This is a genomic window from Clostridium magnum DSM 2767 (assembly GCF_001623875.1).
Lineage (GTDB): Bacteria > Bacillota > Clostridia > Clostridiales > Clostridiaceae > Clostridium_AM > Clostridium_AM magnum.
Window position 1 is genome coordinate 344,681 of record NZ_LWAE01000002.1, and the last position, 57,671, is coordinate 402,351.

Here is a 57,671-nt window from a genome sequence, read left to right on the forward strand (position 1 = left end):
TGATTATAACAATCTTATGGAAGATGTGTTAAATGATTTAAGGGAAAGTATAGGCATTGCATTAAGGGCTGGAGTTAAACCTGAAAATATTATGGTAGATCCAGGAGTAGGTTTTGCTAAAACTTATGAGGATAATCTAGAGGTTATGAAACATTTAGAGGACTTTGCAACTTTAGGATATCCAGTGCTGCTCGGAACATCTAGAAAATCCATGATTGGAAAAGCATTAGATCTTACAGCTGATCAAAGAGTTGAAGGAACTATGGCTACTACGGTTATAGGAATAATGAAAAATTGTGATTTTGTAAGAGTTCACGATGTAAAAGAAAATAAAAGAGCAGCAGTTATGACTGATGTTATAGTCAGAAAATAGGAGATAAGAAAGCAACCACAACTTTAGGAAGTGGTTGCTTCAAATTTTTTTGGCTAAAATTGTTTGCAAAATAAGTAGGATTAAATTTAAATAGATAAGGTTATATTAATTTTATGGTGTCAAAAATAATTACGGTATTATACAGTATATGAAACTGTATGAAGTATTGTATTAGTTGTCCTCGTTTTCTACAAATTAGAATACTTGTCTATAATTTAATAGAGTATTAATTTTAGAACTACATATAATTATAATACAAACATGGAAAGACAAAATAAAAATAAAAAATAAAAGGAGGAAACAAATTATGACAAGTAGAGGAAATAGAGTATTAGTACCACAAGCTAAAGAAGGATTAGATAGATTTAAGATGGAATCAGCTAGAGAAGTTGGAGTAGACTTAAAAGAAGGATACAATGGAGATTTAACTGCAAGAGAAGCAGGATCAGTTGGTGGAAATATGGTTAAAAAAATGGTTGAAGCTTATGAGCAGGGCTTGAAATAAAGGATGAACAAATATTAGAGAAGTCAGATAGGGAACTTACTATCTGACTTTATTTTCATTATTATTAATATAAATAGTTAATGCTCTAATAGCTAAATGTGAGAGTTGTATAAATTCTATAAGACTATATATTAATAGACCTATTAATGCTAAAAATAATATTACGCCTAATACTATGGTTATGGCAAATATCTCAGTATGCATTAAAAACACCCCCCGTGATATAGATATATTCCATTAATCATTTAAATATTCCTTTCGAAAAATGTCTTTAGAATATTCTTAACGGGTCATAATTTTCACAATATATGATTAATATTAAGATATAATGTCAATAATTAGGATGAAGTGAAATTTTTGAGAGGTATTAATATGGTTAGCTATAAATTTTTGTGGTTTATCATTGGTTTATTCGCAGGTTCATTCATAGGATTCCTTACATCTTCTTTACTTGTTGCTGCAGATTCAGATGATAGAGAAGATGATGAAGTCGAAGTTGAATTTGAATCTGATGGAATTATTAGAATGGATAGACAACAGATGAAGTGAAAACTTGAATCAGATGGGGGTTCGGCTACGAACCGGGGCTTTGCCCGTTAAATGCCATTTAGGCATTTAACCCCCACCTGATTCTTAGTTGAATGAATCCAGACGTAGCCGCTCGGAACGTACGCTTTTAGAAGCGGGGGTATTAGAGCGGGCAATCATCGGATAAAATAAGAGAGATTATGATATTAAAATATAATCATGAGTTATATTATGGAAATTTGTTGTGCTTCACAATAGGGACTACAAGGGTGACACGGCGTTAACTTCCAATAATGTAAGATAAAAGCACCTAATTCAATCTTAGGTGCTTATTTATGTTGTATATCACTTCCTTTCAATTAGAATAATTAGCTGGCTTATTGTAAATAAATATCCTTATAGAACTAAATCTTATAATGTGTAAATTGTAAATTAATCACATAAATATGAGGTGACGAGTATGGAAAATCATGAAGTGAAGAGTATCGGAAACAACGATAAGGAAAAAAACTATATACAAGAAGATATAAAAAAACAAATTGATAATATGCTGTCCTTTGGTTCAGAGAACCTGGGATTAAACAGAGTAGAGGACGATAATACGGCAGAAGCCAGATTGAAAGAAGATATAAATAAGTAATAGAAAAATAATTTGCATTCATTTTGATAAAATTCTTCAGTACTAATTTAATCCTAATTTATGCATAAAGTTTTATTTTTTAGAATATGTAAAATTAGGAGGGGGTTTTACGATGGTTAACACTGTGGTATGCAAAGAAGAGGGATGTATTGGCAATAGGTTTAAGATTAGTGTACAAAGGTTAAAAATAATTTTAATATGCATAGAGTGTGGAGGATTTGAAAAATATAATAAAGAGATGAATTCAAATGTGCCGACTATTTGTAGAAGCTGTGGTGAAGAAATTTTTAAGGTAAGTAAGGATGCCAGAAAAGGTGAAATGTATTTTGAATGTGAAGATTGTGGAAAAAAGTTTACCTTTACTCTTGTGAAGTAATAATTAAAAATGTAATTGCTGTATAAAATGAAGATAGCTACTAAGACTGTTTTAAAGGATATGGTATTAGTAGTTTCTAAAGTTTATTCAGCAATTTTTATTTCTGTAGATTATATTTATCCGATGATTAGCCGCTCTAATACTCCCGCTTCTCAAAGCGATAGTAAAGAGCGGCTACATCCCTGGATTCGTTCAACTAAGAATCAGTTAGAGTTTGAAACTCCAACTGATTCAAGTTTCCACTTCATCCGATGACTACCCGCTCTAATACGCCCTCTTATTCAAGTTTCTACTTCATAATACATAAGTTTTGTTGTATTATGGTAATTAGATTAACAAAATTAAATGGGAGGTAGCTATGAAGATATTAATTATTTGTTCTAAAAGTGGGGGAAGATTCTTCCAAGGTGAGGCCTTTGTAAAAACCGATGGCATATTTGCCAATGAAAGAGTTATTCCTAATTTTAGGAATATTTTATACAGGGAAGATGAATTAGAAAAAAATCAGCATGATTTGATAGAGAAAGAATGTTTATTTTCAGAGAAGGTTGTGCAAATAGTTCACCTCCCTAATACATATGATATATTAATCGATGATCCATTAGAATATTTCGTTGAAGATTTTAAATATCATGACTTAGCAATAGCTATAGGTATACATGAAGATATTCTTATAGAACTCCCAAGATTAATAAGTAAAAGTGGAGGAAAAGCCTTAATTGTGCCTCTAGAAAGTAGGACATGGCTTACAAAATGGGTAAGAGATAAAACTATAGAAGGATGCAATAAATATAATATTGAATATGCCTTTCCAAAACCATTTTGTGCACTTGAACATGGAGATTTTAATTTAATAAATAATTTTATAGATGAATTTAGGGTCGGAAGACCAAAGTTTAGATTATTTGTAGATAAGGATAAGACAATTCTAAAGGCAAAAGTTTTAATTACTACGCCTTGCGGAAACTTATACAATATTTCAAAAAAACTAGAAGGTAAAAAACTAGGAAAAGAGGCAAAAGAAGCAGTTGCTAAGTACTGGCATAGTTTTTCTTGTCTTGGAGATGTACAGATTGATCCTGAGGTTGGAGATACTATTGTTCATATAGGTGGACATATACACTACAGTGCAATTGATGATGCCGAGATAATTTACATAGATAAATAACATCCAATGCAAATAAGGTGTCCTAGCTCAATATTTATATATTTACCATATAGAAAAAGCATCAGACTCTTTAATCAAAAGAATCCGATACTTGAAATCCTAAAGGTGAAGATAAATTATTGATCTTTTTCAAAACTCTTTCCTTAGAATCACCTTCTAAAGGAGTTGGGCAATAATCATTTTTATAATTTACAGAGGAGATGCTGAAAGGAATGGCTCTTACACTATACTTTTCAAGATTGTTATTGTTAAAAGAAAATTTAGCCTGTAATACAAAGGTATCTTTATCACGAGGGTTTGAATTCCCGCCAAAGCAGAAATTTCCTAAGCTGTAGCAGATAATTTTATCTTTATATTTTTCTATGCCTTGAACTACATGAGGGTGATGTCCAATTACTAAGTCTGCACCTTGATCTACAGCGTAATGAGCAATGCTTTTTTGCGTGGAGTTAGGATAGTAGCTGTTTTCTTCACCCCAATGAAAATTAATTATTACTACACAATTTTCAGCTTTTAATTCCTCTATATCTTTTTTTAGTTTATCAATTAACCTATCATTATATTGCCATCCAGTGTAGCCTAAAAAACCGAGTTTAACACCGTTGATTTCCTTTATCCATTTATTATTTTCTCCAAAATAATTGATATTATTTTGTTTAAGTGTTGATATAGTATCGGTAAATCCCTTATCTAAGTAATCCCGTGTATGATTATTAGATATATTAACCCCTTCAATAGAGCCTAGAATTAAAGCTTTAGAAAATTCTGGTGGTGCTTTAAAGGTAAAGGTTTTCTCAGCCCTTTCAGTAGCATTGGTGAAGGTAGTTTCAAGATTTACAATAGTTATATCATCTTTTTGAAAAATTGGTGCTGAATTTTTAAATAAATAGGAATAATCATTATTACGATCTCTAACTATAGTGGGTAGAGAGGTACTTCTATCAAAGGATGGATCAGTTCCAATGGTACAGTCACCAGCACTACTCAATAAAATTTCTACATTACGGTTTGTTTCGATTTTTTTATTATCAGAGATTACAGTAGAAGTTGGAGTAACTGAGGCAACAGATTTGTTTTTGGGGGAATATGTGATTTTGGTTGACATATATAACAAAAATAAAAATAAAATTGTAAATATAGAGATAATGGCTTTTTTTCGCTTTTTCAAATTATTTTTTCTTCTAGTTTTAACCATAGGCAGTAATCCTTTCTTTATCCTAATATATTCTATTATACAACATTTTATGTGCTAAAAATACAATATTAACATATTTTAGATAGGTTGATTCTAATGAAAATAAGAGTAAAAAATTAAATTATAGAGGAATCAAAATGCTAAAATAAATAAAATAGATTTCAACAAATATTGTTCTTTTACTTTATGTAAATTATAATTTGTCTATAGAGAAAATTTCATAGTATGTAGAGGAATAATGAAAGGATAATGGAGGAATTTAAATGATTAGTTATGTGGTGGCAATGGATAAAAATAATGTCATAGGAAAGGATAATGCTCTTCCTTGGCATTTACCTAACGACTTGCAAAAATTTAAGACAATCACAACAAGTAAATCTCAGACAATTATAATGGGAAGAAAAACCTTTGAATCTCTTCCTAATATATTACCGGATAGACATCATATTGTTTTAACCAGAGATAAAAATTATAAGATTGAAGATCATAGAGTTACTGTAGTTAATAAAATAAAAGACATAGAACTATTAGCAGCGGATAATAAAGAATATTTTGTTATAGGTGGAGGAGAAATCTTTAATTTGTTATTTCCATATGCAGAGAAGATGTACATAACTAAAATAGATGAAGATTTTAAAGGAGATACTTTTTTTCCGAAATATTATGGAACTGAATGGGAGATTATCGAGGAAAAAAAGGGCTTAGTTGATGAGAATAATAAATATGAACATAAATTTATTGTGTTACAACGGATATGAGGATCATAATATCTAACAATTAAATGAAGTGTAAACTTGAATCAGATAGGGTTTCAGACCCTATCTGATTCTTAGTTGAACGAATCCAGGGGCATAGCCGCTCTTTGCTCCCACTTTGGAGAAAAGCAGAGAACCAAAATCTATGATTTTGTATGAATCGCTTTCACAGAGTGCGTATGGGAGTATTAGAGCGGGTAGCCATCGGATAAAAAAAGGGGTAGAAGTTATTAGACGTGATGAGAAACTCCTACCTCTTTTTTTAGATATTTTAATTATAAGGATAGCCAATATTTTAACTTCTATTTTAGTATCTCATATCCTGTGTTTTTTATACATCTTTCTATTACTTCTGGAGTAGCTGGATCGTTGTATTGTATATCCATAGTACCTCTGCTAAGATCTACGGAAATATCCTGAACGCCTTCTATCTTATCTAAAGCATTTTTTACTTTTGTTTTACTTTGAGTACCAGCTAATCCGCCGACATTATAATGTACTAATTTCATAAATTAAGTCCCCTTTCTAATAATAAAGTTATCTACAAAGATAGTATTGGAAGAAAAGATAATTTTTATCCGACGACTGTTAGTTCTAAATATTTAAAAGAATAAAAGTGATTTTTTATAACATAATTATATAATGTACTCTTTTTTATTTCATTGATAAGGGAGATAGAATTATGCCGGAAAAATATTGGCCTGAAACAGTTATATTATGGGGTGCCGGAGCTACTAAACCTCTTGGACTCTATGCTACTAAGGAATTAATACAGTTAGTAATAAAAATAAATGATAACGATTTTTCATTTTTGGAAAATAAAAATGAAGAATTAAAAAACGCTTTCAAAAAGTTGGTTACAGTAGATCTAATTAAAGATAATAAGTTATCAAAAATATATGATCTAAAAGCATTAGAAATTATAATAAATACAAATCCTAAACTAAATATGCATGAGCTTTTTACTATGCTGGATCAATTAATAGATAATGATATGGGATTCAATGCTTTTTGCAAAGGTAAAACTGAGTTTTTAAGAGTTGAAAGAATAAAGGGAGCTAAAAGGTGTCTGATTTTACTTATAGAGGAGTTAGAGAGGCTTAGCGTGCAAAAAGAGCCTGGATATATGGATAGTGTTAATGTGGAACCATATTATCAATTATCCAAAATACTTACAGAGCTTATGAAAGAAGAAGCAAAATACTTTGAAGAAAGAGGATATAAGAGAGATACAAGAAGATTTTATCTTTATTCTTATGCAATAATATCTTTCAATTGGGATCCAATATTACTTTGGAATCTATTTAATGCCCACAAAGAACAAAATGATAACCCAATGTATTTAGAGGGGGGGCTAAAGCTTAGACTATTTGATGATTTTGGAACGAAGATAGCATCAACAGAAATAGACAGTGATGAATCAGAAATATGGTATACCGCTGATGAATCACAATGTAAAAGAGTTAATGATTATAAATACCCATCTAGAATTATTAGAGTAGGTAAGATTCTTTTTCCCCATGGTATATTTGGCTCAAGAATATGTCCTGAATGTGGTAAATATATAACTACTTTTGGGGGACGTTGGGATAGACTATCTACAGAGGTCTTTGGACCATCAGTTTCAAAGGGGCTTCAGAGTAACTGGCAGTATAAAACTAAGAGAGAAAGTAAGTACAAAAGAGGTGCTTTAGAATGTCCTTATTGTGGACAGATAACATATCCTTATGATATGCCACTCATAATGCAAACCTTGGCAAAGAAAAGAAGTATATCTCCACTGGAAGAGATAAAGACAGAAATGGGGCTTCTAATGAAAAATGCAAAGCATATAATATTTGCAGGATATAGTTTACCTTTAGATGACATTATGGTTAAGACTTTTTTTATGTCATCTATAGCAGGTAATGATAGAAATAAGCTTAAGTGTACAGTAATAAATTATGACGAGGATTATAAAGATGGAGAGAATTGGCTTAGAGGCGAAAGTATAGGTAAATATATAAAGGAGAGTACTAATAAATCAGTTGTAGAATGTATAGAAAATGTCTGTGATATATTTAATTTACAGAATGTAAGAGTATCTTTAAAAGGAATGCCTGATGTATTTATGAAAAATGGCAAATGTGAGAAAGAAAAGGTAATTGATTTGTTGTATCCAAAAGAATATTTCAGGGAGGGGTTTCCTTTAATAAGAGAGTAATGAAATAAAGCTTTAGTAAGTTTTTAGAAAAATTACAATTTTGGGAATTTATCCGTTGTATTGAAATTCTTTTTAAACGTGATAAAATTATAGTGTCGGTATTCTCAAGAAACTGAACACAATGTTATGTAAAGGGAAGGTCCGAATTATATCCAACAGGAATAAGAACGGAGGAGAGTTATGGAAAAAGGATTAAGAACATCGCCAAGAATTGGAACAAGACAAATCACTGTAATTGGAATGCTTTCAGCTATTTCAATTGTACTAGGGGTAACAGGTTTAGGATTTATACCTATTCCACCTGTTAAGGCAACTATAATGCATGTGCCTGTTATTATAGGTGCAATGCTAGAAGGACCAGTAGTAGGTGCTGCGGTAGGATTGATATTTGGTATCTTTAGTGTAGTACAATCTATTACTACACCAACGCCAGTTTCATTTGTCTTTATGAATCCACTAGTATCAATACTTCCAAGAATACTTATAGGTATAACAACTTACTATACTTATAAGATGATGAAAACAAATGTGAAAACTATAAATATGGTAGTTGCAGCAGCAGTTGGTTCACTTACTAATACAATAGGTGTATTAGGAATGATCTTTTTACTGTATTTAGAACCTTATGCAAAGGTATTGCATCTAAGCGTTAGTGCAGCTAAGAAGGGAATATTAGCAGTTGGAATAACTAATGGTATTCCAGAAACAATCCTATCAGCAGTTATAACCGCTGCTGTTGTAGCTTCAATTAATAAAATAAGACGTAAATAATCAGTAAAAAGTCTTCAGGTGGATATTAATCTACTTGGAGACTTTTTTAGATCTAGTTACCTTAATTGTCCAATAATTATAACATCAATGTATTTCAGTTATGCACTTGGAGTGGATGACTGAATCAAGGTTTATTATTTTAGCAGATTAATATTGAGTAAATTTGGAATTTGTCATAAAATTAATTAGATAATACAGGCAGGAGGAGAAGCATGAAAGAGATTTTGGTAAATAATATAGAAGGGATAAAAATAGGGAATGCACAAAATTTAGAGGGACCTACAGGGTGTACTGTAGTTATATGCGAAGAAGGTGCCGCAGCAGGTGTAGATGTAAGAGGAGGATCACCAGGGACTAGAGAAACAGATCTGTTAGATCCTGTAAATCTTGTAGATAAAATTCATGCTGTAGTTTTATCTGGAGGTAGTGCCTTTGGCCTAGATGCAGCAAGTGGTGTTATGCAGTACTTAGAAGAAAAAAATGTAGGCTTTGATGTTAGTGTTACAAAGGTTCCTATAGTATGTTCGGCAGTTCTTTTTGATTTAATAATTGGAGATCATAGAATAAGACCAGATAAAGCAATGGGGTATGAAGCTTGTAAAAATTCAGAAACTAATAAGATCAGCGAAGGTAATATAGGAGCGGGAGCAGGTGCCACTGTTGGAAAAATACTTGGTCCTCATAATTCTATGAAGGGAGGACTTGGGTGCTATGCAGTTCAAGTTGGAGAACTTCAAGTAGGAGCAGTTATTGCTGTTAATTGCCTTGGTGATATTATTGAACCAAGCACAGGTAAAATTATTGCTGGAGCATTAAATGAAAATAAAAAGACCTTTGCTGATACAGAAGAAATTATGATTTCTAGGTATTCGGAAAAGAAAAACTTGTTTAGTGGAAATACTACAATCGGAGTAGTTATTACTAACGGAAAGTTTACTAAATCAGAAATGAATAAGATAGCATCGATGGCACACAACGGATATGGAAGAGCTATGAGACCAGCTCATTCTATCTTTGATGGAGACACTATTTTTACAATGTCAACAGGCAAAATAGATGCGGATATAAATGTAGTTGGTCTTTTAGCTGCAAGAGTGGTTGAGCAAGCAGTGGTGAGAGCTGTTAAAAATGCTGAAGGTATTTTAGGGTATAAAGCTTATAGTGATATGTTTTAATTATTATTTTATTTGATAATTACTAATTTTTGCAATTTGTGATAGAATAAAATTAAATTATAAGCAAATCTTATATAATAGTAAGTAGAAGGAGATGATTTTTATGTCACTTAATAATGAAATAAATTCAATGGATGAAGTAATGGGAAATATAGAAACTTCAATGAAAAGTATTAAAAAAGGTGAGATAGTAAAAGGAAAGGTTATCACAGTCACAGATGAGGAAGCCATAGTAAATATAGGTTACATGTCAGATGGGGTGCTACCTAAAAAAGAGATATCAGATAACATAGAACAAAATCCCAGAGATGTACTAAAAGAAAATGATGAAATATATGTATACATACTTGAAATGAATGATGGAGAAGGAAATGTAGTTTTATCCAAAAAAGTTGCTGATAGAGAAAAGGCTTGGGATGAACTACAAGAGTTACTTAAAAATAATACAATTTTTAGTGTAGTTGTAAAAGAAGCTGTAAAGGGTGGTGTCGTAGCATCAATAAAAGGTATTAGGGCCTTTATACCAGCATCACAATTATCTACTAAATTTGTAGATAATTTAAATGAATTTGTTGGAAAGACATTAGACGTAAAACTAATTGAATTAGATATTGAAAAGCAAAGAGTGATTTTATCAAGAAAAGAAGTTGAAAAGGAACAGCTTCAGACTAAGAAAGAAGAGTTATTAAATAGTATTAAGCCAGGTGAAAAGATAAAAGGAGTGGTAAGTAGACTTACTAAGTTTGGAGCTTTTGTAGATTTAGGCGGATTAGATGGACTTATACATATATCAGAGTTATCATGGAAAAGAGTTAATGATCCATCAGAAGTAGTTTCAGTTGGAGATGCTGTGGAAGTTTATGTGTTAAGTGTAGATAGAGAGAAGAATAAAGTATCTTTAGCATTAAAGGATGTAAGTGGAAACCCTTGGGGCAATGTTATAAAGAAATATAAAGTTGGTGATATGGTAGATGGAACAGTATCTAAATTTTTGAATTTCGGAGTTTTTGTAGAAATAGAGCCAGGAGTTGAAGGACTAGTTCATATTTCAGAAATATCTGAGGAGAGAGTTACGAAAATTGACAGTATACTAAGTGTTGGGCAGAAAGTTAAGGTGAAAATTCTTGATATAGATGAAAAAGAAAATAGAATGAGTTTAAGTATTAAAGAAGCTGTAGAGAAGCCAAAGGTAGATTTTAATAAATACAGTGATAAAGGTTCAGAAATGACTATTGGAGACTTATTTAAAGATAAGTTAAAAGACTTTAAATTCGACTAGATTTAAGAGTAAAAGGCAAGTTGAAGTTATGCAGCTTGTCTTTTGTGTTGGGAAAAATTACGGACAGATATTTTAATAAGTGTTTTTATTACTTAAAATATGACAAGAAAATAATAAATATTCAACAAATATATGAGTAAGTGTGTTAAAATAGATAATGGAGAATAACATAGAGTTTGAGAATATTTTAAATGAATATTAAAATTACATAAATAGATATTTATACTAAGTATGCAAAGCGAAAGTTGGTGTTAATTTGCAATACAAGTTTTCAGAACTAGTGAATATTAGTGAATTAAAAGAGTTAGTGGAAAGCATTTATTTTATGACAGGAATAAGCTGTTTTATAAGAGATGCTGATGGTGAAGCTATAGTTCTGACTAATTATAATAAAATTTGTGAAAAACTTCATAATAACGATTCCATAACTACATTTAGTCAATGTGAAGCGGAAAGAAGTATACTGAAGAGGATAGAGAATGGCGAAAATTATGCTGTCTACAGATGTAAAAATAATCTGGTATACATTGGGGCACCTATAATAATCAATAATAATTGTAAAGCTACTCTATTTGCAGGGCAAGTATTTAGTAAAGAACCAAGTTTAGAATATTTAAAAGTGCAAGAAAGAAATTTAAAATTTAGTGAAGAAGAGTATATAGAAAATATAAAGGAAATTCCTGTTGTATCTGAAAAAAAGGTTATGGAAATTATTGATATTATTTGCAAGGTTGCAAAAATTCTTGGAGATTTTGGGCGTAGGAATCTAAAGGAAATAGAAGCGAATAAAAGATTAAGTGAAAACTACTTAGAATTTTCTGATGTTTACAAACAGCTCAGCGTTGCAGAACAGGAGCTTAGACATCAGTATGAAGAAATGGAAAGAATGGCATACTATGACTTAATTACTAATCTTCCTAACTGGAATTTTTTTAGTAAAAAATTAAGTGAACGTATTGACAATAGTTCTGAAAAGTTCGCAGTTTTTAAGGTTGACTTATGTAACTTTAAAAATGTTAACGATACTTATGGACATGAATATGGTGATAAGTTGTTGAAAAGCATAGGAGAATCTATCCAAAGAAGCCTAGGTGAAGATTTTATAGTAGCACGGACTAATGGTGATGAGTTTTTAATATTACAACCAAAGATAGGTAATAAATTAGATGCAACGAATATCGCAGAAAAGTTATTAAGTATTTTAAATGGATTATGGCAAATTGATGAAAAAGAATTTTTTATATCCGTTAACATAGGTGTAGCAGTTTATCCAGATCATGGTGAAGATATTGCTGGAATATTAAGAAATGTAGATATAGCTGTGAACAAGGCTAAAGAGTTAGGTAAAAATCTATATAGATTCTTTGAAACTTCAATGCATGATGAAATAATGAGAAAAACTGAGCTTGAAAAACAGCTTAGGAAAGCTATTAAAAATAATGAATTTAGTTTACATTATCAGCCACAGGTAAATGTAAAAGATAGAAAGATAGTGAGTTTTGAGGCATTAATTAGATGGAAAAATGAAAAGTTTGGCTGGATTTCTCCAGGGGAATTTATTGGTTTAGCAGAAGAAACAGGACTTATTATACCTATTGGTGAATGGGTGCTGAGGGCTGCATGTTTACAAAATAAAGAATGGAGAGCGCAGGGGTATACATATGATTTTATTTCCGTTAATGTTTCTGCAACTCAACTTCAGAAAAGTGACTTTATAAATATGGTGAAAAGAGTTCTTAAAGAAACTGATACAAAACCTGAATCCTTAGAAATCGAAATAACTGAGAGTATTATGATGGAATCCTTAGACTTAAACCTGAATGCACTTAATGAGCTAAGAAGCATGGGATTTAGAGTAGCATTAGATGATTTTGGAACTGGATATTCATCATTGAACTACTTAAAGAGTTTACCTATTAATACTCTAAAGATTGATAAGACTTTTATAGATGGATTATGTAAAAATTCCTATGAAGAAATAATTACAGAGCAAATAATAAAACTAGCACACAAGATGGATTTAGAGGTTGTTGCTGAAGGTGTAGAACTGGAAGAACAGCTAAAATCATTAGAAGGTAAACATTGTAACAAAATTCAAGGATACTATTTTGCCAAACCTCTTCCGCCAGAAGACATAGGCGCCTTTATTAAAAACTCTAGATTTTAAAATATATAAAAGGTGCCTAAAGCACCTTTTATATATAATTAATTGCTTTTGTAAACTTTAATTAATATAGTTTTTCTCTATGTCTTAAATATCCAAAAACGCCGCCACTTAGTCCACCTAGTATATGTGCGAAATGTGATATATTGTCCTGTAACAATAGTCCACTAATAAATTCCTTTCCTATAAAAACAATGGTAACAATAATAAGAGTAAGTGGGATTTTACCTGATTTGGCATTAGCAAAGGAACTTAATAAAATCAGCATAAAAACTATACCACTAGCACCAAGAAGACCTGTTTTAAAAAATAGCATGTTTATTATCCCTGTTAAAAAAGCGGTAGCTATAATCATCTCTGTTAATGAACTGGATCCATATTTTTCTTCTACCATTGGACCAACAAGGAGGACAATTAAAAAGTTACTAGAAAAATGAGACCAATTAGCATGACCCAAAATATAGCTAAAAAGTCGTACATATTGTAAGGGATCAGATATTGAAGTTCTGAAATTTGTAAAAAAAAGTTTAGTTATTACTCCATTTGTAGCTATATCTAATAAGAGCACTAAAAAAGATATCAGAGTAAAGGTTAATATTACTGGGGAATTATATTGTATTCTTCGAAGCATTTAGAGAACACCTGCCTTTTTATAAAATAATTCAAATTCAGTACGTAAAATTATACCACCATATTTATACTATCCAAATTTATATATTTTTAAAAATAAAAAAAGATTTTGTATTATTTTTTTTATTTAGGGTAAAATTATTTTATAAAAGTTGTTGACAAATACACAATAAGTCATTATAATTAATAAATGTGTGTTGAAGAAATAATCACATTTTGGGATATCGCCAAGCGGTAAGGCACTAGACTTTGACTCTAGTATTCGTAGGTTCAAATCCTGCTATCCCAGCCATTATGGTTTACTAGCTCAGTCGGTAGAGCACATGACTTTTAATCATGTTGTCCGGGGTTCGATTCCCCGGTAAGCCACCAATTAAATGAAACTCCTCAACTTTGTGGAGGAGGATTAAAACATAATAAAATCATAGATTTTGATGTTTTATATCTCTTGCAGGTGTGGCGGAATTGGCAGACGCACTAGACTTAGGATCTAGCGCCTTAGGCATGGGGGTTCGACTCCCTTCACCTGCACCATTTAATTATAATAATATTTGTGTACATAAATCGATGATAGATTAAAATCATCGATTTTTTTTATATGAAGTGAAAACTTGAATCAGATGGAGTTTGGAAATTGGGTATAGTTAATAATAACTAATATTTATGATGGAAGTGGTAAAATGTATTCTAATAGAAGAAGAGATCATATTCATATCATAAGGCAATTTGAAGCTAAAACGGGAAAATATACTGGTACCAGATTAGTTGTTTTCAAAAAAGATGGACAAAAATATATAAAAGACTATGATAACTTTATTAAGCATAGATATAAAAATCCTAAAAGTAAAACCCATGTCCAATCTCTATGGGTAATAAAAGACACTAATCTGGAAAACATGATAAAAAAAGAAATGACCAATACTAATGAGGAAGAAACCTTAAAAATGAAACATATATTGTATGAATCTTTTAAAATCCCCATAAGTAAATATTATAAACAGGTACTTGAAGAGGAGGGATTGCATTTTAGCAATGAAGAGAAAGAGATTTTTGACTTAGACTGCTGATATATAGGATATCGGCAGTTTTTTGTTTAGCAAAAATTAAAATTGGAATATTAGAAATGCATATTGAATGTTGTAAAAAGGATATTTGTGTATTAAAATGAATTTGTGGGAAAATTTATAAGAATGGCTTAATTTCAATGAAATTCTCAAATAGTAAGATAAAGGGATTAAGGCAAAATTATAGGGGAGAGATTGAGAATGAACAAATTGAAGATAAGGGGAAAAATATTTTTAATGCTTACAGTTTTATTGATGATGTTAAGCATATCTATTTTTCTTCTCGTTTATTATCAAGTTAATAAACTATGTACAATTAATTTTGAAAAGCAACTAGACTCGAATATTAAATTAAGTCTGAATTTATTAGATAAGACTTATCCAGGACAATGGAGAGTGGATGGAGAGAATCTTTACAAAGGACAGCATTTAATGAATAATGACAATGAATTTATAGACATTATAAAGCAAAATACTAATAATGAAGCCACGATATTTTTAAATGATGTTAGAATTACTACAACTGTAGTTGATGGAGGAAAAAGAGCAATTGGAACAAAAGCTTCCGCAGAAGTTGTAGATAAAGTTTTAACTAAAGGTAACGAGTATATGGGCAGTGCTAAGGTTTTAAACAACCCTTATGAAGTTAAGTATATACCTATAAAAAACACAGAAAATAAAGTTGTTGGAATGTTTTTTGTAGGTGTTGAAAAAAGTATAATTTATCAACAGGTTATTCATATGTTGCTAGTAATAGTATTAATTACTTTAGTAATTATGTTATTATCTTTTTTTATTGGAATGAAAATGATAAAAAATATAACCAATCCTCTTGATGTTTCTGTAAAATATTTTGATGTTATAGCTGAGGGGAATTTGACTGGAGAGTTGCCAGCACAATACCTAAAAAGACAGGATGAAATTGGGGATTTGGCACGAGCTGCAGAAAAAATGCAAAAATCTGTAAAAGATATGATTTTAAATGTTAAGGATGTTTCGAAAAACATTAATAGTCAATCTGAAACTCTATATTCCGTTTCGGAGGAGATGACTGCTTCTTCTGAAAATGTTTCCACTGCAATATCAGATGTAGCAAAGGGCACTGAAGAACAGGCACAGGATTTAGTAAGTATCACAGTAGTATTAAATAAATTCGGAGAAGCGTTAGATGAAGTGGGACAAGCAATAAAAGATGTTGATGGATTGTCCGAATATATAAATTTTATGGCAAATGAAAGTAATAACAAAATGCAAATACTAATCCAATCTGTAACTAATATAAGCAGTTCCTTTAAAAACTTTATGGAAGAAATAAATCACTTAGGAATTGAGATAAACCAGATTAACGAAATAACAACACTTATAAATAGTATTTCAAACCAAACGAATATGTTAGCATTAAATGCAGCTATTGAGGCAGCTAGAGCAGGGGAATCAGGTCGTGGTTTTGCAATTGTAGCAGAAGAAATAAGAAAGTTAGCCGAGCAGAGTAAAGTTTCATCAGAAAACATAAATAGACTAATAATTAGCATATCAAATGAATCTGAAGAAATAATTAAAAATACAGATATTGTTAATGGAGAATTAAAAGATCAGGTACAAATTATTAATGAGAATATTGACTCTTTCAGAAGGATAGTTCAATCAGTAGAGGAGATTGCGCCAAGAATTGATTCTATAAATAATTCTGCTACAAGTATAAATAAAGAGAAGAATTCCATACTAGATAAAATAGAGAGAGCTGCAGCTGTATCACAAGAAACAGCTGCAACTGGAGAAGAAATATCATCTTCTTCTCAGGAAATGAATGCATCATCTGAAGAAGTGGCACGTACAGCTGAGTATCTTGCAAATATGACGAAAAAAATGGCCACTGAGATAGATAAATTTGAAACATAAGATTTGGTGAATAGTAATCTTTGCATCTGTAGAATGAAGGATTTAGTACTGAAACTAAAATTAATTTCAGTACTAAATCCTAATTTTATTTCAATTATTTTAAGTTTACACTTCATTACCAGAGATAGGAGTATTAGAGCGGGTAGTCATGGGATAAATCTATATGTTACAATGAAGATAATTATGAAGTTTAGGTTTTTCATAAACAAATAGTGATAAATCATTCATATGTGAGGTGATTAAAATGAAGTATTCTGAAGCTGAATATAAAATATTAAATAACAATTCAAAAGAAGAATATATAATGATAGAGGGTAAATCTGCTAGTGGTAAAACTACTTTAGCAATAAAAAAGTACATACATATGGTAGAAGAAGAAAAAATTAATAGTAAGGATATATTGGTACTTATAATGAATAGGTATCAGGGACTAACTTGGAAAAGAGAATTATGTTTGAAAAACTCTGGAGAGATGAAAATACTAACATATCAGGGGTTTGTAAGGAAAGAACTTATAAAGTACTGGCCTATTGTAGAGAAAAACTGTAGCAAGGTTAGAGCTGGTAAAATAAGACCGGAGTTTGTTTCAGCAGATACTGCAAATTATATGATGGAAGTACTAGTAGATTATTTTAGAAAGAAAAAAGGCTATTTTATGAACATAACATCAACTTCTAGTAGAATAGCATCAGACTTAGTTTCTAACATAAGCAAAGCTTCCCTATCGTTAATTGGTATTGATGAAATAGGAACCAGATTATATAATTCTCTACAGGTTAAAGAAGTAATCACAAGAAAAACCTATAATCACATGGATGAAGTAATAGAACATTATATAAACAGTTTTTTAAAGCAGGGAGCAGTAGATTATGGTATAAGTGTTTATTTATATAATGAATATCTACTTAATGATGAAGTTTATAGAAAACATCTAAAGAAAATTAAATATCTCATAGTAGATGATTTAGATGAAATTTCACCAGCTGAATTGGAGCTTATAAATATTTTAAGAGAAAATGTGCAACAAGCTTATTTGTTCAATAATCCTGAAGGAGCATTTTGTACTTATTATGGTGCTGATAGTAAATATCTAAATGAAAATATTAGATTCCATTATGGAAAAATTAAATTAGACGAAAGTTTTTCATGTAATAAAGAATTTATAAATTTCGTAGATAAAATTAATGAAAGAACTGTAAATATAATGTCCCAATGGGAAAGTAAGATACCTGCATACTCTGATATGTCATCACAGTTAAGAAGTGAAATGATAGATAAAATAGCAGTGAAGATAGAAGAGCTTATAAAAGAAGGTATGAACCCACAGGACATAGTAGTTATTTCGCCTTTTAATGATTTTATATTAGGATATGAAATACAAAGCAAATTAAAAAATATAGACATAAGTATAATAAATACCTCTAAAAAAAGTAGACTAGTAGATAATCCTTATGTACATTGCTTAATTGTAATAGCCGCACTCTGTAATAAAAATTTAGATATTAATTTAACTGTTGATGATTATAGAAAGTTTTTTGCTATAATATTAGGTTTAGATTTGATAAAAGCATCTATACTTTCAAAGTGTGCAATAATAGATGGAAATATGCAGGAGTTTGAGGAAAAAACTATTGATAGAATAGGGGATAGATATATTGAAAAGTATAATTATCTAAGAGGACGGATAGAAAATTATAGGGAGCTAATAAAAGAAAATGGAATGCCTTTAGATGAGCTTTTTAGAAGAGCGTTTTTAGAGCTATTGATTGTTCTTCCAGGGGCCGAAGATAATATTTCAATATGTAAAAATTTAAGTGAAACTGCGGAAAAATTCATCGGTGTATTAGTGCAGTTTAATACAATAGATAATCCAGAAGAAAAGTTTTTAAAGTTTATAAGAAGTGAGGCACAAGATTTTTATTCTCTAAGAGAGCTTGAAGAAATTACTTTAAATTTAAATGGGGTAGTGATAACTAATCCATATAACTTTCTTACATCTAATTTTAGCAGCAAAGCCCAAATATGGGCAGATATAAATAGCAGTATGTGGTCACCAAGAAGTGTTAAAGAACTTACTAATACCTATGTTTTAAGGAATAGTTGGAATATAGATAGTATTTACACTGATGAAATAGAAGATCAAAATAAGCATAATAATTTAATATCTATAATCAAATCTCTCATGAGAAAATGTAAAGAGAAAATTTATTTTTATGGCAGTGAGTACTCTATTAATGGATATGAACAACAAAGTACATTTTCCGATATGATTATAGATATTTTAAGTGAAAGAAAATAATGGAGAAAAGAGGTGATAAAAGTGAACTTTAGAGAAGACCAAAAACCTATAATGCAATATACAGGAGGTACAATGGCCGTACCGGCAGTTCCTGGAGCAGGAAAAACCTTTGTTGTAGCTAATCTGGCAGCAAAAATAATTGAAGAGAAAAGGCAGAAACCAGGAAAAGTTCTTGTAGTAACTTATATGAACAGTGCGGTAAATAACTTTAAAAGCAGAATAAGCTCAGTGTTAAATGATAAGGGAATATCAGCAACTAATTCTTATGAAGTTATGACCATACATAGTCTTGCTATGAAAATACTAAGAGATAGACCAGACATTGTTGGAATTAATGAAGAATTTGGGGTAATAGATGAGGTAAAAAAGATTTTTTATTTAAATGAATGTATTAATGAATGGAGGAGAAGAGGAGGAGGGGAGAGAGTATTTAGATCTTTTCTATCAGACTATGGTGCAAAAAAATATGATGAAAAAGGATCTGATTGGTGGAAAAGCTTCTTAAGTGTAGTAGATATTCTAATCAGTGAACTTAAGCTCAATGATATTTCTCCAGGAAAACTTAAGAATATTGAGAAGGATTTAGAGGAGGATAGCATTATTAAGGCTATATCCTATATTTATGATATATATACACAAAAGCTTAAGTTGGAAGGGTATATAGATTATAATGATTTATTGATTTTATCCTATAAGGCTCTTTTGAGGGATGAAAAGTTAAGAGAGAAATTTCAGAGTAGATACAGTTTTGTATTCGAGGATGAATGTCAGGATTCAAACTTAGTACAGTGTAAGATGTTGGCTTTGCTTGCGGATAACAACAAGAACTTAGTTAGAGTTGGGGATGTTAACCAAAGTATTATGGGAACTTTTACGTCTTCAGATCCTAGATTTTTTTCGGATTTTTGTAGTCAATCTGAAAGAAAGTATGTTATGAATATGGCTGGGAGGAGTTCGAAAGAAATTATAGACTTAGCAAATTATTTGGTATCCTATACTAGAGAAGAACATCCAGAGGAAAAGTGTAGAGGCGCTTTATCATATCAGAAAATAGCATTGGTATCAGGAATGAAAGACTTTAAAAATCCTGAGCTAAGTGAATATGGAATTTATGCCTATACCTTAAGTTCATGGAATAAGGTGAAAGAAACTACTCTAAAAGCCATATTAAATTTTAGAATTAAGCATCCGGATAAAACAATAGGCGTGCTAGTTCCTTTTAACAACCATGTAAGTGAAATATCTAAAGAATTAAGAAGAATGAATATAGAGTGTGATGAGCTATCAACTAGCTCAGAAAAAAGAATTAAGGTAACCAATGTTCTAGGATATGCACTAGGTTTTTTAGGAGAACCAGATAATATTTATAAATTTAAAATTTTAATAGATACTCTTTTAGAGGAAAATAGTGATGATAAAAATTTATTGATGAACTTTATATTAAAGCATAAAGTTGAAAATCTAGTATATTGGAAACTTAGTAGTCCAATTCCAGAAAGTTTACTACATAGTGATTTATTTAAGAAGTTTGAAGAGAAGACAAATATAATAAGAAATATGATAGAGTGTAATCAGAGTTCACTAGATAATTTAGTTTTATATATAAGCAGTATATTAAACCTCAGTGTTGAAGATAAAGCTATGGCACAGGCAGTTGCTTCTTATGCTAAGTTTGCCATAAAGGATACTCCAGATTTAACCTTAGAAGAGATTTCAGATCAGCTTTTAGATAATAAGAATTCAGTATTTAGGCATGTAGCGGATGTAATATATGATCTTCAGGGATATGAGCCAGCTCCAGGAAGGGTAACAGTAGCTACTTGTCATAAATCTAAAGGACTAGAATGGGACTGTGTATTTTTAGCATGCCTGACTGACTATAATTATCCAGCTTCCCTCAGTGGTAAATTCAGATCCGATTATTTTTACTTTAAAGATAGTCTTAGAAATCCTGTAGCCATTGGAAAAGCGGAGATAAGGAGAATACTTGGAGAAAATATAGATGGCAATCCATTTATTCAAGCTAAAGTAGATGTGCTAAATGAAAAAATAAGACTCTTATATGTTGCAATAACAAGAGCTAAAGAATATTTAGTGGTAATGACACATCATGAAAATGAAGGTAATAGGAAAGATAAGCCCTCAAAATATTTTAATATTCTTAAGGAATTTATAGAAAAAAACAGATTGGAGAGTGATGATAAAAAATGATGGATATAAGAAAGTTAAACTATTTCTATTATAGTCAAAACTCTTTAAATACTTTCAGCAAGTGCCCACTTAAGTTCAAAATGCAGTATATGGAGGATATATCCTGGAAAAATGATTCTCCTATGGATGTGGAATATTACAAAAGTATGAAGGTAGGTTTGAATTTTCATTTGATTTGTGAAAGATACTTTTCTGGGCTTCCTCTTGGTATTGAGGACTGCAGTGAAGAATTAATTAGATGGACCAAGGCTCTTGAAAGCAAAATGCCTCTTAAGGAAGAAAATTTGTACTTTCCTGAATTTGAAATCAAGATGATAAAGAATCATATAAAACTTCAGGCTAAATATGATTTGATTATTATAAAACCTCAAGGACAAGTTGAAATTTGGGACTGGAAAACTGAAAATAGAAAACTTAACAGAAAAGATATGGAGAAGAGATTTCAAACTATTGTGTATACCTATGTTTTAAAAGAAAGATGTAAAGAACTATTAGATATAGATGTTAATGCTGAAAATATCAAGATGATTTTTTGGCAGCCTCAATATGAAGAAAAAAATATAGAGATAAATTATTCTCAACTGCAGCATGATAAAAATGAAAAATTTATTGAAGAAGTTATAAATAATATTAATAGTTATGATTTTGAAAAGGATTTTAATAAGGAATTATATGTTAAACAGTGCGAATTTTGTGAATTTAATTATTTTTGTAATAATGGAAAAGTTAGTTTTAATTCTTTAGAAAGTGAGAGTTAACGGTAACTGCTCATCGGATGAAATTACTAAGTTAGGTGAATTAAGTATAAAGTACTCTAAGTGAGGAAGTGGCTGGTTTTGATTATTTTTTGAATATTCCGCAAAAGAACAAAAAATGATTTTTTTCGATTATAATTACATAAGATATTAATGAAATGGGGAGATATCTTATGGAAATAAATGGATTTATTTTGTCTAAACATAATGAAGTTGAGAAGTTCCATTATGGTATAAAATTAATGCCATCTAGAACTTTAGATAAATTGACCGACAGTATGATTATCTCTAGAGAAAAAAGTATTAATAAAATGGACAGTTATACTATATGCTTTAAGAGAAAACAGGGTATTAAAGTGGTTTCAAATGATTTTATTTTATCTGAGAAATCCTTTGAAGACTATATGGAGTTTTTGCTTTCATTTAACGGAGAACTTCTTAAAGCAGAAAAAAATATTAAGTCAGAATTTATTGTGGACAAAGGTGGTAAAATAACATTATCGTTCCTAAACAAGGATTATATAAAAATATCCTCTGAAAAAATAGAAAATAATTCTTTGAATAAGGTATTCTTTACTTTATTAAGAAAAGAATTGTTAGTGTATATTACAGTTTTAAAGGATATTTATTCTGAAAAAGAAATAGAAAGTTCTTTAAATTATTCAATGGGTTACTTAATAAATCCATTGAGTAGGTCAGAGAGAAAGCAGTTATATCTAGATGCACTTTATGCATTTATTGACAGTGCCTTAGATCACAGAAATAAGCATGCCTTTGATATGTTATCAAAGGAAATTCAAAGGGTATTAAATTATTAAAAATTTTTTATCCGATGACTAGCCGCTCTAATACTCCATCGCAAGGTGCGTATGTGATTCGCACCAGATCAGAGATTTGGGCTCTCTGCTTTTCTCGAAGATGGAGTACTAGAGCGGTATTATACCTCGTAGTGTAAGCTAGCTTTCTCATCCTATTATTCAAAACATATCATGTCTATTTTATTATAGAATTCTACATCTATATTATGAGTAATTGAAAGGCTTTTGTCCTTTCTAAATCTAATTACTTCACTTTTCATAGTATCTCCATAAACACCATCTAGATCCCATGGATAATAACCTGCATTTTTCATTTTCCTTTGAACCTCATATACATCAGAGCCTCTAGCGCCTGGAAGAAGAGTTCTAAAGTTATTAACTAAAAGCCCATAGGGTCCGCCATATATTGTCACCATTGTACCGGGATTTACACAATCATAAAGGTCTTCTACATCTCGATTTAACATTCTAATGCATCCAAGGGATTTGGGTGTACCAATTGACAAAGGTTTATTGGTTCCATGTATTCCATATTTGCCCCAAGGAACATTTAAGGCCATCCAGCGTGAGCCAAAGCCTTTACCCCAATTTGAAGACTTGCTTACAATTGCCCATGTTCCTATAGGAGAAGGAGTTGTTGCTTTACCACAAGCAACAGGGTAGCTTTTTATTATTTCATTTGTATTTTCATTTATCAAAAATAGTCTTAAGTCGGTTAAATCTACTAGTATACTATATTTATTTTTTAGTGCTACTGAGTTATTATTCACACTATATGATTTTATAGTCAAGGGAAAAAAGGAAATAGATATAAAAATACATATTTTAAGTAGAAACAAAAAATTACGTCTTTTCATTTAAAACACCTCTTAGAAGCCTATTAGTATAATAAAATTTTATAGTTAAATATATACAGTTTTAGATCTCTAATTTACAATTTTATAGTCTGATTATTTTGATACTCTAAAATGATATTCAAGAGTATCATTAGTAATAGGTTGAAATTCATAACCTAAATCCTTATAATACTTTATTATATTTGGAAGTGCATCACATGTATTTTTATTAGGTTGATCACAATGGGCAAGTAAAAATATTCTATTTGGATTAATGCATTTTTTAGTAGCTTCTTTATATAACTTGGCTGAAGATGTATTGTAATCAATTCCATCAGATAAACTTAGGTTCCAGTCATATATTTTGTAGTTACGCTGATGGAGTTTTTCAAGAAGGCTGGCGCTTAAGTGTTTTTTACTTCCAGAAGGAAATCTTATTGCTTTAGGTTCAATGTTAACAATTTTTTTAATCTCTTCAGAGGTTTTATCCATTTCTTCTATAAAAGCATCTTCGCTAGAATAAATTTGTCTATACTTATGAGTGTAAGTGTGAAGTCCAATTGTATGCCCTTCGGTATGTATTCTTTTTAAGATATCTTCTCTACCTTGAATTTTGCTACCAACCAAGAAGAAAGTGGCTTTTACATTTTGTTCTTTTAAGGTATCTAAAATTTTATTTGTTACTACTACACTAGGCCCATCATCAAAGGTTAAATAAATAATTTTTTTTTCATTATTTATAGTTATATCTTTTAATTGAGTATCAACACTTAGAGTTGAAGTTTTAGATGGAAACATATAGTTGACTAAAATATAGGTACATATTAAAAAGGCAATTAAAATTAAGTTTTTTTTAGTTTTCAAGTGTTATTCCTCCTTTTTAATTAGCAATAAAGTTATTTTTATCCGATGACTACCCGTTCTAATACTCCCATCTTCTTCAAAGTGGGAGTAAAGAGCGGTTACGTCCCTGGATTCGTTCAACTAAGAATCAGGTGGAGTTTGAAACTCTATCTGATTCAAGTTTTCACTTCATAGAGTATTAGCTATTAATATGAATAAGAAAAAACCTAATTTTATTATCTCCCCATCCTAAATCCCAAGGTACATGATACCTATCGGTAGTATGAGAATTAACTAAAGGATAGCCGTGAGAATCATGGCTTGTAATTATTGAAAAGTGATCAATGTTACCCTTTTTCTCATAACATACAAGGTCTGCTAATTGAATTTTTTGTATAATACCACCAGGATATTCTGGTTGGGGTTCTGTAAGTTCTTTAAAAGCACCATGCTTTATAACACTTCCTCTACCGCTAGATATCAAGTAATTTTTCAAACCATCAGCATTCACCCATGCTGTAGTGCCTTGACTATTTCCGTACTGGTAATATTGGCAGCGCCAAATAGAATCCATTGGAAGACCGCCAGCCTCCTTATCCGCTAATACCTGAGATGCAAAATTTGTGCAATCACCACCGATACCATTAAAGTCTCTATATTTCTTATTGTAGTCAAAATCATTTCTACTGCCCCAAGCAGCTCCACAAAATTTGTCAGCATATTCTACTGCTTTTTCTCTATTATAATTGAGTTTTTTGGAGTTTGACATATTAAATGTATTTGGGTAGATATTTTCATCCTGTGAATTATAAGTATCTTGCCAATTAGGAGGTATAAGGCTTCCCAGTGTTTCTCCAGAATAAGCCTGCAATGCATCTTCAAAACAATCGGTGTAACAGTCGTTATAAACTTTCCACTTATCATTTTTTTTAGTAAGGCTTAAAGTATGTCTAATTCCTATTCCAAAGGAATTAGTAACAGGTGTTACATCTTGAGGATAGATATAATCAAACTTATAGCTCTCTTCCAAAGCTATTTTTAGCACTTTATCCCCAGGATAAATTTTTTTAATTCTAACTGTAGATTGAACATTATTAAATTTTATGCCTCTTTGTTTAGACCAATCTTGTAGATATTTAACTCGTTTTATCTCATGTTCATGAGCCCGTTGACCATGTTTTTGGGAGGTATCAAAATAGTCTTTCAAAGCTACTAAATCTCCTGTAACAAATACAGAGGAACGTTTATTATAGATGGTTTCTACTTTTGTTTTTAATTCATTCTCGTCATATGAGTTAACTGGCAATGAGAGAATAGGAGATTGTAAGGCTAAAACTGTATTTTTTCTATGTATTGTAGTAGATGATATAACAATTAATAAAGTTATAAAAATATGGATAATAAGTTTTTTCCTATTCTTTGAATGCAAGTTAAATGCCTCCTTGTATTTATATTGTTATAAAGTAAGTATGTCATGTACTTTTTTTAGTATTTACTCTTTTAATAATTGTGATGTATACAAAATTGTGTTGTGTAAGAAAGAATTATGTAGTATAGTAGAAAAATGTCAGCGTATTTATTAGCCTTAAAAGGAAAAAAATAAAGAAGAGCAAAAAAACTTAAGTTTTAGTTTATTTTTGTAATAATAAAATTTTTATAGAAACAGGTGTTAAAAATGAAAAATATAAGTAGTTTTGAAGAATTGAATATAAGTGAAGATATATTAAAGTCACTAAAAAACATGGGCTTTAAAAATCCATCACCAGTGCAACAAGAGGCAATACCTCCAGCTTTAGAGGGCAAAAATATAATTGTAAAATCTCAGACCGGTACTGGAAAAACAGCAGCATATGGAATACCTGTATTAGAAAAAATAGAATTGGAAGAAAAATTAGTGCAGGTAGTAGTACTTACCCCTACGAGAGAATTGGCTGTTCAAGTATCAAAGGAAATAGATAACTTAGGAAAATTTAAAAGAATAAGAAGTACAGCAATTTACGGAGGACAGCCTATAGACTTACAAACAAGAGTGTTAAAGCAGAGAGTTCATATAATTGTAAGTACACCAGGAAGGATACTTGACCATATAGGAAGAGGAAACATAGACCTTTCTAAAGTAAATACTGTAATCATTGATGAAGCAGATCAGATGTTTGATATGGGATTTATTAATGATGTGGAAGCTATAGTTGATAAGACACCTAGTAACAGACAAATGATGCTTTTTTCAGCTACTATTTCAGAGAAGGTAGAAAGAATTACAGAAAAGTACATGAAAGATGCAGTAAAAATTAGTATTACTCCTGAAGAAGTTACTGGAGAAAAAATAGATGAGAAATACTACATGATGGATGAAAAATTTAAGTTTACCAGTCTTTGCAGAATATTATGCAGTGAAGAAGTGGATTCTGCTATCATATTCTGTGAAACAAAAGCCAATGTAGGTATGTTATCCAGTAAAATGAGAAGAAAAGGCTTTGAAGCCTATGAGCTCCATGGAGATCTTACTCAAGAGGAGAGACTAGACACTATAAATAAATTTAAACAAGGTGAATTTAATTTACTAGTTGCTACTGATGTAGCAGCAAGGGGAATAGATGTAGATGATGTAACCCATGTTATAAATTATGATATACCTCTTTATACAGATAGTTATGTACATAGAATTGGCAGAACTGCAAGAGCTGGAAAAGCAGGAAAGGCAATAACCTTAGTTACTCCAAATCAGCTTAGATTTTTAGAATCTATACAAGAATTTATTGGCCATAATATACCACAAGGAGAAATTCCAACAGAAGAAGTAACCACCGAGTCTATTAAAAAGTTTAATTTGAGATTAAAGAGTATAAAAATAAAGAAAAAAGAAAAGAAAGCTGATGTTGGTAGTGAAATAACAACACTTTACATCAAGGCTGGAAAGAAAAATAAGATAAGACCAGGTGATTTAGTAGGTGCAATTTTAGGTGCAACAGGTTTAACATCAGATATTATAGGAGTAATAGATATTTATGACCACTATACTTATGTGGATATAATGGGTGGTCATGGAAACGAAGTGCTGGAAAAACTTAAAGAAGGTACTATAAAAGGTAAGAAATTAAAGATTGAGAAAGCTAAGAGATAAGGTGGAAATTTCAATTAGATTGGAGTTCAAACTCCACTTAATTCTTGAATAAAACAACAAAGGCTGTTGAATACTCAACAGCCTTTTAATAAAGATTAATTATCTTCTGAAACCTCTATTGTTTTGTTGTTTTCTAGCTCTTCTGCAATCAGGGCATCTTGTTGGTTCATTTTCGAAACCCTTTTCTTTGTAGAAAGCTTGCTCGCCTTCAGTGAATACGAAGTCTTTTCCGCAATCTTTACATGCTATTGTTTTATCTGCCATTTCAACATTCCTCCTTTTTTCAAAAATAAGGATCTAATAACTCACAAATAACACTTTTCCGAAAAAGGAGATGTTGTTTATGATATTAAACCTTTGCAATCAAATTGATTACTTATCAAATATACCATATCACAATGTATTATGCAATAGAAATATTACATTAAAATACATATATATCGATATTTTATATGGGAAATTTAGCTTATATTGAGTATGTGTTACTTAAACTTTAGTGAAATTAAATGCATTCTTAAGAAAAGGCTATATATAACATATAAAATTGTCAATTTTTCTTAAGTCTATTTCAAAGTTAACCCAGTCTGAACCATTCCATCTCCAACCTATAGCATGCCCTCCACCGATGAAAGTTATCCACACCCAAAAAGACATGTTATCTCTAAACCATATATATGTTTTTTTAAACATACAGGCTTTTAATAAAGTATGATCAATTCCAAATCCAGTCATTGGTAATGTTTGTGATTGAGATTTTAGGGGGATAAAGCCTGGAGGAGGTGTAGTTGGAGGAGCTGCTGTCATCGATCCGCTGCCACTAATTACAAGTGGCGAACATTCGGAACCTCACCTAGAGCGATCAAAGTTCATTTTTACACTCTCCTATATAAAAGATTGCACTATATATTATGTTATGTTGGGAAAAAGTGTTAGCATTATTAAATTATTTACATATAAATATTAAAGAATGAATAACAAGGGTATGATGAAAATATGATAATTGACTTTTCGTATGCAAAAAAGAATATTGATTTTGTTCAAGGATATATTCTAAAGGGTCCTTTTTATAGATGCAGCTATATTAGGTACAAAACATTATATAAAAACCCAGCTACTGGAACAGAAAATGTTGAAATATACAATTTTGAACCTAGAGGAAAAAGTAGAGCTTCTGTACTTATATTACATGGATTAGGCAGCAGAAATGTAAAGTTTATGATGTGGATGGGCACTCACTTAGCTTCAGTAGGTGTTAATTCGAGTATAATAATACTTCCAGGAAATTATACTCGTGTGGAGGATAAATCTGTTAGTGGAAGAAGTTACATTTGGCCTGATATTAATATAATGTATAAGTTTTGGGAACATGCAGTAGTTGATATCCAATCAACTATAGATTTACTGCAGCAGCAAAAGCTTTGGAATGAAAATAATTGCATGGTAGGGTACTGTCTTGGAGGAATGATTTCATCTATAGTTACTTCTTTAGATAAAAGGATTAACCAGACTATATTTATGGCTACAGGAGGTCATATACCTAAAATAATACACGAATCCAGTGTTACAGCTTTTGCACGAAGGCTTTTTGAAAAAGGATTTGAACCTAAGTATTATTTAAATGATAAAGAAAGATTATATAATATTTATAAAGAACAATATCCTATTGTGAAAAATATGACTTTATCTCAAATATTGAACAGCAGATTTATACATCCACTATTTAGAATAGATCCTCTTTCTTATGCACATTTCCTTGATAAGTCTAAAGTAACTTTTATTGATGCTTTATTTGATAAAACACTGCCTTTAAAAAGCAGATCTATGCTTTTTAGAGAAATGAGAGGTGCAACTAGGTATATAATACCAATGACACATGCAAGTTGGCTTCCTTTTGAATCATTCTTGGCACAATATATTTTACTGAAAGTAAATATTAATGATAAAAAATCTGCTAGTCTAGTTACAAAAAAACAGAAGATATTTGATTACATCAATGAGAAAATAATAAGTAAAATATGAAGTGTACCTGGGCTTATATGGAGATGTTAAAAGAGGATAGTGGTAAAATAGAAAAAGTTTTAATATTTAATCATTGAAAAATAGTAGTAATTATGTTATGATTTTCATAATATAAAAATTAAATAGCACTAGGGGGGCCCATGTAATGGGCTGAGATAGAACTGTTAGTTTCTGACCCTCATAACCTGATTTGGATAATTCCAACGTAGGGAAGTTACTTTGTATAGGTAATATAATGCAGATTGTAATCTGGATTTATTGCTATTAAAGTGTTTATGAGGGAGCCGTTTATGGCTTCTTTTTTATTTATTCGAACTATGAATTTAGTACACTTTAATATTCAAAGCAATGTTTAGAACTGATATTATCTACAGGTAAAGTTATTAAAATAACTAAAGGTTGTGGGGTGTAATCATAGAAATTTTATCTCTTTGCATAAAGGACTTGTCTAATGCTAATTAATTTTAAAAAAATATAGAGGAGATGGAAATAATGAATTATACAACACAAATGGATGCAGCTAAAAAAGGAATAGTTACAAAAGAAATAGAGATAGTAGCAGAAAAAGAAAGAATGGATGTAAATAAATTAATGGAGCTTGTTGCTGCAGGAAGAGTTGCTATACCAGCAAATAAAAAACATAAATCAATAAGCCCAGAGGGCGTAGGAGAAGGGTTAAGAACTAAAATAAATGTTAATTTAGGTATATCAAAGGATTGTAACTGTATAGACAATGAATTAGAAAAAGTAAAAGTGGCTTTAGATATGAAGGCTGAAGCTATAATGGATTTAAGTTGCTTTGGAAAAACAGAAGAATTTAGAACAAAATTAATAAATATGTCTACTGCAATGATTGGTACAGTACCTATTTATGACGCAGTGGGTTTTTATGATAGAGAGTTAGCTAGTTTAACTGTAAAAGAACTTTTAGACGTAATTGAGAAACACGCAAAAAATGGTGTAGACTTTATGACTATTCATGCGGGAATTAATAGAGAAACTGCGGCAGTTTTTAAAAGAAATAAAAGACTTACTAACATTGTATCTAGAGGAGGAGCTTTAATGTTTGCATGGATGGAATTGAATGGCAAAGAAAACCCATTCTACGAGCATTTTGATAAAGTTTTAGATATATGTGAAAAATATGATGTAACTATAAGTCTAGGAGATGCTTGTCGTCCGGGCTCCATAGCGGATGCTACAGATGCTAGCCAAATTAAAGAATTGATGACTTTGGGGGAACTTACTAAAAGAGCTTGGGAAAGAAATGTACAAGTTATGATAGAAGGACCTGGACATATGAGTTTAGATGAAATACAGGCTAATATGCTTCTAGAAAAGAAGTTATGTCACAATGCACCTTTTTATGTATTAGGACCTCTAGTTACAGATGTAGCGCCAGGTTATGATCATATTACTTCTGCTATTGGTGGAGCTTTAGCTGCAGCTTCAGGAGCGGATTTCTTATGCTATGTAACACCAGCTGAACACTTAAGACTTCCAAACTTAGAAGATATGAAAGAAGGTATTATTGCATCTAAGATTGCGGCACATGCTGGAGATATAGCAAAGGGAATTAAAGGTGCAAGAGAATGGGATAATGCTATGAGTCAGGCAAGAAGAGAATTAGATTGGGAAAAGATGTTTAGTTTAGCTATGGACCCAGAAAAAGCAAGAAGATATAGAGAAGAGTCAAAACCTGAAGATGAGCATACCTGTACAATGTGCGGAAAGATGTGTGCTGTTAGAAATATGAATAAGGTATTAAACGGAGAAAATATAAATGTTTTAAGAGATGATGAGTAGATTTCCAAATCTAAAGTTCGACTTAGTGACGGTATTCCTATGGATATGCCCTATTTGAATGAAAAGACCCTCTAGAAAGCTTCAAAAAGGCTTTCTGGAGGGTTCTTCGTATTTTGGTTAATCGTCACAACTAGAACAGCTTGAGGAAGAAGAACAGCTGCTACAATCACTTTGTTCAGGCTTAAAAACTGGCTCCAATGAAAATGTTCCAAGGCCATTTTCCTCACCACATAGTAGTATGAATCCACTATATTGGATAAAAAGATTTCTATCAACTAAAAAAGTTATGTCATCAACTTGTTGAACTAAATCTTCGTCTTTTGGACTATCTACAGTTATATTAAATATTGGACCATGACAAGACTTACCTGCAGCATAAATTCTTATTACTTTTGCTGGAACGTTTTTCTCTTCTAAGAACTTATTAAATTGTTCATATGCTAAATTAGTTATCTTTAAAAAATTCATAAATATAACCCCTTTTCCACTGTAAATTTTATCCGATGACTACCCGCTCTAATACTCCCATCTTCCCCAAAGTGTACATTGCGAGCGGTTACGTCCCTGGATTCGCTCAACTAAGAATCATATGATTCAAGTTTCACTTCATGTATATGATATAAATTATAAACTAAAATGGAACTAATTTAAAGATATATGTTTAGTAACCTTTTAGTTGCTAATATTATGTGCTTAATTTTTTGATTGTAGTTAAATATTTATGATAGAATATAATAAAGGTGAATTATGTCGATAAAACTCATATTATTGCAAGGAGGATACATCATTGAAAAAATATTTGGCTTTTGTGGTTATTGCTATAGTCTCAGTATTTTTATCATATAAATATGTCTATATAATTAGAAATAAAATGTCAATTTATAAGGATAATGTTTCTTACATGACTAAAGTAGATGATAAGTTTTTTTATGTATATAAATATGGGAAATGGAAGAAAGAATTTATTAAAGGTGTTAACATAGGAGCTGCAAAGCCCGGTGCTTTTCCAGGAGAATTAGCGGTTACAAAGGAAGAATATAAGAGATGGTTTAAGCAAATAGCAGATATGAATGCTAATTCTATAAGAGTCTATACAACGTTAAAGCCAGAGTTTTATGATGCCTTATATGAATATAACAAGGAAGCCATAAAACCAATATATATATTTCAAGGGGTTTGGGTTAATGAGGAAGATATTTCAAATCTTATGGATGCTCAAAACAGTAAAATAAAAGATGCCTTCAAAGAGGATACAAAGAATCTGGTAGATGTTATACATGGAAATGCTAATTTACCTGCTAAAAAAGGGTATGCAAGCGGTGTTTATACTAAGGATGTATCCACTTATGTAATGGGATGGATATTAGGAATAGAGTGGGATCCTCATTTTGTAGAGAATACAAATCTAAGCCATCCAAAGGAGAATAGCTTTGAGGGTAAGTATTTATATACAGAAAATGCATCTCCTTTCGAAGAATTTTTATGTGAAGTTGGTGATTACGCAATCCAATATGAAACAGATAAATATAATATGCAAAGGCCTGTAAGTTTTACTAACTGGGTTACCACAGATACTTTAAGTCATCCAAATGAACCACTAAAAAATGAAGATATGGCTTCAGTGAATACAGAACACATAAAGAAAAAAGAAAGCTTTAGACCGGGCTTGTTTGCTTCTTATCATGTATACCCTTATTATCCTGATTTTATGAATTATCAGCAAGAATATAGCAGCTTTAAAGATAAGGATGGTAAAGTAAATACCTACAGAGCTTATCTTAAAGACTTAAGAAAAGAACATAGTGTACCAGTATTAGTTGCTGAGTTTGGAATACCAGCATCTAGAGGCAAGGCTCATGAGAATATACATATGGGATTTAATCAGGGGAATGTAGATGAAAAAAAACAAGGTGAAATGGATGCCTTTATGTTAAACAATATATATGAAGAAGGCTATGCAGGAGGTCTAGTTTTTACCTGGCAGGATGAATGGTTTAAAAGAACATGGAATACTATGGACTTAGATATTCCAGACAAAAGGGCTTATTGGTCAAATGCTCAAACTAATGAACAGGAATTTGGACTTCTGGCTTTTGAAACTGGTAAAGATAAGAGTATATGCTATGTTGATGGAGATACAAAAGACTGGAACAAGGATAATCCAATAGTACAAAATAATAATTTTAAACTATATACTAAATCCGATGAAAAGTATGTATATTTTATGGCAGATATTCCAGGGTTCAATTTTGATAAGGATTCTTTACTAGTTCCTATAGATATAGCACCAGAGCAAGGAAATTCAGCTTATAAGGAGTACGGAGTTAGCTTCAAAAGGCCTGTAGATTTTGTAATAGCTTTAGATAACAAAAATGGCTCTAGAGTTCTTGTAGATTCCTACTACGATTCATTTTATTATATATATGCGAAACAGTTAAAAATGATAGAAAGTAATCCGTCATATGAAACGAAAGATAGTGGTAATTTTAACCCTATTTATCTCTGTTTAAATAAAGAATTATATCTACCTCAAGATAATAAAACCATACCGTTTTCTAAATATGAGACCGGTAAGCTAGTACAGGGAGATGGCAATCCAGAACACAAGGAATACAATTCACTTGTAGATTTCTCCGTCAAAGATGATAAGGTAGAAATAAGAATACCTTGGCAGCTTTTAAATGTTATGGATCCATCAACAAAAATGATAATGGATGACCTCTATGAAAAAGGAATTAAATCAGTTAAAATACCAGGGTTTTATACTGGTGGAATATTAATAAAAGATAACAGTACTGTAGATAATAGTGAGATGAAGCTTTTTTCATGGAAAGAGTGGGAACTCCCTGAGTACCATGAGAGGTTGAAGCCTTCTTATTATATATTAAAAAAAGCATTTGAAGAAATTGGAGAGAACTAAAATGTTAAGAAATAAAGAGGTTTATGACGCTTATAAAAATATCTTAGATATTATAAATACTCTAAATAAACGGAATGAAAAGGATATGGATGTAGAATTCGTGAGGATTTTAAGAAATACATTAATAAAACTTCTTGTACTTTCTTCTGAATATAATATGACGAATATACGAGAGGAAATAAATAGGATAAGTTATTTGCTGGAGGTAGAAGTTAACTTAAGCTATTACAGCACTCTAATAAATTGTTTGTTAAAATGCAAGAATCATATTGAAAGTGTACTTAACAGGAAAAATGTTGTTATATTTTCAAAAGGTAATCAGAAATTTAAAATACTTCAGGATATGCTTGAAAAAGAGGGCTTTAATGTGTTTTTAGAAGGTGAAAATAAAGATATATTAGAAACTATAAAGAATATAAATCCAGAAGTAATTGTTGTGGAAGATGATGAAAAAAATAATGGTATGACCTTATTTAAAGTGCTAGAAGATGATGGTATTTTAAGTAACATTCCTATATTTGTTATAGGTCCTGACGATATTCAATTGAAGGTAGAGGTGCTTTCACAGGGGGCTGTAGACTATTTAAGTCATAAGTTTAATAGTGGGGAACTATTCTTTAAAATTAAAAATATAAGCAAGCTTAGGAAAAGTTACATTGAAAATAGTATATATGATTCTCTCACTGGAATATATTCTGAAAGATATGGAAAAGTTTTAGCTGATAAGGAATTTGAAAGAATAAAATTTCAAGGCGGAAAAATGAATGTATTTATGTTAGATATGGATGATATGTCTCAAATTAATAAGAAAAAAGGTAAAGAAATTGGCGATGAAATAATTAAGAATTGTGTAAATATATTCAGTAAGTACTTAACTAATCTGGATTTTATGTACAGAAAGTCTGGCGATGAGTTTATTTTAGTTATTTTTGATGGAGAACCAGCAGATGTATTACAGATTGGTCAAAAAATACACCAAGAGGTATTACAATTATCTGAGGCTTATCAAACAAAAATAAGTTTTTCCGGAGGAATATCCTTTATTACTAAGGATTCTAGCTCCTTTGATGATATATACAGTGAAGCTTATGAAAAACTTAAGAAGGCTAAGCGTAGTGGAAAGAGCAAGATTTATTCTAAGGCAGAGAAGTTAGTTAATCATCAAAGAAACTCATTACTTTTTGTTGATGATGACAAAATAATAATGTCCATATTGACAACAAGATACAGAAATAAAGGGTATGAAATATTCAGTGCAGAATCTGGTGAAAAAGCTTTAGAGATATTTAATAATAATCATATTGACATTATAATTACAGATTATTATATGCCTAATATGGCTGGCGATGAGTTTATTAAAAGAGTAAGAAGAATAAACAGCAAAGTAAAAATAATAGTTCTTTCAGGTCAAAAAAATGAAGAGTATATAAAAAGAGCATTAGATTTAGGTGCAGATGATTATATAACAAAACCTTTCTCACCTGTTGAACTAGATTTAAGAATTAGAAAGTTTATAAAGTAGCGGTGATAAATTGGAGATATTTATTTATTATTCAATAGTATTTTTTGGTTTAATAATTTTCTTTCTATATGCGTATCTTATCTTTCAGAAGTCAGTGCAAACACATAAAAATAAGAAGGAAATTGAATATTCCAGAGACTTAATACCTTATATAGATAACTTAATAGATAATATTTTAGAGGGAAGATATTTAAGTGAAGATAGTAAAGATTATTTAAAGAAAACTGTTAAAAATCCAATAAAGAGGGACATCATTATTAAAAGAAGTATTTACTATTTAGAAAACTTTAAAGGAGAGTTTATTTATAATATTACAGAACTATGTGAAGATTTAGGAATTGTAGATTATGATATACAAAATCTAAAAAGCCCCAATAAATATTTAAAAGCACTTGCATGCAAAAGACTTGGAGAATATAGAAGTAAAAAGTCCTTACACCACTTGTTAATGGCACTTCAGCTTCCTATCATTGATGTCAGATACAATTCCCTTATGGCACTGGCTAAAATAGGAGATGAAGCTGCTTTTATTGAAGCCTTTGAAAGTATAAATAACAAAGTAATTTTAAATGAGAGAAGTCTAATAGAGATTGTTGATAGTTTTGAAGGTGATAAAAAAAATATATATATAAAAATGATTTCATCTCCAAATGATTATTTAGCTGCTATATTTATTAAATCAGCAGGAAACTATATGGATGTATATATAGGTGAAGAAATCTCTAAGTATCTTTTTGTTGAAAACAAAGAAAAAAGGATTGCAGCAGTTAAAGCATTAGGAAATATGGCGTATTCTAGATATGTAGAAGATATAATCCAATTGCTAGAAGATAAAGAATGGGAAGTTAGAGCTGTTGCAGCAAAGGTATTGGCAAGATTCGGAGATGATAGAGCTGTTTATCCTCTTGTTAAGGCACTAACTGATAGACAGTGGTATGTAAGATTCAACGCTGCAGTATCTATTTTAAGCTTTGATGAAGGTATAGATATGATACCTTCTATATTTGAAGTTCAGGATAAATTTGCAAAGGATATTATTATTTCAGCTATTGAAAATTTGAACATGATGAAAGAAATTGAACTATATGAAAATTCAGATGATGAAAATAAGAGAAAAACAGCTATGTATATTAAGGAATATGCAAAATCTTAATATTAGGCTTAGGGTGATTAAATAAATGTATAATTTTATTAGAGAGCTTGTTCTAGGTTTTAACTATTTTGTTCTTTACTATGTTTTAGCAATAAATTTTATATATTTTATACAGCTTATTCTTTCTGCTTTTAGTTTACATGATTACATTAGTAAAATAAATTATTCAGACTATAGGAAGTATTCTTCTTCAGATAACATGCTGCCAGTATCTGTGCTGGTACCTGCATATAATGAACAAGAGACTATAGTAGACAATATAAATTCATTATTATCTTTAAACTATCCAGTATTTGAAATATTGGTGATAAATGACGGGTCAAAGGATGAAACTTTAGATAGGGTAATAGAGCATTTCAAATTAAATAAAGTAAATCAACCTGTTAGACATCTAGTAAAGACAAATAAAATTAGGAATATATACAGAAATATAGATATACCAAATCTTGTGATAGTCGATAAAGAGAATGGTGGTAAAGCGGATGCTTTAAATGCAGGTATTAATGTTTCTAGGTATCCTATTATAACATCTATAGATGCAGATTCAATTTTAGAAAGTGATTCATTGATAAAGATTATAATGCCATTTATTGAGGATAGATCAACTATAGCTGTTGGAGGAATAGTTAGAATAGCAAATGGAAATACTATTAAAAATGGAAAGGTTGAAAAAATAAGTCTTCCTAAAAATAGTTTAGCAACTTTTCAAGTAATAGAGTACCTCAGAGCCTTCTTAACTGGAAGAATGGGGTGGGATTCTATAGATTCACTACTTATTATATCTGGTGCCTTTGGTGCTTTTAAAAAAGATGCTGTTGCTGAGGTAGGTGGATATATTAAAACTATTGGTGAAGACATGGAGTTAGTTGTAAGACTACATGATTATATGAAAGCTAATAAGAGGGAGTATAAGGTAAAGTTTGTGCCTGATCCTGTGTGCTGGACCCAAGCTCCTGAAACAATAAAGGATTTGAGAAGTCAAAGAAGAAGATGGCAGATTGGGCTTATGGACAGCTTATTTAGGCATAAAAAGTTGCTTTTTAACCCTAGGTATGGACTTATAGGATTATTTGCAGCACCATATTTCTGGATATTCGAAATGTTAGGTCCGATAGTTGAAATCCTAGGATATATATTTATACCACTTTCGTATTTTTTTGGACTCTTAAATGTAAAGTATTTTATAATGTTCCTAATTGCTTCTATTTTATATGGAATAGTACTGTCAATAGGTGCTATTTTATTAGAAGAGTATACATTTAATAAATATTCTACAATAACAGATCTTTTTAAGCTTACTTTTTATGGTATTATTGAAAATTTTGGTTATAGGCAGATGACAACTTTATTTAGAATAGAAGGAATAATAAGATTTAAAAAATTTAAGGGTAGTTGGGGAACGATAAAAAGGAAAAATTTTGATTAATAATAATAGTTATATATAGACATACTATAAATGCGTGATAATTGGAAGCAAAATTTTAATAGGACATGATGAAGGGTTTTGTAGGGAATTTTGAGTAATCATAGCATAGAAAGTTAAGGAGGACATAAGTATGTCAAAAAGAAGTCATGTAGACTTAAGTAAATTGGATAAAGTACCGGTTGGAAAGCCATTTTCATATAGTGATGTAGTTGAGGATGATTTTCCAGATGAGAATCACACTGAGGATGGGAAAGTGTTTAAATCAGAAGTGGAAAGTGGTTTATATGGCTCAATAGTAGCTATTGAAGAGAGCGGCAGCCACTTAATCTATGAAAAAAAATTTCAGGATTTTTAAGGGAAACTACTAAAAGTTAATGAAATGCTAAAAAATTATTATGATAATCAATAATGAGACTCAGATGAATTATTGTCATCTGAGTCTTTATAATTCTTTTTGGGGATTATTCGCTCTAATACTACCATTTGATTCAAGTTTTACTTTATATATTGGGGTTAAATTAGTTGTAAAGAGGTGTTATAATATTATTGATACAAATTAAAACTTCAATCAGAGAGGGAGCCAATTCTATTTGGTTGAAGTTGACCAGTAGTTACAGGATAAAAATTTAGTCTAAAAAACATCAGTATAAAAAGTGAGGTATAAAGTATGAATAAAAAGGATTTAGCTGATTTAAGAAAAGAATTTAAATTAAACAGCTATATGATGCCTATTAAGGAGATATATAGTATATATTTAAAGAAAGACAATGGAGAAATCATAACAAGAGAGCTTAACTATTTTGAAATGATGGATATGGAAAAAAGAGAGCTTTATCTAGATAATTTCAAGAAAGTTTTAACTGGAACTATAGATGCAAAAATATTTGAGTTAGACTTTAAAATGTCCCATTTAGCTGAAACTGAAGATGAAGTTGCAGTAGATGATATTGATATGTCTGAACTGCAAAATCTTAATAATATTGATAATGAAGAAGGTAAAAAAGAAGCTGCTTTTACAAGTACTCAAACTATTCTTTACAACGCATTAAGTTCAGGACAAAGTATCGTAGAATACGCAGATATGATAGTAGAGAAGATGGCTAAAAACTACACGTATGAAACTGATATAGTTATAAATTTCGTTAAGGCCGAATATTTTAAAGGAAATAAAAAAAGAAGTGAAGAAGCTGATGAAGCAATAGATGATTATGTACAAGCTATTGAATTCATTTTATGCAGTGTAAATAAGGTTGACATACCTAAAAAGGTATTAAAATTTGATTATGCAGAAATGACCTTCAAACCAAACTCAGCCTTAGATACTGTAATAAACTTAAATTCTCCTCTTGATGGATTTATGTTTCCAAGCTTTAGTAGTGGATATGTAGATGTAAACAAAGTAGTATACTATTCTTCAAAAGCAAAGCAGATGAATACAGTTTTTGTAGAAGATATACTAGACTGTAGTATAAAACCTACTGGAATAGAAGAAAAAGAGAGTTTCAACGCCATACTAAATACAGTAGTTGGAGATAAAATAAAACCAGAGACTATGCAAGAAATATATGAAAGAATAAATGAAAAACTTGAATACCAGGAAGAGGAAGAAGATGAAGAACCTGTTGTTGATATGAAAGAAATAAAAAGTGTTCTAGAAGAAAGTGGTATTAAGGAAACCGAGAGTTTACAAAGTGCATTTGAACAGGTTTGTGGCGGAGATTATGAATTTAAAATCAAAAATATAGTTCCAGATTTTAATAGTAGATCTATAAAGATTGAGAATGAAACTACGAATATAACTATAACACCAAAGGAACTAAGCTCAATTAGACAAGTGAGAGATAAGAATGGAAAAAAATGCTTACTGATTGAATTGACTGAAGATGTTCAGATAAACGGATTTAAACTAGAAACGGAAGAAGTAGAAGATATACTAATCTAAGCAATTTATTCAAGGGAGTGATAGATTACTATGAAAACAAATTATAAAAGGACCCTTAGAGGGTATTCTTCTAATGAAGTTAATGAAAAAATCACTCAACTAAACATAGAATTTAAGGAAGAATTCAATAAATATAGTAGTGAACTATCTATAAGCACTGAAAATAATAAAAAATTGAAACAAGAATTGGAAGAGCTTAAATTGAAAATGAAATCATATAAAGAATCAAAAGAAAAGCTTCAAGAAGTTCTATATGGTTCATTTGTACAAGCATTCGGTAAGGTATATGACTCAGAAAAAATGTTAAATGAAATGATTGAATATAAAACACAAATACTTGAAACTCAGGAAAAAAAAGATTCGGAAATTAAGTCCTCAATAAATAAGCTTTTAAAGGAAGTTGACTGTATTATAGAGAAATGAAGAGTATACTAGTAAGATGGGAGTATTATAGAGGGTAGTCATGGGATGAAATTCATAATTTATTGGAGATTGTGGAGGAAAGGCTATGGATAAAACAGAGGCACAGCTTAAAGCACGTTTGTTTGGTTGTGATAGAGAAGAAGTAGATAAGCATATTAAAGATATAAAGTTAGCTAATAAAGAAAAAATAGAGGAATTGAAAAGAAACCTTTCAGCAATTAATGCTGAAAATGAGAAGCTTTCTGAGGAAATACAAAAATTAAAAGATGAAATGAAATTTGAAATGAAGTCAGAAAAATTCATGGAATTTGTTTTAAAAAAGTCGGAAGAAATTATACTAATAATAAACAAAGTTTCTAGTGATGAAATTTCTAGAATAACCCTATCAGGCAAAACACAAGAGTCAATATTTAATAAAAAAATCGAGGAATATAATAGTATTATAAAAAGCACCCAGGAAGACTTGAATATTCTACTAAAAAAGCAATTAAAAAAAAATGAGATTTTAAGTGAAGATGTAAAAAAATTTATTAAAGATAAATGTAAATGTGATTCAGTGAACTATGACGAATTGCAAGTTAATATACAAACTCCTCCAATAGAATATGAAGATACTCCACATACAGAAAATGTTGAAAACCATAGTGGTGAAGAAAGTTTTAAAAAAAGTGCAGATAATTATATAAATAGGGATGAAAAGATTAAAATAAAGGATATTGTGGAGGAGCATCAAATAGATAAAGTTGAAAATCAAAGTACAGCTGAAATCATTAAATCTCAATTAAAGAGTACTGATATTGAAGAAGATATAGATCAAATAAGAAGTAAATATTTAATTGGAAAGATAGCAGGAAAAGATTTAATAGATAATATGGGTAATATAATTATTGGTAAGAATTCTATTATAACTGAACAAACAATCAGTAAGGCTGGGAGAGAAGGAAAACTTCCAGAACTAATTGTGAACATGACACTATTAGATATCTGAAAGAAAAAGTAGATGTGTATTTACTAAGCACAGTAAGTCCGTTGGCAAAATATTTTGCTGACGGACTTTTATTTATGGGATAAACACTTACCGAAGATTTTTAAATTCTTCTCTCAATTCTTTAAAATCATATATGGCTAAAATTATAAGTGTTGGAGGAATAATTAGAATAAAAGTTATAAAAAAAATTTCAATAACGAATCTATTTAACATAATTAAAGTTACCTTAACACATCTTAGTATATCTATAAATACTATGCTAAGATGCAATATTATATGTTTAATTATCAAAAATTATAAGTTTGTCATATACTGAAAATAAGAATACAATGCTCAAGAATATTTGCTGTTTTTCACTCTAAGATTACTGTTTTTGACTAGCGTGAAGGGAGTTGCATATACAATGGATGCAATAAAAATATTTCAAGAACTATTTATAAATAATATATTTGTTATTTTAATGGTTGTAGCTTTTCTTTGGATTAGTGCACTGGCAACATGTTTTATGGCATACTATTTGGTTCAATATATTGAAAAGGTCAGTAGAAGGTTCACAAAAACCACAAATCAGTATGAAAAAGATATTCTTACAGGATTAAATAATACAAAAGGTTTTACAAGACTATTTAGCCAAGCTATAAAAAATCCATCACAAAAAAAAGATCCTATTTCAGTTTTAGTTATTGATATCGATTTCTTTAAAAGGGTAAACGATATTTATGGTAGTTTAGCAGGTGATTCTATATTAAGGTCTTTAGCATATATACTAATTGGTGCATGTAAAGAGTCATATATATTGGGTAGAATAGAAAGAGACAAGTTTTCTATAGTACTTTACAAAACTTCTAATAATAGAGCTTGTGAAATAGCTGAAAGTATTAGGGCTGTTATAGAAAAGTACCCTTTCATGCTGCCAAAGGGAAAAATAATTTATATTACGGTTTCAATTGGAGTTGCTACTTACCCAGATACAACAGAGGATCCGGAAACTATCTTTAGTAAGGCTGATAAATCCTTAAACTATGCAAAACAAACAGGAAAAAACAAAGTATGTTCTATGTGAAGGCGATCCTTTACTCAATGAATACTCCTCAGACGGAAGGAAGAGGAGTTTCATTTCATATTAAGCTATTCATTGATATTTATAATGTAAAGAATGTATAATAAGAATTTAGAGATAGAAATTATTTATATAAGAAAAGATTATTAGAGGAGTAGTTGTATGACTAGTGATAAGTATAAAGTAGATAGCTATAAAGTGATAGCTAAAAATTTTTATAAAGATCGATTAATAGATAAGGCTCTCAGATTTTACAAAAAAGCTTATAACTGTGTAGGAGGCAGGGAGGATATAGAATTACTACTTGACATAGCATTAATCCATGATGAAATGGGAGAATATGAACTAGCTAAAGAAAAATATAAAGAAATATTAAACTTAAATCCAAGAGATGAGAGAGCTTACTATGGCCTTGCTATAATATGTGATAATGAAAAGCAGTATAAAAAAGCAATAAAATATTATGAAGAAGCTATCAAGTTAAATCCAGAATATAATAGAGCATACTTTTTTCTTGCTGGTGCTTACGATGAAATTGGAGAAAAGAATAAAGCAATAGAAGCCTATAAAAAAGTTTTATCTATGGATGACCAGGACTTTTGGGCATACACTAATTTAAGTGCAATATATGAGGAGTTAGGACACTATGAATTGGCATTAGAAATGCTTGAGCATAGTTTACAAATTGATCCTAATCATTACTTGGCATTATTTAATAAGGGAGTAGTATTAGATAGACTAAATCGTACAGAAGAAGCAATAAAATACTATAATCTATCAATAGCTGAAAATGCTACATATCCATACAGTTATTTAAACTTATCAGTGATTTATAAGGAAAGAGGAGAGTATGATACTGCTATAAAGATTATTAGTGCTGGAATTCATAAAAATCCTGATACTGAATTTTTATATTATAATAGAGCTTGTTTTCATGTACATATTAATAAACTGGAAGAGTGTATAGCAGATTTGTATGAGTCCGTTAGATTATATCCTAAGTTTGTAGATTATATAAAAGAAGATGAAGAATTGAATCCTGTAAAGGAAATGGTAGAATACAAGAAGCTCATAGAAGATGAGGTTGAGTTTTGATAAATTTTTATCTAGAGCAAAATAGTGTAAACCTATAATTGTTATGGCTTACACTATTATCATTTACTGTTAATTCTCTAGCCTTTTTATTTGTTTTTTCAAGTCTTTAATTTGTTGTTGTTTTTCTTTTGCAGATTCTAGGTTTTCTTGTTGCGTAGCTATTAGTTCCAATAGACTTCCTACTGAAGAAAGCAAATTACTTAGCATGCTAATTTCATTAGAGTCTTTTCCCTTAGCTAAGGAAATAGCAATAATATTAGCAATTACAGATAACTGCTCGGGATCTAATGAATCAAATCTCGACATTGTTATTAGCCTCCTTGGGTGTATTAGATTATCATAATAGAGGTTTGTGATTTTAGTTAAGCTTGTTACTACAATTCTTATAAAAAGCAGTTTAAGTATTATATTTATATATTATATGAGATGTTCTTTTGAAATGGCTTTGCAATCTATAAATGATAAAATAATTAATATATATTTGTCCCACTTTTGATAAATATTAGATTTTTTGTATGTAATTTAATAGATTAATAAATATAAAACTGCACAAACTTATATTACAAAACAATACAACAAAAGAACAAAATAAATTATAAATTAAGGGAGGAAAAAAATTATGGCAAGCAGAGGAAATAGAGTATTAGTACCACAAGCTAAGGAAGGATTAAATCAGTTCAAAATGGAATCTGCTAGAGAAGTTGGAGTAGATTTAAAACAAGGATATAATGGAGATCTTACTTCCAGAGAAGCTGGATCAGTAGGCGGAAACATGGTTAAGAAGATGGTTGAAGCATACGAACAAGGTTTAAAGTAGAACATATATAATATAAAGAGGCCAGGTAGTTTTCTACCTGGTTTCTTTTTATTGTATATTAAATTTACATAGGTATATTAAAGATAAAAATAAATGAAATAAAACAGTATGGATAATAAAGAAGATAAAGACAGGAAAATAGGAGAGAACTTTAAACTATAGCTTTCTTTTTTGCATGCAGTAATATTTATAATAATCGAAAAAACACATAGTAAAAATAAAAGAATTAAAAAATGAATAGTATTTTCCATAATATCTAAATCCCAAGATTTGCGAACTGGAGAATTTTTGATGCGATTTAAAAATGTTTCAGAAGGAGGCTTAGCCATACCAACCATCACCAGTAGGATAAGTACTATAGTCCAAGAGATATTATTTATAACTTTAGTAGTTTTGGTGAAAAAATTTTTTTCTTTAATCATAATTTTATTGCTAAATTAATATTTTTATAATTTAACAAGATTCACCTTACTTTCTTTTTATAAGTTCTTAATATATTTTATTATCTTTTAGAAAAAAAATTACTCTTTCATTGCAATACATATCAAAGATTTGCATAGTCACTAAATAACTATTAACAATAAATTAGAAAAATTTTCACAAAATAATAAAATTTGTTTATAATTATATTTATAGATATAATTTATCCGATGACTACCCGCTTTAATACTCCCATCGCATATGAAACTCCTCTTCCTAACGTCAGAGGAGTAAGCGATTCACACAAAATCATAGATTTTGGTTCTCTGCTTAACTGGGAGTAAAGAGCGGCTACGTCCCTGGATTCGTTCAACTAAGAATCAGATGGGAGTTGAAACCCTATCTTATTCAAGTCTACACTTCATATTGATATGAAGAAATAATATTTTTAAAGGGAGGATGGCAATGGATCATTCAAAGCAATTGGGAGAACAAAGCGTAGGAAAATTATTATGGAAATTCTCAATTCCAGCAATTGTAGGTATGCTGGTAAATGCGCTATACAACATTATAGACAGGATTTTCGTAGGAAGAGGTGTAGGATTACTAGGTATATCAGCAACAACGATAGCATTTCCCGTTTCAATAATTATTATGGCTTTTGGTATGCTTATTGGTATTGGAGCGGCGGCAACAGTATCCATAAGATTAGGGCAAAAGAAAAAGGAAGAAGCAGAGAAGATTCTAGGAAATGCATTTACAATGCTTGTGATAATTTCTATATTAGTAACAGTATTAGGTCTTATTTTTGAGGAACCACTTTTAATAATCTTTGGAGCAAGTGAGGAAGTTTTACCTTTAGCAAAGGAATTTGTTACTATAATTTTAATAGGAGTTCTGCTTCAAAACATAGGATTTGGATTAAATAATATAATACGCTCTGAAGGAAATCCTAAAATAGCCATGCTAACTATGTTAATTGGTGCAATATTAAATACTATTTTTAATCCCATTTTTATTTTTGGTTTAGATTTAGGAATAAGAGGATCGGCTCTAGCAACAATAGTTTCACAAACTGTATGCTCAGCATGGGTATTATCCTATTTTATGGGTAAAAAGAGTGTATTAAAATTAAGAATTAAAAATTTAAAACTTGACCTTCATATAATAAAACAGATAGTTGCCATCGGTATGTCACCTTTCTTAATGCAGATAGTTGCTAGCGGTATAAGTATTACCTTTAACAAGGATTTGAAAATGTATGGTGGAGATACAGCTATTGCAGCCTTTGGAATAATAAATAGTGTTGTTATGTTAATATTGATGCCTATTTTTGGAATAAATCAGGGATCTCAGCCGATTATAGGGTATAACTATGGAGCTGGAAATTTTGATAGAGTAAAAAAAGCATTAAAATTAGCTATATTAGCAGCTACTACTGTATCTACTTTAGGCTTTGTAATTGTTGAATTATTTCCGAGGGTAATTATTAGTGTATTTAGCAGTAACAATGCAGACTTAATAAATATAGGTTCATCTGGTATTAGGATATTTTTATTAATGATGCCTATTGTAGGATTCCAAATTGTTAGTGCGAATTACTTTCAAGCCATAAATAAGGCTAAAATTGCTATATTTTTAAGTTTATCTAGACAAGTGATTATACTTCTTCCACTTTTGCTTATATTACCTAACTTTTTAAAGCTTACAGGTGTATGGGTATCTGGTGCAACTGCGGATCTATTAGCGTCTATAGTAACAGCAGCTTTCTTATTTAAAGAATTAAGGCATCTGGGAGAGGCCTCACAGGCAATGGAACAGAAACTAGGCAGTATATAGTTAAGGTGAAGTGATAGTTGAATTATATAGGGTTTCCCTATGACTTTAGGACTTTGATAGTTAAGATGTTTAACGACCATATGATTATTCCATATACAAAAATCTACAAACATATGCAAGATTAACTTGCACATGTTTGTAGATTTTTTTGTATATAGGTTTTTAACTTGAAATTTAACTTATAGGTATGAATATAATGCTAGTTCTTGAAGTTCATTTAAATAACTTTTGAAGGAAATATATTGAATTTTTTACTGTACTTACGAAAAATGGAGTATGAAAAAGATTTATCAATATATAACACGGTATATGGATAAATTTACTAAATTACAAATTTTTGAAAAAACAGTAAATTTGTACTATAATATAAATACTAAATATTATACGTAAGTGATTTATTTTAGGAGGTAGAGGTTAGTTGGATAATATAAACTTAGGTACCCTTAAGAAAAAGGGAGTTTATTTTAAAACTATAGATATAGACAAGCTTTATGGTGAATTGGAAATAAATCTTCCTCAGATGTATATGGTTAATGATGAAAGAAAGAAAAAAGTGCTATTAGAAAGAAAAGAAAAAATAGAACATAAAGTGATAAATGTTATGACAGATTCCAAACAGAACATTAAAAATACTGTTCATGTAATAAATAATGTAAATAAACAATTAATACAAAATAATTTACTGCTAAAGATGAAGATAGAGAATATGAAACAAGCATATAAAAATATATTGAAATATTGTACTAAATTACAGTCAGAAGTAAAGTCAACAGAAAATAAAGAAACGTATGAAGTATTAAATGGTATAATTAATACCCTCAAGAGTCAGGTACATAAAACCAAGGAGGAATGAGGAAATGTTATTTAATGTATGTAAAGATATTGAAAGTTTAAAGAAACGATGTAAAAAATATAGTTATGATAAAAATGATGACATTTTAGAAAAAATATCTATTGAAGAAGTAGATGATTTTAAGGAATTTGAGAATAATATTGACAATTTAAACGAGATTCTTAAATCAATGGAAGAAATGAATCGTGATATTATAATTAATAAAAACTTATTAAAAAGTGTTTTAGAAGAAGATTATGAAGTGAAAAAAAAATACATAAAAAAGATTAAAAATATCATCAATGCCTATGTAAATTTTTATGATTATGTAGATGAGATAAGGCAAGCTTTAGAAAAATCAGATTCAAAAACCGATAAAAAAACGTTAAAACTAATAAATTCAATATTAAAGCTTTTAGAAAAGGAATATGCCAATATTGGACTGATGGTAAATGCTCCTGAAATAGGTATTGATAAGTTTGATAATTTTAAACATGAAATTTTGTCAACAGAAAAAAATTTAGAACTATCTAATGAAACTATTTTAGATATTATAAAAAAAGGATTTTATTATAATGACAGAAATATAAGATACGTAAGAACTACAAAGGTAATAACTGTATTAAATTAAGCCTTTATTTAGAAAGTTTGATTTATGGTTATGTAAGTACAGACTTTTAAATACCATTGAGTATACTTTGATTTGGAGTTGGTGTTTTATTATGGAAGAAATATTACAGTACTATAGAGAGGGAATGAAATGTTTTGCTGAAGGAAGTCTGGATAAAGCCCTTAGTTATCTTAAGATAGCGGCTACAGAAGGTATAGATAGACCAGAGGTGAATGATGTTATTGCTTTAACCCTTATCTATAAAGGTGACTTTGAAGAAGCATATAGAATTTTTTTAGATAGCAGTAAAAAATTTAACGGGGAAATTAGCCAAAGATATTTGTCTAGTATAGATGAGTTAAATGGCTGCATAGAAAAACATAATTTAGCTATAGACCTAATAAAGCGGAATAAATATGATGAAGCCCTGGAACATCTGCTTTTTATAAGAAATACAGGATTTAGGACTATAAATGATGATATGTTAATATGCTTCTTATATTGTACAAAAAAGGAATATAAAAATTGTAAGGAAATATTAGAAGAAATCCAGTCCATTAACAAAGAAGAGGTTTTTTATTATAAGATGAAAAGCTATCTAGATAAAAAAAGTTACTCTAGACTAAAGCTATATGTAGCCTCTATTGCAGCAATAATTATATTTTCAACGGTGATAATGTGGAGACCTAGTAATAATAATTATAAAGCTGAAGAGAAAGGTATTAGTGTAAAACAAGTTGCAGCAGCAAATAACAATGATATTAAAACAATTTCTAATAATAATTTGACTTCTAGTAATAATTCAGATTCTAACTATAAAATACTGGCTAATCTTGCTAATGATATTATGAAAGAGGATTTATACGATTTTGCAATAAATAATAAAGATTTAGATGTATCTAAATTAGATGATAAAGGTAAAAAATTGTACAACCAATTAGAAGCAAGTTATAAAAGTAAAGCAGAAGTATATTTCTATAAAAATGGTTCGGATTTATATAAAAATGGAAATTACAAAAAGGCATACGAATATCTCTTAATTGCAAATGATAATTTGAAAGGAGACTATTTAGATGAGCATATAATATTTTATCTTGCTAAATCAGCTAAAGCCAGCGGTAATGGAGGAGTACAATATTATAGGCAGTATGTAAATAGATATCCACAGGGGTGCTATAGAGAGGAAGCTCTTTATGATTTAGCAATACTAAGCTATCAAAATAATGATAAAAAAGAAGCGGAAAAATATGCATCTATTATATCAGAAGAATATTCAAGTTCTATGTATAATAATAACAGGATAAGGTCGATCCTACAATAAGTGAAAAATAGCCCAACCATAATTAAATTTTGTAGTTGGGTTATTTTTATGATTTTTCCACAATAAGTACCAGTGTCTAAATGTGTGGAATTTAGGTATAATAAATTCAAAGTAAAAGTAAAGCAAATAGGACAATAGAACGAAGCTTGAATAAGATGCAATATGTGTAGAGAGTATGATATAATGTGACGATGGAGGATATTATGAATAAAACATATCTGAATTATGCTCCTTTAACATTGATGGTTTTAGGTATGGGGGTCGGGATAGCTGGATATATAATAGATTTTTATATACCTTACTCAGTAGCCAAGCTACTTTGGTTTTTAGCAACAATATTATTTGCTGCACTTGGTCTAAGAAGTGGGGAGATAGTTAGAAATCTTTATTATAACTTATATAATGATGTGCTTACAGGATTAAGAAATCGAAGATTCTTTTATTTAAATTTATCATATGAAATGAAGAATAATGTTAATAGTAAAAAACCAATAACATTATTAATGATTGATATAGATAATTTCAAATCTATAAATGATACCTACGGACATATTGTTGGAGATAAGGTTTTAAAGGATATGGCTTATATTTTTAAAGATAACACAAGAGCAAGTGATACTGTTGTAAGATGGGGAGGAGAAGAGTTTTCGATTATTCTCTCTAACACCGATACTATAATGGCAGCAAAAATAGCAGAGAGAATTAGAAAAAGTATAGAATCCTATAGATTTAGTTACGGTTGTACTTCATTTAAAGCTACAGTAAGCATTGGTACAGTTACAATAAACAAAGCAATGCATCCAGAGAATCTTATTGATTTTGCAGATAAAGCATTGTATAAAGCAAAGGAAAAGAAAAATCTAGTAATAAGATATGAAGAACTTATTTATGAAGTAGAAACTTGAATTAGATGGTCCCGGAGGTGTTAAATAATGATAGACCTTTTAAAGAAAGGGGAATCAATACTTTCTCCTATTTCAGGAAAGGTTCTAGATTTAGCTGAAGTACAAGATCAGATATTTGCAGAAAAAATAGCTGGAGATGGAGTAGCTATTAATTCAACAGATAATATAGTAGTGGCTCCTGCAGATGGAGTTATAGTCTTAATATTTGAGACGAATCATGCTTTTGCTATGATTTTAGAAAATGAAATAGAGCTTCTTGTTCATATAGGTATTGATACGGTAGAACTTAATGGCGCAGGTTTTAAAAGATTAGTGGAAGAAGGAACTAAGGTGAAGGCTGGAGAGCCCATTATAAAAGTTGATAGAGAATTTATTGAAGAAAAAGGCTATTCATTGGTTACGCCTGTTCTAATAACCAATCCAGACAGACTTAAGTCAATAAACTATAATACAGATACAGTGGTTCAAGCCGGTAAAGATACAGTGATTTTTTATGAAGTAGACTAACAAAAGTAATGATTTTTGTTAGTCTACTTCTTATTTCAACTTAGTAATGATATTCTTTTAGATATCTGTTAAGCTGTAGAGGATTCAACTTTAAGATTATTCATAAATTTATATATGGCATGTGCCACACCGTGTAGATCATTTGAACTGGATACATAACTGCAGATTTTCTTAATATCCTCCTTGGCATTACCCATAGCAATACTTATTCCAGCTCTCTTAAACATAGATACATCGTTATAGTTATCTCCTATAGCTGCAACATCTTTTAGGGGGATATTTAGGTGATTGGCTAGGTGTTCAAGGGAATTACCTTTAGAAGCATTTGTGTTAACTAGCTCAAAATTAAGTTCGTGTGATACAACTAAGGATAAGCTTTCGTGATTACCAAATAGTTCTCTTCCTTTTGATAGCTTGTCTTCATCAAAGGAAATAGCACTAATGCTGCAATAATCTAAATCCGCATTTACAATATCATTAATATCATCTACAAGTATAACACCTTCCTGTGAGAATAGTAAGCTTACTATCTCGTCAACAGTATATTTACTTAGGGAAAGATTTTTGGTTTTTGCCTTATAGAAATCATTTTCTAAAATCTCTTTTGTATTAGAAGGTAAAAATATATTTTTAGCTGTACTTACTTCATAAAAATACCTGTTATCATTAAACCAGCCTAATGTTTCAGTAACGTATTTTTTATCTATAGTATCAACCTTTAATTTTTCACCATTCTTAGAATGAGCTAAAGAACCGTTATTTGAAATTATGTGTGCACAAATATTTGCTTGTCTACATATAGCTTTTGCATCCGCATAAGTTCTTCCTGTTGCTATGACTATTTCCACACCGTTTTCTTGAGCTATTTTTAGAGCATTTATATTTTCTTTACTAATTTCATGTTTTGAATTTAATAAGGTTCCATCCAAATCTGTAGCAAAAAGTTTCATTTAATAAACACCTCTCAATTATTATTCTGCTATTAATAAGCTTATATTGTTTTTATTTAGTATTTTCATAAATGGTTCATCTGGTTGTTTATCAGTAATTATAAGATTTATTTGGCGAAGGTCGCATACCTTATAATTTCCGTTATTGTTAAATTTACTATGATCAGCTAATAATATGGTTTGCTTTGATTGCTCAATTATTTTTTTCATAACTGCAGCGTCCTCATCGTCAGTAGTAGTTATACCTTTTTCTGATACTCCGAAGGCACTTATAAAACATTTATCTGCAAAGTAGTCTGATAACATGTTGATAGTAGCACTTCCGTACAAGAATCTATGGAAATTGTTTAACTTGCCACCAAGTAAGAATACCTTAATATTGTTTTTCTTAGAAAGTATATCCGCTACGTTTATAGAGTTAGTAATTACATTACACTGTTTGTTCTCTAGTAATTCTACAAAAGCTTGAACGGTTGTTGATGTATCTAAGATAATAGTATCTCTTTCTTTCACTAGAGAAGCACTAAGTTTGGCTATTTTGTGTTTTTCTTCTACATCATAAAGAAGTCTTTCAGAATAATTTAGTAGTTCCTTGTTTGGTGTAGGGAGTATAGCTCCTCCATGAGTTCTTACAATAGCTTTTTGCTTTTCTAAGATTACTAGATCTCTACGAGCAGTATCTCTGGAAACCTTATAAAGATTACATATATCTTCTACACTTATTCTTGAATTTGCCTGTAAATAGTCTAGAATAAGTTGAAGTCGCTCCTCTTGATACAATTTTATTCACCTCAATTTTATGTCTTAATCTATATTTATATATTAATTATTTATAAGTAAAATGTCAAGTGTATGTAAGTGTTGGTGAGTAATTGTAAGTGATTTTGGGTGAAATTAAGAAAGATTTAAGACAGAAAATTACTTTGAATTAAAAGGAATGTTTATGGTAAACTTATAATAATAAAAATCTAGGAGGAATTTATGTTAAAGATATGGGCTAAAGTAATGAAAAATAATAAAATTATAAAAGATGAAGTTGCTACATCTGATATTCCAGGAGGCTATCAGGAAAACCTAAAGGCATGTATAACGGAATTATGCAATAGACTTGACATTTCAAAACCTTATTGGTTGCCTGCAAATTTAGAGGAATATAATAAAAGAAGTAAAACAACTTTTAACCAGAATAATTTTATAGAGGAAATAGATTTTGATAGGTTTGTAATTGTAGAATTAGATACAGAGGAAGATCAATAAGTCAATATCCTAACATTAAAAAATATCTGTAGAGAGGACAACTTCTCTAGTAGATATTTTTTAATTTTTAGGGTAAAGTATTTTTTGAAAGTTATTTTAATGAAAGCATAAGAAAAAGTCTTGTAAAGCATCTTAATGTTATAAAAAACGATGATAATTAATAAAATTAGCTAATTAGAGTATTTGAAATATATTTGAAATAAGTTTAATATTGAAATATAACGACACGTGGTTTTTAAAACTACGTGATGAGATACTTATATAATTCGTTGAAAGGGTGGTTGTTAATGATTGGAAAACTTAGAGAACCTGTTAGCGGGTTAACTCATTTATTTGGGGTATTTGCCTCAATTGTTGGTTTAATTATTTTACTGGTTTATTCCATACTTCAAAATGATCCATGGCGAATTGTAACTTTTGCTGTTTTTGGAGCAAGTTTAATATTACTCTATACTGCTAGTTCAGTATATCATTTAGTTACTATTTCTGAAAAAGCTATTAGAGTATTAAGAAGAATAGATCATTCTATGATATATGTTCTAATTGCAGGAAGTTATACACCAATTTGTTTAATTGCATTAAGAGGTCCTTGGGGTTGGAGTATCTTTGGAACTATATGGGGGCTTACAGTTGTAGGTATTTTGGTGAAAAATTTCTGGTTTAATGCTCCTAGATGGCTATCTACAGCATTTTATATTGGTATGGGATGGTTGGTGATTATAGCTATTTATCCTCTTGCTAAAGTACTACCTGCTGGAGGAATGGCTTGGTTATTTGCAGGTGGAGTGGCTTACACTGTTGGTGGAGTTATATATGCAACAAAGTGGCCTAAAATCACCTCCAAGTATTTTGGGTTCCACGAAATTTTTCACATATTTGTACTTATAGGAAGTTTTTGTCATTACTGGCTTATGTTTAAATACGTATTATTTCTTTAGTATAAAAACTCTCACTTTCAGGTTATTGAAAGTGAGAGTTTTCCATTATTATTACGGTAAATGAAGTATACTGTTAAGTGCTGTATTCTTTAGTATAATTGGTAACATTCATTACGGTGTTTTTTAGTATAAACATGGTATAATAAATACAAGATTACTTTACACAGTAAAGTTTATATTTAGGAGAGAAAAGTTATGGATAATAATTATGGTAATTTACAAAAAGTAAGAAATGGAAAGAGAAAATTTGCGATAACTCCATATATACCCGGTGGATTTATTCTTCCAGAAACCCTTGAAAGAATAGCTAAGGTAACAAAGAAATATAATGGAGTTTTAAAAATAACTTCTGGACAAAGAATTATGATAACAAACTTAGAGGAAAGTGATTTAATTGCTATTTGGGCGGAACTAGGAATGGAGCCAGCAGTAAAAAAGCAAAACTCTGTTAAAAATGTGGAGATGTGTCCTGCGGGATATTGTAAAAGATCAAAACATAATACTATAGGAATAGGTATGAAACTTGCGAACAAATATAAGTGGGCGGATATGCCTTGCAGAACTAAAATAGGGGTAGCAGGCTGTAGAAATGCATGTGGCAGCGTGTACAGTAAGGATGTAGGTGTCATAGCAGATGTTACAGGCATAAGAGTAGTAGCAGGAGGTTCCGCAGGATATAATCCTAGGTTAGCTGATATAATAGCACTTGACCTAACAGAGTCTCAGGCCTCAAATGTAGTAGATAGTATCTTTGATTATTATAAAGAAAATGCAGAAGCAGGAGAAAAATTAGGGTTTTTTATAGATAGAATAGGAATAGAAGATTTTAAAGCTGCTGTGTTAAAAGGTGCAAATCTATAGGTATGTTTTCTTCTAAACTATTCCTTTAAGCATGAATAAAATTTTTTTTCATACAAATTCTATAGATTAGTAATAAGGTTTTGTTTAAAGACAGTATTTTAATATATAGAATGGAGAATGAATATGAAAATAGGTCTTATAAGGCATTTTAAGGTAGATTTAAAGAAAAATAGATTTATGACCTCAAAGGAATATAATCAGTATATGTTTGAATACGACAGATCAGAAGTAATACCTAATGAAGTTGTTATTGATAAAGAATGGGATAAATGTTTTTGTAGCAGCTTAAGCAGAGCAGTGACCACAGCTAAGACTGTTTATGATGGAGAAATTATTATAACAGATAAACTTATAGAAATACCTTCAGCAGCATGGATAAATAATAATATCAGAGTACCATATACCATCTGGGTAATGTTTAATAGAATTGCTTGGATTAGAAATCATATGTCTCAGCCAGAAGGAAGACGAATCACCATAAAAAGAATCAATGAAATCATAGACATTATATTAAAAGAAAAAGATAAAAACATTCTTATTGTAAGTCATGCAGGTACATTATATGAAATACAAAAAATATTGATAAGAAAAGGATTTAGGGGGAACTACTTTATAAAGCCGCAAAATGGGAAATTGTATATTTTCGAAAATAAAAAAATGAAGTGAAACTTGAATCAGATGGGAGTAATTAGAGCGGGTAGTCATCGGATAAATAGTAGGTTGTATAGTTATTATTAAAAGGTCGTAAATGGTTTGCTATAATACACTTGCCTATAGCTTGATAATGGGGTAAGATATGTCATATAATGTTTTTTCAAATTTTAGGCTATTAAAAGTTATGAGGTGACTTGTGTGTTAAAGGAAACAGATAAAGAATATGTACTTTTTTTAAATAAACTAAAAAATAAAATAGTTAGTTCACAACAAAATGCTGTAATATCAGTAAATAAAGAATTACTCATATTCTATTGGGAGATAGGAAATTTTATTTTAGATAAGAAGAAAGATCAGAGCTGGGAAAAAAATATTATAAATAGTTTATCGAATGATTTAAAAGCGGCATTCCCAGAGATGAGGGGACTTGACGAAAAGAACATAAGATATATGTGTAAGTTTGCTGAAGAATATAAGGATAAGAAATTTATTGAAGAGGTGGCAGCACAAATTAGTTGGTCACATAATCTGATTTTAATGGATAAAATTACTGATTTAAATAAGACAATATCTTATATAAATAAAATTATTGAAAATGGTTGGTCAAAGAACGTACTGCTTAATAAGATTGCATTAGAGTATGGAATTGAAGAGGATATGTTTACTGAAGGCGCTGCTTTACATAATAATATAATCAAAATTAAAGATAGAGAGCTTCAAGATATGACAGAAGAGGTAGTTGAAGATTATGTGAATGAAAATGATTTTGATGAAAATGGCAGCATAAGTTTTAAGGATATATCCTCTGCAGCTCGTTCTGAATTATCAATTGAAATACTAAAAGATCCATATATATTAGATTTATTGAACTTTTCTGAAAAGTTAATTGAAAGAAATTTAGAAAAACAGCTAATTGACCATATAATTAAATTCTTTATTGAGTTGGACAAAGGTTTTGCTTTTGTTGGAAGCAAGTATCACTTGCCTGTAGCAGGGGGAGATTACTATATAGACCTGCTTTTTTATAATCTAAAGTTGAGATGCTATGTAGCCGTAGACTTAAAGATAGGAAAATTTAAACCAGAATATTTAGGAAAACTTAGTTTTTATCTTTCTCTAATAGATGATTCATTGAAGAAAAAGGAAGATAGTTCAGCTGTAGGTATTATATTATGTAAAGATGAAGATAAATTAATTGTTCAATATGCTTTTAAGGGTTCAGTTGGATTAGGAGAAGATACAGAATATATGTTAACGAAAAACATACCTGAAGAATTTAAATCTATATTGCCTACAGTAAAGGAAATAGGGGACGGAATTAAGAATAAATTATTGAAAAGCTGATTTTATTATGGAGGAAAAAAGTTTTTATGAAATTTATTGGATATAGAACGTTAAAGACAGGAATCGGTGCTTCAATAGCCATGATCATCGCAAAACAGCTAGGATTACAATATGCTGTATCTGCAGGAATTATCACTATTTTAAGTATTCAAAATACAAAAAAACAATCTGCTAAAATAGCTATTCAACGAATAGCTTCTTTTCTTATAGCCTTGCTTATTGCATCTATTCTTTTTAAAATAATAGGCTATTATGCTGTAACCTTTGGAATTTTTTTATTGATTTTTATTCCGGTTCTGGTAAGGTTTAAACTAGAACAAGGGATAGTAGTAAGTTCAGTACTTACAACACATTTACTAGTAGAGAAGTCTACTAGTATGTTTTGGGTTTGGAACGAACTGTTACTTATGCTTATAGGGGTTTCCGTTGCATTGGTGTTAAATCTCTACAT

Annotated in this window: 58 protein-coding genes, 3 tRNA genes and 1 riboswitch (2 of these 62 running past the window's edge); of the genes, 47 read left to right on the forward strand and 14 right to left on the reverse strand. The window is 30.1% G+C overall.

Annotated features, from left to right (window positions below; genetic code table 11):
* Both folP and CLMAG_RS09215 read left to right on the forward strand, forming a co-directional pair.
* Positions 1–373 carry the 3' portion of a dihydropteroate synthase gene (gene folP / locus CLMAG_RS09210; RefSeq protein WP_066622983.1) on the forward strand. Its footprint begins 434 nt before the window's first position, so 373 of the gene's 807 nt are visible here — the last part of the coding sequence; the start codon falls outside the window, past its left edge; its stop codon occupies positions 371–373.
* Positions 374–680: 307 nt separating this feature from the next.
* Entirely contained in the window at positions 681–878 is a 198-nt protein-coding gene (locus CLMAG_RS09215) for an alpha/beta-type small acid-soluble spore protein (RefSeq protein ID WP_066621372.1), read from the forward strand.
* A 39-nt stretch (positions 879–917) separates the two neighbouring features.
* On the opposite strand, the gene CLMAG_RS32350 is transcribed toward CLMAG_RS09215, so the two are convergent.
* Complete coding sequence (locus CLMAG_RS32350; RefSeq protein ID WP_161486947.1) at positions 918–1,082, reverse strand: hypothetical protein; 165 nt, start codon at positions 1,080–1,082, stop codon at positions 918–920.
* 168 nt (positions 1,083–1,250) lie between these two features.
* Here CLMAG_RS32350 and CLMAG_RS32355 point away from each other — a divergent pair, with 168 nt between their 5' ends.
* From CLMAG_RS32355 to CLMAG_RS09230, 4 genes are all read left to right on the forward strand, one after another.
* Entirely contained in the window at positions 1,251–1,427 is a 177-nt protein-coding gene (locus tag CLMAG_RS32355) for a hypothetical protein (protein ID WP_161486948.1), read from the forward strand.
* A gap of 439 nt (positions 1,428–1,866) precedes the next feature.
* Positions 1,867–2,046 (forward strand): hypothetical protein, encoded by a 180-nt coding sequence (locus tag CLMAG_RS09220; protein ID WP_066621373.1) that lies wholly within the window; start codon positions 1,867–1,869, stop codon positions 2,044–2,046.
* Positions 2,047–2,158: 112 nt separating this feature from the next.
* The gene (locus tag CLMAG_RS09225; protein ID WP_066621376.1) at positions 2,159–2,422 is read left to right on the forward strand and encodes a hypothetical protein; all 264 of its coding nucleotides are present in this window, start codon (positions 2,159–2,161) and stop codon (positions 2,420–2,422) included.
* Between the two features lie 358 nt (positions 2,423–2,780).
* Positions 2,781–3,590, forward strand: a complete 810-nt coding sequence (locus CLMAG_RS09230; RefSeq protein WP_066621378.1) for a DUF166 family protein — start codon at positions 2,781–2,783, stop codon at positions 3,588–3,590.
* A gap of 70 nt (positions 3,591–3,660) precedes the next feature.
* Here CLMAG_RS09230 and CLMAG_RS09235 read toward each other — a convergent pair whose 3' ends face one another.
* Positions 3,661–4,785, reverse strand: coding sequence for a CapA family protein (locus CLMAG_RS09235; protein ID WP_066621385.1), 1,125 nt, complete (start codon positions 4,783–4,785; stop codon positions 3,661–3,663).
* A gap of 263 nt (positions 4,786–5,048) precedes the next feature.
* Here CLMAG_RS09235 and CLMAG_RS09240 point away from each other — a divergent pair, with 263 nt between their 5' ends.
* Positions 5,049–5,543: a dihydrofolate reductase gene (locus CLMAG_RS09240; RefSeq protein WP_066621387.1), complete on the forward strand. Its 495-nt coding sequence runs from the start codon at positions 5,049–5,051 to the stop codon at positions 5,541–5,543.
* Positions 5,544–5,842: 299 nt separating this feature from the next.
* On the opposite strand, the gene CLMAG_RS09245 is transcribed toward CLMAG_RS09240, so the two are convergent.
* Positions 5,843–6,049 carry a heavy-metal-associated domain-containing protein gene (locus CLMAG_RS09245; protein ID WP_066621388.1) on the reverse strand — a complete coding sequence of 69 codons (207 nt, stop codon included), beginning with the start codon at positions 6,047–6,049 and terminating at the stop codon, positions 5,843–5,845.
* 173 nt (positions 6,050–6,222) lie between these two features.
* On the opposite strand from CLMAG_RS09245, the gene CLMAG_RS09250 reads away from it, so the two are divergent.
* From CLMAG_RS09250 to CLMAG_RS09270, 5 genes are all read left to right on the forward strand, one after another.
* Positions 6,223–7,743, forward strand: a complete 1,521-nt coding sequence (locus CLMAG_RS09250; protein ID WP_066621389.1) for a hypothetical protein — start codon at positions 6,223–6,225, stop codon at positions 7,741–7,743.
* 180 nt (positions 7,744–7,923) lie between these two features.
* A complete protein-coding gene (locus tag CLMAG_RS09255) occupies positions 7,924–8,514 on the forward strand; it encodes an ECF transporter S component (RefSeq protein ID WP_066621390.1) in 591 nt (196 codons plus the stop codon).
* Positions 8,515–8,726: 212 nt separating this feature from the next.
* Positions 8,727–9,689, forward strand: a complete 963-nt coding sequence (locus tag CLMAG_RS09260; RefSeq protein WP_066621391.1) for a P1 family peptidase — start codon at positions 8,727–8,729, stop codon at positions 9,687–9,689.
* Positions 9,690–9,792: 103 nt separating this feature from the next.
* A complete protein-coding gene (rpsA, locus tag CLMAG_RS09265) occupies positions 9,793–10,968 on the forward strand; it encodes a 30S ribosomal protein S1 (protein WP_066621392.1) in 1,176 nt (391 codons plus the stop codon).
* A 280-nt stretch (positions 10,969–11,248) separates the two neighbouring features.
* Complete coding sequence (locus CLMAG_RS09270) at positions 11,249–13,135, forward strand: EAL domain-containing protein (RefSeq protein ID WP_242872983.1); 1,887 nt, start codon at positions 11,249–11,251, stop codon at positions 13,133–13,135.
* Positions 13,136–13,196: 61 nt separating this feature from the next.
* Here CLMAG_RS09270 and CLMAG_RS09275 read toward each other — a convergent pair whose 3' ends face one another.
* Complete coding sequence (locus CLMAG_RS09275; protein WP_066621400.1) at positions 13,197–13,763, reverse strand: rhomboid family intramembrane serine protease; 567 nt, start codon at positions 13,761–13,763, stop codon at positions 13,197–13,199.
* 216 nt (positions 13,764–13,979) lie between these two features.
* On the opposite strand from CLMAG_RS09275, the gene CLMAG_RS09280 reads away from it, so the two are divergent.
* The 9 genes from CLMAG_RS09280 (at position 13,980) to CLMAG_RS09320 (ending at position 22,808) form a co-directional block, all read left to right on the forward strand.
* Positions 13,980–14,054 (forward strand) — tRNA-Gln (locus CLMAG_RS09280).
* A gap of 4 nt (positions 14,055–14,058) precedes the next feature.
* Positions 14,059–14,134 (forward strand) — tRNA-Lys (locus tag CLMAG_RS09285).
* A gap of 78 nt (positions 14,135–14,212) precedes the next feature.
* A tRNA-Leu gene (locus CLMAG_RS09290) sits at positions 14,213–14,296 on the forward strand.
* A gap of 146 nt (positions 14,297–14,442) precedes the next feature.
* On the forward strand, positions 14,443–14,829 hold the full coding sequence (locus tag CLMAG_RS09295) for a hypothetical protein (RefSeq protein WP_066621403.1): 387 nt from the start codon (positions 14,443–14,445) through the stop codon (positions 14,827–14,829).
* 198 nt (positions 14,830–15,027) lie between these two features.
* A complete protein-coding gene (locus CLMAG_RS09300; protein ID WP_066621404.1) occupies positions 15,028–16,725 on the forward strand; it encodes a methyl-accepting chemotaxis protein in 1,698 nt (565 codons plus the stop codon).
* A 244-nt stretch (positions 16,726–16,969) separates the two neighbouring features.
* Entirely contained in the window at positions 16,970–19,024 is a 2,055-nt protein-coding gene (locus CLMAG_RS09305) for a UvrD-helicase domain-containing protein (protein WP_082831860.1), read from the forward strand.
* A gap of 21 nt (positions 19,025–19,045) precedes the next feature.
* Positions 19,046–21,235, forward strand: a complete 2,190-nt coding sequence (locus tag CLMAG_RS09310; RefSeq protein ID WP_082831861.1) for an ATP-dependent helicase — start codon at positions 19,046–19,048, stop codon at positions 21,233–21,235.
* Entirely contained in the window at positions 21,232–21,993 is a 762-nt protein-coding gene (locus CLMAG_RS09315) for a PD-(D/E)XK nuclease family protein (protein WP_066621407.1), read from the forward strand. The genes CLMAG_RS09310 and CLMAG_RS09315 overlap by 4 nt, the downstream gene beginning before the upstream one ends.
* Before the next feature lie 170 nt (positions 21,994–22,163).
* Complete coding sequence (locus tag CLMAG_RS09320) at positions 22,164–22,808, forward strand: hypothetical protein (RefSeq protein WP_066621408.1); 645 nt, start codon at positions 22,164–22,166, stop codon at positions 22,806–22,808.
* Positions 22,809–22,963: 155 nt separating this feature from the next.
* On the opposite strand, the gene CLMAG_RS09325 is transcribed toward CLMAG_RS09320, so the two are convergent.
* The 3 genes from CLMAG_RS09325 to CLMAG_RS09335 all read right to left on the reverse strand — a co-directional run bounded on the left by CLMAG_RS09325 (position 22,964) and on the right by CLMAG_RS09335 (position 25,916).
* On the reverse strand, positions 22,964–23,665 hold the full coding sequence (locus tag CLMAG_RS09325; RefSeq protein WP_066621409.1) for a L,D-transpeptidase family protein: 702 nt from the start codon (positions 23,663–23,665) through the stop codon (positions 22,964–22,966).
* A gap of 93 nt (positions 23,666–23,758) precedes the next feature.
* Complete coding sequence (locus tag CLMAG_RS09330; protein ID WP_066621411.1) at positions 23,759–24,508, reverse strand: polysaccharide deacetylase family protein; 750 nt, start codon at positions 24,506–24,508, stop codon at positions 23,759–23,761.
* Between the two features lie 178 nt (positions 24,509–24,686).
* The gene (locus tag CLMAG_RS09335) at positions 24,687–25,916 is read right to left on the reverse strand and encodes an amidase domain-containing protein (protein WP_066621413.1); all 1,230 of its coding nucleotides are present in this window, start codon (positions 25,914–25,916) and stop codon (positions 24,687–24,689) included.
* 246 nt (positions 25,917–26,162) lie between these two features.
* Between CLMAG_RS09335 and CLMAG_RS09340 the strand changes: the two genes are divergently transcribed.
* Complete coding sequence (locus CLMAG_RS09340; protein WP_066621415.1) at positions 26,163–27,611, forward strand: DEAD/DEAH box helicase; 1,449 nt, start codon at positions 26,163–26,165, stop codon at positions 27,609–27,611.
* A 99-nt stretch (positions 27,612–27,710) separates the two neighbouring features.
* Here the strand turns inward: CLMAG_RS09340 and CLMAG_RS09345 are convergent, their stop codons facing one another.
* Positions 27,711–27,875, reverse strand: coding sequence for a zinc-ribbon domain-containing protein (locus CLMAG_RS09345; protein WP_066621417.1), 165 nt, complete (start codon positions 27,873–27,875; stop codon positions 27,711–27,713).
* 261 nt (positions 27,876–28,136) lie between these two features.
* Positions 28,137–28,415, reverse strand: a complete 279-nt coding sequence (locus CLMAG_RS09350) for a hypothetical protein (RefSeq protein ID WP_066621419.1) — start codon at positions 28,413–28,415, stop codon at positions 28,137–28,139.
* Positions 28,416–28,604: 189 nt separating this feature from the next.
* On the opposite strand from CLMAG_RS09350, the gene CLMAG_RS09355 reads away from it, so the two are divergent.
* Both CLMAG_RS09355 and thiC read left to right on the forward strand, forming a co-directional pair.
* The gene (locus CLMAG_RS09355) at positions 28,605–29,630 is read left to right on the forward strand and encodes an alpha/beta fold hydrolase (RefSeq protein ID WP_066621421.1); all 1,026 of its coding nucleotides are present in this window, start codon (positions 28,605–28,607) and stop codon (positions 29,628–29,630) included.
* A 120-nt stretch (positions 29,631–29,750) separates the two neighbouring features.
* Positions 29,751–29,859, forward strand: a riboswitch (TPP riboswitch).
* 263 nt (positions 29,860–30,122) lie between these two features.
* Entirely contained in the window at positions 30,123–31,436 is a 1,314-nt protein-coding gene (gene thiC, locus CLMAG_RS09360; protein WP_066621423.1) for a phosphomethylpyrimidine synthase ThiC, read from the forward strand.
* A 117-nt stretch (positions 31,437–31,553) separates the two neighbouring features.
* On the opposite strand, the gene CLMAG_RS09365 is transcribed toward thiC, so the two are convergent.
* On the reverse strand, positions 31,554–31,904 hold the full coding sequence (locus tag CLMAG_RS09365) for a HesB-like protein (RefSeq protein WP_066621424.1): 351 nt from the start codon (positions 31,902–31,904) through the stop codon (positions 31,554–31,556).
* A 319-nt stretch (positions 31,905–32,223) separates the two neighbouring features.
* On the opposite strand from CLMAG_RS09365, the gene CLMAG_RS09370 reads away from it, so the two are divergent.
* From CLMAG_RS09370 to CLMAG_RS09415, 10 genes are all read left to right on the forward strand, one after another.
* A complete protein-coding gene (locus CLMAG_RS09370; RefSeq protein ID WP_066621425.1) occupies positions 32,224–34,356 on the forward strand; it encodes a family 2 glycosyl transferase in 2,133 nt (710 codons plus the stop codon).
* A 1-nt stretch (position 34,357) separates the two neighbouring features.
* Positions 34,358–35,878, forward strand: a complete 1,521-nt coding sequence (locus CLMAG_RS09375; RefSeq protein WP_066621426.1) for a response regulator — start codon at positions 34,358–34,360, stop codon at positions 35,876–35,878.
* 94 nt (positions 35,879–35,972) lie between these two features.
* Positions 35,973–37,031, forward strand: coding sequence for a HEAT repeat domain-containing protein (locus tag CLMAG_RS09380; RefSeq protein WP_242872984.1), 1,059 nt, complete (start codon positions 35,973–35,975; stop codon positions 37,029–37,031).
* Positions 37,032–37,056: 25 nt separating this feature from the next.
* Positions 37,057–38,457: a glycosyltransferase family 2 protein gene (locus CLMAG_RS09385; protein ID WP_066621428.1), complete on the forward strand. Its 1,401-nt coding sequence runs from the start codon at positions 37,057–37,059 to the stop codon at positions 38,455–38,457.
* Positions 38,458–38,587: 130 nt separating this feature from the next.
* Complete coding sequence (locus CLMAG_RS09390) at positions 38,588–38,812, forward strand: hypothetical protein (RefSeq protein ID WP_066621429.1); 225 nt, start codon at positions 38,588–38,590, stop codon at positions 38,810–38,812.
* 312 nt (positions 38,813–39,124) lie between these two features.
* Positions 39,125–40,399 carry a DUF4317 family protein gene (locus tag CLMAG_RS09395; protein WP_066621430.1) on the forward strand — a complete coding sequence of 425 codons (1,275 nt, stop codon included), beginning with the start codon at positions 39,125–39,127 and terminating at the stop codon, positions 40,397–40,399.
* Between the two features lie 30 nt (positions 40,400–40,429).
* On the forward strand, positions 40,430–40,822 hold the full coding sequence (locus tag CLMAG_RS09400; protein WP_066621431.1) for a hypothetical protein: 393 nt from the start codon (positions 40,430–40,432) through the stop codon (positions 40,820–40,822).
* A gap of 85 nt (positions 40,823–40,907) precedes the next feature.
* Positions 40,908–41,810, forward strand: coding sequence for a hypothetical protein (locus CLMAG_RS09405; RefSeq protein WP_066621432.1), 903 nt, complete (start codon positions 40,908–40,910; stop codon positions 41,808–41,810).
* Between the two features lie 403 nt (positions 41,811–42,213).
* Positions 42,214–42,873, forward strand: a complete 660-nt coding sequence (locus tag CLMAG_RS09410; protein ID WP_066621434.1) for a GGDEF domain-containing protein — start codon at positions 42,214–42,216, stop codon at positions 42,871–42,873.
* A 159-nt stretch (positions 42,874–43,032) separates the two neighbouring features.
* On the forward strand, positions 43,033–43,965 hold the full coding sequence (locus CLMAG_RS09415; protein ID WP_066621436.1) for a tetratricopeptide repeat protein: 933 nt from the start codon (positions 43,033–43,035) through the stop codon (positions 43,963–43,965).
* 69 nt (positions 43,966–44,034) lie between these two features.
* Here CLMAG_RS09415 and CLMAG_RS09420 read toward each other — a convergent pair whose 3' ends face one another.
* Positions 44,035–44,271, reverse strand: coding sequence for a hypothetical protein (locus CLMAG_RS09420; RefSeq protein WP_066621438.1), 237 nt, complete (start codon positions 44,269–44,271; stop codon positions 44,035–44,037).
* Between the two features lie 313 nt (positions 44,272–44,584).
* Between CLMAG_RS09420 and CLMAG_RS09425 the strand changes: the two genes are divergently transcribed.
* Complete coding sequence (locus tag CLMAG_RS09425; protein ID WP_066621440.1) at positions 44,585–44,782, forward strand: alpha/beta-type small acid-soluble spore protein; 198 nt, start codon at positions 44,585–44,587, stop codon at positions 44,780–44,782.
* Between the two features lie 77 nt (positions 44,783–44,859).
* On the opposite strand, the gene CLMAG_RS31590 is transcribed toward CLMAG_RS09425, so the two are convergent.
* Positions 44,860–45,204, reverse strand: a complete 345-nt coding sequence (locus tag CLMAG_RS31590; protein WP_139264087.1) for a hypothetical protein — start codon at positions 45,202–45,204, stop codon at positions 44,860–44,862.
* 463 nt (positions 45,205–45,667) lie between these two features.
* On the opposite strand from CLMAG_RS31590, the gene CLMAG_RS09430 reads away from it, so the two are divergent.
* From CLMAG_RS09430 to CLMAG_RS09455, 6 genes are all read left to right on the forward strand, one after another.
* Positions 45,668–47,041, forward strand: a complete 1,374-nt coding sequence (locus CLMAG_RS09430; protein WP_066621442.1) for an MATE family efflux transporter — start codon at positions 45,668–45,670, stop codon at positions 47,039–47,041.
* Between the two features lie 418 nt (positions 47,042–47,459).
* A complete protein-coding gene (locus CLMAG_RS09435; RefSeq protein ID WP_066621443.1) occupies positions 47,460–47,894 on the forward strand; it encodes a hypothetical protein in 435 nt (144 codons plus the stop codon).
* A 4-nt stretch (positions 47,895–47,898) separates the two neighbouring features.
* Entirely contained in the window at positions 47,899–48,504 is a 606-nt protein-coding gene (grpE, locus tag CLMAG_RS09440; RefSeq protein ID WP_066621445.1) for a nucleotide exchange factor GrpE, read from the forward strand.
* A 91-nt stretch (positions 48,505–48,595) separates the two neighbouring features.
* Positions 48,596–49,804 carry a tetratricopeptide repeat protein gene (locus tag CLMAG_RS09445; RefSeq protein WP_066621451.1) on the forward strand — a complete coding sequence of 403 codons (1,209 nt, stop codon included), beginning with the start codon at positions 48,596–48,598 and terminating at the stop codon, positions 49,802–49,804.
* Between the two features lie 203 nt (positions 49,805–50,007).
* The gene (locus CLMAG_RS09450) at positions 50,008–50,709 is read left to right on the forward strand and encodes a GGDEF domain-containing protein (RefSeq protein WP_161486949.1); all 702 of its coding nucleotides are present in this window, start codon (positions 50,008–50,010) and stop codon (positions 50,707–50,709) included.
* A 27-nt stretch (positions 50,710–50,736) separates the two neighbouring features.
* Positions 50,737–51,216, forward strand: a complete 480-nt coding sequence (locus CLMAG_RS09455) for a PTS sugar transporter subunit IIA (protein WP_066621454.1) — start codon at positions 50,737–50,739, stop codon at positions 51,214–51,216.
* A 68-nt stretch (positions 51,217–51,284) separates the two neighbouring features.
* Here CLMAG_RS09455 and CLMAG_RS09460 read toward each other — a convergent pair whose 3' ends face one another.
* Positions 51,285–52,166: a Cof-type HAD-IIB family hydrolase gene (locus CLMAG_RS09460; protein WP_066621456.1), complete on the reverse strand. Its 882-nt coding sequence runs from the start codon at positions 52,164–52,166 to the stop codon at positions 51,285–51,287.
* 21 nt (positions 52,167–52,187) lie between these two features.
* Positions 52,188–52,946 (reverse strand): DeoR/GlpR family DNA-binding transcription regulator, encoded by a 759-nt coding sequence (locus CLMAG_RS09465; protein ID WP_066621457.1) that lies wholly within the window; start codon positions 52,944–52,946, stop codon positions 52,188–52,190.
* A 201-nt stretch (positions 52,947–53,147) separates the two neighbouring features.
* On the opposite strand from CLMAG_RS09465, the gene CLMAG_RS09470 reads away from it, so the two are divergent.
* From CLMAG_RS09470 to CLMAG_RS09495, 6 genes are all read left to right on the forward strand, one after another.
* Entirely contained in the window at positions 53,148–53,423 is a 276-nt protein-coding gene (locus CLMAG_RS09470; protein WP_066621458.1) for a hypothetical protein, read from the forward strand.
* Between the two features lie 287 nt (positions 53,424–53,710).
* Positions 53,711–54,361: a PAQR family membrane homeostasis protein TrhA gene (gene trhA, locus CLMAG_RS09475; RefSeq protein WP_066621459.1), complete on the forward strand. Its 651-nt coding sequence runs from the start codon at positions 53,711–53,713 to the stop codon at positions 54,359–54,361.
* Between the two features lie 195 nt (positions 54,362–54,556).
* Entirely contained in the window at positions 54,557–55,222 is a 666-nt protein-coding gene (locus CLMAG_RS09480; RefSeq protein ID WP_066621461.1) for a nitrite/sulfite reductase domain-containing protein, read from the forward strand.
* A gap of 123 nt (positions 55,223–55,345) precedes the next feature.
* On the forward strand, positions 55,346–55,888 hold the full coding sequence (locus CLMAG_RS09485) for a phosphoglycerate mutase family protein (protein ID WP_066621463.1): 543 nt from the start codon (positions 55,346–55,348) through the stop codon (positions 55,886–55,888).
* A gap of 186 nt (positions 55,889–56,074) precedes the next feature.
* Positions 56,075–57,220: a PDDEXK nuclease domain-containing protein gene (locus tag CLMAG_RS09490; RefSeq protein ID WP_066621465.1), complete on the forward strand. Its 1,146-nt coding sequence runs from the start codon at positions 56,075–56,077 to the stop codon at positions 57,218–57,220.
* Positions 57,221–57,246: 26 nt separating this feature from the next.
* Positions 57,247–57,671 carry the start of an aromatic acid exporter family protein gene (locus CLMAG_RS09495; RefSeq protein ID WP_066621467.1) on the forward strand. The gene runs 532 nt beyond the window's last position, so the window shows 425 of its 957 coding nt (coding positions 1–425); its start codon is at positions 57,247–57,249; its stop codon lies off the right edge, out of view.

Excerpts from the sequence above, each read along its gene's own strand:
- CLMAG_RS09295 (WP_066621403.1), top strand. The coding sequence starts at position 14,443 with ATGTATTCTAATAGAAGAAGAGATCATATTCATATCATAAGGCAATTT.
- CLMAG_RS09470 (WP_066621458.1), top strand. The coding sequence starts at position 53,148 with ATGTTAAAGATATGGGCTAAAGTAATGAAAAATAATAAAATTATAAAA.
- CLMAG_RS09240 (WP_066621387.1), top strand. The coding sequence starts at position 5,049 with ATGATTAGTTATGTGGTGGCAATGGATAAAAATAATGTCATAGGAAAG.
- CLMAG_RS32350 (WP_161486947.1), bottom strand. The coding sequence starts at position 1,082 with ATGCATACTGAGATATTTGCCATAACCATAGTATTAGGCGTAATATTA.
- CLMAG_RS09365 (WP_066621424.1), bottom strand. The coding sequence starts at position 31,904 with ATGAATTTTTTAAAGATAACTAATTTAGCATATGAACAATTTAATAAG.
- CLMAG_RS09230 (WP_066621378.1), top strand. The coding sequence starts at position 2,781 with ATGAAGATATTAATTATTTGTTCTAAAAGTGGGGGAAGATTCTTCCAA.
- thiC (WP_066621423.1), top strand. The coding sequence starts at position 30,123 with ATGAATTATACAACACAAATGGATGCAGCTAAAAAAGGAATAGTTACA.
- CLMAG_RS09355 (WP_066621421.1), top strand. The coding sequence starts at position 28,605 with ATGATAATTGACTTTTCGTATGCAAAAAAGAATATTGATTTTGTTCAA.
- CLMAG_RS09220 (WP_066621373.1), top strand. The coding sequence starts at position 1,867 with ATGGAAAATCATGAAGTGAAGAGTATCGGAAACAACGATAAGGAAAAA.
- CLMAG_RS09300 (WP_066621404.1), top strand. The coding sequence starts at position 15,028 with ATGAACAAATTGAAGATAAGGGGAAAAATATTTTTAATGCTTACAGTT.
- CLMAG_RS09245 (WP_066621388.1), bottom strand. The coding sequence starts at position 6,049 with ATGAAATTAGTACATTATAATGTCGGCGGATTAGCTGGTACTCAAAGT.
- CLMAG_RS09480 (WP_066621461.1), top strand. The coding sequence starts at position 54,557 with ATGGATAATAATTATGGTAATTTACAAAAAGTAAGAAATGGAAAGAGA.
- CLMAG_RS09455 (WP_066621454.1), top strand. The coding sequence starts at position 50,737 with ATGATAGACCTTTTAAAGAAAGGGGAATCAATACTTTCTCCTATTTCA.
- CLMAG_RS09405 (WP_066621432.1), top strand. The coding sequence starts at position 40,908 with ATGGATAAAACAGAGGCACAGCTTAAAGCACGTTTGTTTGGTTGTGAT.
- CLMAG_RS09415 (WP_066621436.1), top strand. The coding sequence starts at position 43,033 with ATGACTAGTGATAAGTATAAAGTAGATAGCTATAAAGTGATAGCTAAA.
- CLMAG_RS09215 (WP_066621372.1), top strand. The coding sequence starts at position 681 with ATGACAAGTAGAGGAAATAGAGTATTAGTACCACAAGCTAAAGAAGGA.
- CLMAG_RS09250 (WP_066621389.1), top strand. The coding sequence starts at position 6,223 with ATGCCGGAAAAATATTGGCCTGAAACAGTTATATTATGGGGTGCCGGA.
- CLMAG_RS09410 (WP_066621434.1), top strand. The coding sequence starts at position 42,214 with ATGGATGCAATAAAAATATTTCAAGAACTATTTATAAATAATATATTT.
- CLMAG_RS09275 (WP_066621400.1), bottom strand. The coding sequence starts at position 13,763 with ATGCTTCGAAGAATACAATATAATTCCCCAGTAATATTAACCTTTACT.
- CLMAG_RS09325 (WP_066621409.1), bottom strand. The coding sequence starts at position 23,665 with ATGAAAAGACGTAATTTTTTGTTTCTACTTAAAATATGTATTTTTATA.
- CLMAG_RS09315 (WP_066621407.1), top strand. The coding sequence starts at position 21,232 with ATGATGGATATAAGAAAGTTAAACTATTTCTATTATAGTCAAAACTCT.
- CLMAG_RS09320 (WP_066621408.1), top strand. The coding sequence starts at position 22,164 with ATGGAAATAAATGGATTTATTTTGTCTAAACATAATGAAGTTGAGAAG.
- CLMAG_RS09235 (WP_066621385.1), bottom strand. The coding sequence starts at position 4,785 with ATGGTTAAAACTAGAAGAAAAAATAATTTGAAAAAGCGAAAAAAAGCC.
- CLMAG_RS09460 (WP_066621456.1), bottom strand. The coding sequence starts at position 52,166 with ATGAAACTTTTTGCTACAGATTTGGATGGAACCTTATTAAATTCAAAA.
- CLMAG_RS09485 (WP_066621463.1), top strand. The coding sequence starts at position 55,346 with ATGAAAATAGGTCTTATAAGGCATTTTAAGGTAGATTTAAAGAAAAAT.
- CLMAG_RS09255 (WP_066621390.1), top strand. The coding sequence starts at position 7,924 with ATGGAAAAAGGATTAAGAACATCGCCAAGAATTGGAACAAGACAAATC.
- CLMAG_RS09400 (WP_066621431.1), top strand. The coding sequence starts at position 40,430 with ATGAAAACAAATTATAAAAGGACCCTTAGAGGGTATTCTTCTAATGAA.
- CLMAG_RS09430 (WP_066621442.1), top strand. The coding sequence starts at position 45,668 with ATGGATCATTCAAAGCAATTGGGAGAACAAAGCGTAGGAAAATTATTA.
- CLMAG_RS09450 (WP_161486949.1), top strand. The coding sequence starts at position 50,008 with ATGAATAAAACATATCTGAATTATGCTCCTTTAACATTGATGGTTTTA.
- CLMAG_RS31590 (WP_139264087.1), bottom strand. The coding sequence starts at position 45,204 with ATGATTAAAGAAAAAAATTTTTTCACCAAAACTACTAAAGTTATAAAT.
- CLMAG_RS09345 (WP_066621417.1), bottom strand. The coding sequence starts at position 27,875 with ATGGCAGATAAAACAATAGCATGTAAAGATTGCGGAAAAGACTTCGTA.
- CLMAG_RS09350 (WP_066621419.1), bottom strand. The coding sequence starts at position 28,415 with ATGACAGCAGCTCCTCCAACTACACCTCCTCCAGGCTTTATCCCCCTA.
- CLMAG_RS32355 (WP_161486948.1), top strand. The coding sequence starts at position 1,251 with ATGGTTAGCTATAAATTTTTGTGGTTTATCATTGGTTTATTCGCAGGT.
- CLMAG_RS09420 (WP_066621438.1), bottom strand. The coding sequence starts at position 44,271 with ATGTCGAGATTTGATTCATTAGATCCCGAGCAGTTATCTGTAATTGCT.
- CLMAG_RS09375 (WP_066621426.1), top strand. The coding sequence starts at position 34,358 with ATGTTAAGAAATAAAGAGGTTTATGACGCTTATAAAAATATCTTAGAT.
- CLMAG_RS09260 (WP_066621391.1), top strand. The coding sequence starts at position 8,727 with ATGAAAGAGATTTTGGTAAATAATATAGAAGGGATAAAAATAGGGAAT.
- CLMAG_RS09390 (WP_066621429.1), top strand. The coding sequence starts at position 38,588 with ATGTCAAAAAGAAGTCATGTAGACTTAAGTAAATTGGATAAAGTACCG.
- CLMAG_RS09385 (WP_066621428.1), top strand. The coding sequence starts at position 37,057 with ATGTATAATTTTATTAGAGAGCTTGTTCTAGGTTTTAACTATTTTGTT.
- CLMAG_RS09225 (WP_066621376.1), top strand. The coding sequence starts at position 2,159 with ATGGTTAACACTGTGGTATGCAAAGAAGAGGGATGTATTGGCAATAGG.
- CLMAG_RS09395 (WP_066621430.1), top strand. The coding sequence starts at position 39,125 with ATGAATAAAAAGGATTTAGCTGATTTAAGAAAAGAATTTAAATTAAAC.
- rpsA (WP_066621392.1), top strand. The coding sequence starts at position 9,793 with ATGTCACTTAATAATGAAATAAATTCAATGGATGAAGTAATGGGAAAT.
- trhA (WP_066621459.1), top strand. The coding sequence starts at position 53,711 with ATGATTGGAAAACTTAGAGAACCTGTTAGCGGGTTAACTCATTTATTT.
- CLMAG_RS09305 (WP_082831860.1), top strand. The coding sequence starts at position 16,970 with ATGAAGTATTCTGAAGCTGAATATAAAATATTAAATAACAATTCAAAA.
- grpE (WP_066621445.1), top strand. The coding sequence starts at position 47,899 with ATGTTATTTAATGTATGTAAAGATATTGAAAGTTTAAAGAAACGATGT.
- CLMAG_RS09340 (WP_066621415.1), top strand. The coding sequence starts at position 26,163 with ATGAAAAATATAAGTAGTTTTGAAGAATTGAATATAAGTGAAGATATA.
- CLMAG_RS09425 (WP_066621440.1), top strand. The coding sequence starts at position 44,585 with ATGGCAAGCAGAGGAAATAGAGTATTAGTACCACAAGCTAAGGAAGGA.
- CLMAG_RS09445 (WP_066621451.1), top strand. The coding sequence starts at position 48,596 with ATGGAAGAAATATTACAGTACTATAGAGAGGGAATGAAATGTTTTGCT.